The sequence below is a fragment of the Streptomyces sp. NPDC004539 genome (genome assembly GCF_040610055.1).
GTDB lineage: Bacteria > Actinomycetota > Actinomycetes > Streptomycetales > Streptomycetaceae > Streptomyces.
The window spans coordinates 57,538-115,208 of sequence record NZ_JBEXLS010000031.1; the positions used below are offsets into that span (position 1 = coordinate 57,538).

General features: G+C 72.8%; 34 protein-coding genes (2 of these 34 only partly in view). 12 read left to right on the plus strand and 22 right to left on the minus strand.

Features of this window, described 5'->3' with window-relative positions; translation table 11 throughout:
• The 4 genes in view from ABZX85_RS42300 to ABZX85_RS42315 are tightly spaced (at most 52 nt apart) and all read left to right on the plus strand, a layout consistent with a single transcriptional unit that may run on beyond the window.
• Positions 1–15,134 carry the 3' portion of an amino acid adenylation domain-containing protein gene (locus ABZX85_RS42300; RefSeq protein ID WP_355881830.1) on the plus strand. It extends 1,156 nt beyond the left edge of the window, so 15,134 of the gene's 16,290 nt are visible here — the last part of the coding sequence; its start codon lies off the left edge, out of view; it ends in the stop codon at positions 15,132–15,134.
• A 52-nt stretch (positions 15,135–15,186) separates the two neighbouring features.
• Positions 15,187–15,396: an MbtH family protein gene (locus ABZX85_RS42305; RefSeq protein WP_355881833.1), complete on the plus strand. Its 210-nt coding sequence runs from the start codon at positions 15,187–15,189 to the stop codon at positions 15,394–15,396.
• Between the two features lie 37 nt (positions 15,397–15,433).
• Complete coding sequence (locus ABZX85_RS42310; protein ID WP_355881836.1) at positions 15,434–16,408, plus strand: TauD/TfdA family dioxygenase; 975 nt, start codon at positions 15,434–15,436, stop codon at positions 16,406–16,408.
• A gap of 26 nt (positions 16,409–16,434) precedes the next feature.
• Complete coding sequence (locus ABZX85_RS42315) at positions 16,435–17,685, plus strand: diaminobutyrate--2-oxoglutarate transaminase (protein WP_355881839.1); 1,251 nt, start codon at positions 16,435–16,437, stop codon at positions 17,683–17,685.
• Positions 17,686–17,727: 42 nt separating this feature from the next.
• On the opposite strand, the gene ABZX85_RS42320 is transcribed toward ABZX85_RS42315, so the two are convergent.
• The 10 genes from ABZX85_RS42320 to ABZX85_RS42365 form a co-directional block, all read right to left on the minus strand.
• On the minus strand, positions 17,728–19,623 hold the full coding sequence (locus ABZX85_RS42320) for a helix-turn-helix domain-containing protein (protein WP_355881842.1): 1,896 nt from the start codon (positions 19,621–19,623) through the stop codon (positions 17,728–17,730).
• A 266-nt stretch (positions 19,624–19,889) separates the two neighbouring features.
• The gene (locus tag ABZX85_RS42325; protein WP_355881845.1) at positions 19,890–21,131 is read right to left on the minus strand and encodes an FAD-dependent oxidoreductase; all 1,242 of its coding nucleotides are present in this window, start codon (positions 21,129–21,131) and stop codon (positions 19,890–19,892) included.
• Positions 21,128–22,456 carry an FAD-dependent oxidoreductase gene (locus tag ABZX85_RS42330; RefSeq protein WP_355881848.1) on the minus strand — a complete coding sequence of 443 codons (1,329 nt, stop codon included), beginning with the start codon at positions 22,454–22,456 and terminating at the stop codon, positions 21,128–21,130. Before ABZX85_RS42330 ends, ABZX85_RS42325 begins: the two co-directional genes overlap by 4 nt.
• Positions 22,453–24,564 (minus strand): molybdopterin oxidoreductase family protein, encoded by a 2,112-nt coding sequence (locus tag ABZX85_RS42335; RefSeq protein WP_355881851.1) that lies wholly within the window; start codon positions 24,562–24,564, stop codon positions 22,453–22,455. Before ABZX85_RS42335 ends, ABZX85_RS42330 begins: the two co-directional genes overlap by 4 nt.
• Positions 24,557–25,927, minus strand: a complete 1,371-nt coding sequence (locus tag ABZX85_RS42340; RefSeq protein ID WP_355881854.1) for a nitrate/nitrite transporter — start codon at positions 25,925–25,927, stop codon at positions 24,557–24,559. Before ABZX85_RS42340 ends, ABZX85_RS42335 begins: the two co-directional genes overlap by 8 nt.
• Entirely contained in the window at positions 25,924–27,384 is a 1,461-nt protein-coding gene (locus ABZX85_RS42345) for a lyase family protein (RefSeq protein WP_355881857.1), read from the minus strand. The genes ABZX85_RS42340 and ABZX85_RS42345 overlap by 4 nt, the downstream gene beginning before the upstream one ends.
• Positions 27,381–29,357 carry an FAD/NAD(P)-binding protein gene (locus ABZX85_RS42350; protein WP_355881860.1) on the minus strand — a complete coding sequence of 659 codons (1,977 nt, stop codon included), beginning with the start codon at positions 29,355–29,357 and terminating at the stop codon, positions 27,381–27,383. Before ABZX85_RS42350 ends, ABZX85_RS42345 begins: the two co-directional genes overlap by 4 nt.
• The gene (locus tag ABZX85_RS42355; protein WP_355881863.1) at positions 29,354–30,955 is read right to left on the minus strand and encodes an AMP-binding protein; all 1,602 of its coding nucleotides are present in this window, start codon (positions 30,953–30,955) and stop codon (positions 29,354–29,356) included. Before ABZX85_RS42355 ends, ABZX85_RS42350 begins: the two co-directional genes overlap by 4 nt.
• 34 nt (positions 30,956–30,989) lie before the next feature.
• Positions 30,990–31,532 carry an SRPBCC family protein gene (locus ABZX85_RS42360; RefSeq protein WP_355881866.1) on the minus strand — a complete coding sequence of 181 codons (543 nt, stop codon included), beginning with the start codon at positions 31,530–31,532 and terminating at the stop codon, positions 30,990–30,992.
• Positions 31,533–31,588: 56 nt separating this feature from the next.
• Positions 31,589–32,590 carry an NADPH:quinone reductase gene (locus tag ABZX85_RS42365; RefSeq protein ID WP_355881869.1) on the minus strand — a complete coding sequence of 334 codons (1,002 nt, stop codon included), beginning with the start codon at positions 32,588–32,590 and terminating at the stop codon, positions 31,589–31,591.
• A gap of 99 nt (positions 32,591–32,689) precedes the next feature.
• On the opposite strand from ABZX85_RS42365, the gene ABZX85_RS42370 reads away from it, so the two are divergent.
• Complete coding sequence (locus tag ABZX85_RS42370) at positions 32,690–33,139, plus strand: GNAT family N-acetyltransferase (protein WP_355881871.1); 450 nt, start codon at positions 32,690–32,692, stop codon at positions 33,137–33,139.
• Between the two features lie 27 nt (positions 33,140–33,166).
• Here ABZX85_RS42370 and ABZX85_RS42375 read toward each other — a convergent pair whose 3' ends face one another.
• The 6 genes from ABZX85_RS42375 to ABZX85_RS42400 form a co-directional block, all read right to left on the minus strand.
• Positions 33,167–34,327, minus strand: a complete 1,161-nt coding sequence (locus ABZX85_RS42375; protein ID WP_355881874.1) for a transposase — start codon at positions 34,325–34,327, stop codon at positions 33,167–33,169.
• Positions 34,328–34,637: 310 nt separating this feature from the next.
• On the minus strand, positions 34,638–35,162 hold the full coding sequence (locus ABZX85_RS42380) for a shikimate kinase (RefSeq protein WP_355881877.1): 525 nt from the start codon (positions 35,160–35,162) through the stop codon (positions 34,638–34,640).
• The gene (locus ABZX85_RS42385) at positions 35,159–35,437 is read right to left on the minus strand and encodes a hypothetical protein (protein WP_355881880.1); all 279 of its coding nucleotides are present in this window, start codon (positions 35,435–35,437) and stop codon (positions 35,159–35,161) included. The genes ABZX85_RS42380 and ABZX85_RS42385 overlap by 4 nt, the downstream gene beginning before the upstream one ends.
• Positions 35,438–35,563: 126 nt before the next feature.
• A complete protein-coding gene (locus tag ABZX85_RS42390) occupies positions 35,564–36,451 on the minus strand; it encodes an arylamine N-acetyltransferase (RefSeq protein WP_355881883.1) in 888 nt (295 codons plus the stop codon).
• Positions 36,452–36,475: 24 nt separating this feature from the next.
• A complete protein-coding gene (gene asnB, locus ABZX85_RS42395; protein ID WP_355881886.1) occupies positions 36,476–38,326 on the minus strand; it encodes an asparagine synthase (glutamine-hydrolyzing) in 1,851 nt (616 codons plus the stop codon).
• 51 nt (positions 38,327–38,377) lie between these two features.
• Entirely contained in the window at positions 38,378–39,916 is a 1,539-nt protein-coding gene (locus ABZX85_RS42400; RefSeq protein WP_355881888.1) for a carboxylesterase family protein, read from the minus strand.
• Positions 39,917–40,428: 512 nt separating this feature from the next.
• Between ABZX85_RS42400 and ABZX85_RS42405 the strand changes: the two genes are divergently transcribed.
• From ABZX85_RS42405 to ABZX85_RS42425, 5 genes are read left to right on the plus strand one after another with little or no spacing between them, the layout of a single operon-like run.
• Positions 40,429–41,604: a 3-deoxy-7-phosphoheptulonate synthase gene (locus ABZX85_RS42405; protein ID WP_355881891.1), complete on the plus strand. Its 1,176-nt coding sequence runs from the start codon at positions 40,429–40,431 to the stop codon at positions 41,602–41,604.
• Between the two features lie 52 nt (positions 41,605–41,656).
• On the plus strand, positions 41,657–42,427 hold the full coding sequence (locus ABZX85_RS42410; protein ID WP_355881894.1) for a 2,3-dihydro-2,3-dihydroxybenzoate dehydrogenase: 771 nt from the start codon (positions 41,657–41,659) through the stop codon (positions 42,425–42,427).
• Between the two features lie 57 nt (positions 42,428–42,484).
• On the plus strand, positions 42,485–43,111 hold the full coding sequence (locus ABZX85_RS42415) for an isochorismatase family protein (RefSeq protein ID WP_355881896.1): 627 nt from the start codon (positions 42,485–42,487) through the stop codon (positions 43,109–43,111).
• Positions 43,108–44,994 (plus strand): anthranilate synthase family protein, encoded by a 1,887-nt coding sequence (locus tag ABZX85_RS42420; protein ID WP_355881899.1) that lies wholly within the window; start codon positions 43,108–43,110, stop codon positions 44,992–44,994. The genes ABZX85_RS42415 and ABZX85_RS42420 overlap by 4 nt, the downstream gene beginning before the upstream one ends.
• Positions 44,995–44,996: 2 nt before the next feature.
• On the plus strand, positions 44,997–45,686 hold the full coding sequence (locus tag ABZX85_RS42425; protein ID WP_355881902.1) for a DsbA family protein: 690 nt from the start codon (positions 44,997–44,999) through the stop codon (positions 45,684–45,686).
• A gap of 35 nt (positions 45,687–45,721) precedes the next feature.
• Here the strand turns inward: ABZX85_RS42425 and ABZX85_RS42430 are convergent, their stop codons facing one another.
• The 3 genes from ABZX85_RS42430 to ABZX85_RS42440 form a co-directional block, all read right to left on the minus strand.
• A complete protein-coding gene (locus ABZX85_RS42430; protein WP_355881905.1) occupies positions 45,722–46,642 on the minus strand; it encodes a hypothetical protein in 921 nt (306 codons plus the stop codon).
• 135 nt (positions 46,643–46,777) lie between these two features.
• Positions 46,778–48,007: an MFS transporter gene (locus ABZX85_RS42435; protein WP_355881908.1), complete on the minus strand. Its 1,230-nt coding sequence runs from the start codon at positions 48,005–48,007 to the stop codon at positions 46,778–46,780.
• Between the two features lie 79 nt (positions 48,008–48,086).
• Positions 48,087–49,151, minus strand: a complete 1,065-nt coding sequence (locus ABZX85_RS42440; RefSeq protein WP_355881970.1) for an alkene reductase — start codon at positions 49,149–49,151, stop codon at positions 48,087–48,089.
• A gap of 181 nt (positions 49,152–49,332) precedes the next feature.
• Here ABZX85_RS42440 and ABZX85_RS42445 point away from each other — a divergent pair, with 181 nt between their 5' ends.
• Positions 49,333–51,990 (plus strand): AAA family ATPase, encoded by a 2,658-nt coding sequence (locus ABZX85_RS42445; protein WP_355881911.1) that lies wholly within the window; start codon positions 49,333–49,335, stop codon positions 51,988–51,990.
• Positions 51,991–52,048: 58 nt separating this feature from the next.
• Here the strand turns inward: ABZX85_RS42445 and ABZX85_RS42450 are convergent, their stop codons facing one another.
• From ABZX85_RS42450 to ABZX85_RS42460, 3 genes are all read right to left on the minus strand, one after another.
• Entirely contained in the window at positions 52,049–53,569 is a 1,521-nt protein-coding gene (locus tag ABZX85_RS42450; RefSeq protein ID WP_355881913.1) for an ABC transporter ATP-binding protein, read from the minus strand.
• A complete protein-coding gene (gene lanKC / locus ABZX85_RS42455) occupies positions 53,566–56,247 on the minus strand; it encodes a class III lanthionine synthetase LanKC (RefSeq protein WP_355881915.1) in 2,682 nt (893 codons plus the stop codon). Before lanKC ends, ABZX85_RS42450 begins: the two co-directional genes overlap by 4 nt.
• 169 nt (positions 56,248–56,416) lie before the next feature.
• Positions 56,417–56,527, minus strand: a complete 111-nt coding sequence (locus tag ABZX85_RS42460) for a class III lanthipeptide (RefSeq protein WP_200709269.1) — start codon at positions 56,525–56,527, stop codon at positions 56,417–56,419.
• Positions 56,528–56,830: 303 nt separating this feature from the next.
• Here ABZX85_RS42460 and ABZX85_RS42465 point away from each other — a divergent pair, with 303 nt between their 5' ends.
• A protein-coding gene (locus ABZX85_RS42465; protein ID WP_355881918.1) for an AAA family ATPase crosses the window boundary here: on the plus strand, positions 56,831–57,671 show its beginning. It continues 2,228 nt past the right edge of the window; only the first 841 of its 3,069 coding nucleotides appear in the window; it begins with the start codon at positions 56,831–56,833; the stop codon falls past the right edge of the window.

Consider the following 57,671-nt stretch of genomic DNA (forward strand, 5'->3'; position numbering starts at 1 on the left):
TCACCCCGGAGTCCGTCGCCGCCCACCGCGACCGGTACGTACGGCTGCTGACGGCCGTCACCGCCGATCCGGGGCTGCCGCTGGGCGCCGTGGACCTCCTGGACGACGGGGAGCGGGAGCGCTTCCACACCCGTGACGCTGTCAGTGTCACCCCTGAACTCCCCTCTCTGGTCGCGCTGTTCGAGGCCGTCGCCGCCGACCGCCCTGACGCCGAGGCGATCGCCTTCGAGGGGGAGCGGATCACCTACGGCGAGCTGAACGCCCGCGCCAACCGGGCCGCGCACGCCCTGCGCCGGGCCGGGGTCGGCCCGGAGAGCCGGGTGGCGGTCCGGCTGCCGCGCTCGGTGGACCTGGTGGTAGCCCTGTGGGCGGTCCTGAAGACGGGCGCGGCGTACGTCCCCGTCGAGCCGGGCCAGCCGGCCGAGCGGGCCGCGTTCCTCCTGGACGACGCGCGGGTGGCGTACGTCATCGACGAGACCGGCCTCGGCCTGGGGGAGACGGAGACGAACCCGGGGATCACGGTTCCCGGCGACGGCGCCGCGTCCGTGATCCACACGTCCGGGACGACGGGCCGCCCCAAGGGCACGGTCGTCACCCACGCGGGCATCGCGAACATGCTGGCCTGGATGCAGGACGAGTACCGGCTCACCCCCGCGGACCGGGTCGTGCACAAGACGCCCCTCGGGTTCGACGTGTCGGTGTGGGAGATCTTCTGGACCCTCACGCGTGGCGCGACGCTCGTCGTGGCCCGCCCCGACGGCCACCGCGACCCCGCCTACCTGTCCCGGCTGCTGCACGAGGAACAGGTCACGGTCATCCACTTCGTACCGTCGATGCTGGGCCCGTTCCTCGACGAGTACGAGCCCGCTCCCTCCCTGCGGATGGTCAGCTGCGGCGGCGAGGCCCTCCCCGCCGGGCTCGCGGACCGCTTCCACCAGGTGTGCGACGCCCGGCTGCACAACTCCTACGGGCCCACCGAGTTCTCGGTCACCGCCACCTCCCACGCCTGCGCGCCCGGCGTCCCCGTCACCATCGGCACCCCCACCCGGGGCACCCGCGCGTACGTCCTGGACGCCGCCCTGCACCCGGCCCCCGACGGCACGACCGGCGAACTGTACCTGGCGGGCGTCCAGTTGGCGCGCGGCTACCTGGACCGGCCGGCACTGACCGCCGAGCGGTTCGTCGCCGACCCGTACGGCCCGGCCGGGGCCCGGATGTACCGGACCGGTGACCTCGTGCGCCGGCTCCCGGACGGTGACCTGGAGTTCGTGGGCCGCGCCGACGACCAGGTGAAGATCAACGGCCGGCGGGTGGAGCCCGCCGAGGTCGAGGCGGTCCTCGCGGGCCTGCCCGGGGTCACCCAGGCCGCGGTCGTCGTCCACGACAGCCCCCGGCGGCTCATCGGCTACGTCACCGGCGCCCCGGCCGTCGACCCGCGCGCCCGGCTCGCGGAACTGCTGCCCGCGCACATGGTGCCCGCGCTGGTCCTGACGCTGCCCGCGCTCCCGGTCACCGCCAACGGCAAGGTGGACCGGCGCGCCCTGCCCGCCCCCGCCGCACCGAAGCCGGGCCGCGCCCCGCGCACAGCGGCCGAGGTCGTCCTGCACACCATCACCACCGAACTGCTCGACCGTGAACTCGGCGTGGACGACGACCTGTTCACGCTCGGCGCGGACAGCATCCACGTCATCCAGCTCGTCGGCCGGGCCCGCCGGCAGGGGCTCGTGCTGACCCCGCAGCTCGTCTTCGACCACCCGACGATCGCCCGCCTCGCCGCCGTCACCGGCACCGCCGAGGCACCCGAGCGGACCGACGACCCCGTGGGCGAGCTGCCCGAGACGCCGATGGCCCGCCGCCTCGCCGCGCGCGGTGGCCCCACCGCCGGCTTCGCCCAGTCCGTGCTGCTGCACACCCCCTCCGGCCTGTCGTACGACAGCCTCCGCACCGCGCTCCAGCAGGTGCTGGACCGGCACGACGCGCTGCGGCTGCGCGGCCGGGAGATCCGGCCCGCCGGTTCGGTGCGGGCGGCGGACTGCCTGACGCGTGCCGCGGGCGACGATGTCGAACGGCACCAGGAGGAGGCCCGGCGCGCGCTGTCCCCGGAAGAGGGGGTCGTGCTGCGGGCGGTCTGGTTCGAGGACGCCGGGCGGCTGCTACTCGTCGTCCATCACCTGGTGGTCGACGGCGTCTCCTGGCGGGTCCTGCTGCCGGACCTGGCCGAGGCGCTGACCCCCTCGCCGACGCTCTCCCCGCGCGGCACCTCGCTGCGCCGCTGGGCCCGGCACCTCGCCGAGACGGGCGCCGAGGCCGAACTCCCCCTGTGGCGGGAGATCCGCGCCACCCCGCAGCCGCTGCTCGGCAGCCGTCCCCTGGACCCCGCCCGCGACACCCACGCCACCACCCGCACGGTCACCGTCACCCTCCCGGCCGGCCTCACCGACACGCTCCTGACGACCCTGCCGGCCGCCTGGCGTGCCACCGCGGACGACGTGCTGCTCGCCGCGCTCTCGGCGGCCGTCCAGCGCCACCGGGGCGAGGGACCGGTCCTGGTGGACTTGGAGAGCCACGGCCGCGACCACCTCCCCGACGGGTTCGACCTCACGACGGCCGTCGGCTGGTTCACCCGCGTCCACCCGGTCCGCCTCGGCGCCGGAACGGCCACCGACCGCGCCCTGATCCAGCGCACCAAGGAGGAGCTGCGCGCCCTGCCGCACGGTGGACGCGGCCACGACCTCCTCTCCGGTGAACTGTCCGCGCTCCCCGCGCCGCAGATCGCGTTCAACTACCTGGGCCGCCTCGACGCCCAGGACCTCGGCGGCTGGCGGGTCGAGTCGGTCGGCCTGCTCGCCGACCCCGGCCTGGGATGCGCGCACACCCTCCAGATCGACGCCCACGTCCGGGACGGCGAGCTGACCGCCGTGTGGACCTACCCCGAGGGCGTCCTCACGGCGGCCGAGGTGGGGTCCCTAGCCACCGGCTGGACCGGCGCCCTCACCGAACTCGCCGTCCACACCGCCGGCGGCCTCACCCCCTCCGACGTACCGCTCGTCGACGTCACCCAGGAGGAACTGGACCGCTTCCGGGGCGCCGCGGACGTCCTCCCGCTCTCCCCGCTCCAGGAGGGCCTGCTGTTCCTCGCCCTGTACGAGCCGGAGGACCCGTACGTCGGCCAGCTCGTCCTCGACATCGAGGGCGGCTTCGACACCGAGCGGATGCGGGAGGCCGCGAGGGCTTTGCTGCGCCGCCACCCCAACCTGCGCGCCGCGTTCCGCAGCCGCTCCGAGGGCGCCCCCGTGCAGGTCGTGCCGGGGCAGGTCCGCGTCCCCTTCGAGGTCCGCGACGACACCGAGTTGGACGCCTTCCTCGCCCGGGACCGGGCGCGCGGCTTCAGCGTCGTCCGGCCGCCGCTGCTGCGGTTCACGGCGCTCGGCGACCGGCTCGTCCTGACCCACCACCACCTCCTGCTGGACGGCTGGTCCCTGCCGACGCTGGTACGCGAGCTGTTCACCCTGTACGGCGGCCAGGAGCCGGCCCCCGCACCCGCCTACCGGGACTACCTCGCCTGGCTCGCCGGACAGAATCGGCGGGCCACCCTGCGGGCCTGGCGCGAGGAACTGGCGGGCCTGGCCGCACCGAACCTCCTGGCCCCGGCCGGACGGGTGGAGGGCGGACACGGCGTCGTCGAGACGGAGCTGTCCGGGACGACGACCGAGGCGCTCGTCTCGGCGGCCCGCGCGCACGGCCTGACCCTCAACTCTGTCGTCCAGGGCCTGTGGGCGCTGCTGCTGGCCGGCCTGACCGGACGCGACGACGTGGTGTTCGGCGCGGCCCGCTCGGGGCGCCCGGCGGAGCTGCCGGGCGCGGAGGCGATGACCGGCCTGTTCGTCAACACGCTCCCGGTGCGGGTGCGGATCGACCGGGACGAGTCCCTCGCCGCACTCCTCGCCCGGCTCCAGCGCGGCCAGCGCTCCCTGGACGTCCACCAGCACGCCTCGCTGGCGGAGCTGACCCGGGCGACCGGCTTCGACGCCCTGTTCGACACGGTCGTCGCGTTCGAGAACTACCCCATGGACGACGGTCTCGCGGCGGGCGGACTGCGGCTGGCCCACGCGGACCTCGCCGAGCGCAGCCACTACCCGCTGTCCCTGTCGGTGTTCCCCGGGGAACGGCTGCGGCTGCGGCTGGCCCACTCCTGCGGGACCGGCGCCGCCGAACGCGTGCTGGCCCTGCTCACCGGCCTGCTCGCATCGGCCCGGCTCGACATGTCCACCGGGGACCTCGCGGCCGTCGGCGACGCGGACCGGCTGCTCGTCACCGGGACGGCCGCCCGCGCGGACCTCCCGGCGGACGGTCCGGTGGCGGGGGTCTCCCGCGCGCCGCGCTCGCCGGAGGAGGAGGTGCTGTGCGAGGTCGTGGCCGACGTCCTCGGCGTCGAACAGGTCGGTGTGGACGACGAGTTCTTCTCGCTGGGCGGCACGTCGATCCTGATGATCCGCCTCGCGCACCGGGTGCGGGACGCGTTCGGGGTGGACCTGTCGCTGCGGGACCTGTTCGCGGCGCCGACGGTCGCCGGGGTCGCGGAGCGGCTCGCGGGGCTCGCGCCGCAGGTCAAGCGGATCACCGCCGAGGAGCGTCCGGAGCGGGTCCCGCTGTCGTTCGCGCAGGAGCGGATGTGGTTCCTGCAACGCCTCCAGGGCGGTTCGGGCACCTACAACATCCCGCTCGCGATCCGGCTTTCCGGCCCGCTCGACGCGGACGCGCTCGGCGGGGCGCTCGCGGACCTGGTGCGCCGGCACGAGGCGCTGCGCACCGTGTACCCGGAGGACGAACAGGGCCCGTACCAGGTGGTGCTGCCCGTCGGCGCGCCGTTCGCGATGGAGACCGTCACCGGCGATCCCGCGCCGGACCTGGCCGCGTCGGCGGCCCGCCCGTTCGACCTGACACGGGACGTGCCGCTGCGCACGACCCTGTACACCTTCGGCCCGCAGCGGCATCTCCTGCTGCTGGTGGTCCACCACATCGCTGCGGACGGCGCCTCGCTGCGCGCGATCGCGGACGACGTCACCGCCGGCTACCGGGCCCGGATCGCCGGCGGGCTCCCGGAGTTCGCCGAACTGCCGGTGCAGTACCCGGACTTCGCGCTGTGGCAGCGCGACACCCTGGCCGCCGACCTGCCCCGGCAGATCGAGCACTGGCGCCAGACCCTGGACGGCCTGCCCCCGGAGGTCTCCTTCCCCGGCGACCGGCCCCGCCCGGCCGTCGCCACGCACCGGGGCGACCACGTCGAGTTCCCGGTGGAGCCGGAGCTGTACCGGCGGATGCTGGACCTGGCGGGCCGTACCCGCACCACCCCGTTCATGATCCTCCAGGCGGCGGTGTCGCTGCTGCTGACCCGGCTTGGCGCGGGCGAGGACATCCCGCTCGGCGGGGTCATCGCGGACCGCCCGGACTCGGCCCTCGACGACGTGATCGGCGTGTTCATCAACACCCTGGTCTACCGCTTCGACACCTCCGAGGACCCGCGCTTCGAGGAGCTGCTGGTCCGCGTCCGCGAGACGGGCCTGGCCGCCTACGCCCACCAGGGTGTGCCGTTCGAGCGGCTGGTGGAGGAGCTGAACCCGGAGCGCTCCCGCTCCCGGCACGCCTTCTTCCAGGTGATGCTGGCCTGGCTGGACCTCACCGAGGCCCGCTTCGACCTGCCGGGCGTCACCGCCGACCCGGGCCCGGTCACCAGCGGGACCGCCAAGTTCGACGTGCACTTCGACTGCCACGTCCACGAGGGCGGCGGGCTGCTGTGCCGGCTGGAGTACGCGACCGACCTGTACGACCGGCGGACGGCGGAGAGCTTCGCGGCCCGGTTCGTACGGGTCCTGGAGGCGGTGACCGCCGATCCGCGGACGCGGCTGTCCGAGGTGGACGTGCTGGGCGCCGAAGACCGTGCGCTCGTCCTGGACGGCTGGAACGAGACCACGCTGACCTGGGCCGACACACGTTCCCTCGTCGAACTGTTCGAGGCGCGCGACCCTGACGCGGAGGCCGTGTCCTTCGAGGGCGAGCGGGTCACGTACGGCGAGCTGAACGCCCGCGTGAACCGGCTCGCGCACGCCCTGATCGAGCGGGGCGTGGGCCCGGAGTCACGGGTCGCGGTGATGCTGCCGCGCTCGGTCGACCTGATCGCGGCGCTGTGGGCGGTGCTGAAGACGGGGGCCGCGTACGTCCCCATCGACACCGGGTATCCGGCGGACCGGATCGCGTACATCCTCGACGACTCCGGGGCGGCGCTGCTCGTCTCCGACCGGGACGTACCCGGCTTCCACCGGATCGCCGCCGACGCCGGCACCGACGCGACGAACCCGGGTGTGCCGGTGCACGGTGAGAACGCTGCCTACGTCATCTACACCTCCGGCTCGACGGGCCGCCCCAAGGGGACCGTCAACACGTACGCCGGGATGGCGAACCGCCTGTGGTGGATGCAGGCCGACCACCAACTGACCGCTGTCGACCGGGTGTTGCAGTCGACGCCGGTGAGCTTCGACGTCTCGGTGTGGGAGATCTTCTGGACCCTCGGACACGGCGGCACGCTCGTCGTGGCCCGCCCCGACGGACACCGCGACCCGCTCTACCTGGAGCGCCTGATGCGCGAGGAGCACGTCAGCGTCGTGCACCTCAGCTCCTCGATGCTCGGCGCCTACCTCGCCGAGACCTGGCTCCCGGAGTCGGTGCGGCTGGTGGTCTCCGGCGACGAGGCGCTGCCCGCCGAGCTGGTCCGGCGCTTCCATGAGGGTTCCGATGCCGTTCTCCTCAACGGGTACGGTCCGACCGAGGCCGCCGTCGACGTCACCGCCTGGATCGCCCCGGCGGACACGACCACGGTGCTGATCGGCGGCCCGGTCGCCAACACCCGCGCCTACGTCCTCGACGCGACGCTGGCCCCGGTCGCTCCCGGCGTGCCCGGGGAGCTGTACGTCGAGGGCGTCCAGCTCGCGCGCGGCTACCTCGACCGGGCCGCGCTGACCGCCGAGCGGTTCGTGGCGAGCCCCTACGGCCCGCCCGGCGCGCGCATGTACCGCACGGGTGACGTGGCGCGCTGGACGGCGGACGGCGAGCTGGAGTACCTGGGCCGCGCCGACAACCAGGTCAAACTGCGTGGGTTCCGGGTCGAACTCGGCGAGATCGAGGGCGCGTTGGCGGATCATCCGGCCGTCGCGCAGGCGGCGGCGGCCGTGCACGGGCAGTGGCTCGTGGGGTACGTCGTCCCAGGCGTCCCCGGTTCGCCGGTCGACGCCGAGGAGGTGCGCGAGAGCCTCGCCGCCCGGCTTCCCGAGTACATGGTCCCGGCGCAGATCCTCACCCTGGAGGAGCTGCCGCTGACCCCCAACGGCAAACTCGACCGCAAGGCCCTGCCGGCCCCCGACCTCACGCACGCCGCCGGACGCGGGCCGCGCACCGCGCAGGAGGAGATCCTGTGCGGACTGTTCGCCGAGGTCCTCGGCGTGCCCGAGGTGTCGATCGACGACGACTTCTTCGCGCTCGGCGGCCACTCCCTGCTGGTCGCGCGGCTCGCGAGCCGCATCCGCGCCGCCCTCGACACCGATCTCGAACTGGCGGTGCTGTTCGAGGCGACGACCGTGGCGAAGGTGGCCGCCCGGCTCACCGGGAGCGGACCGCGCCGTACGGGCCTCACCGCGCAGCCTCGTGAGGGACGGCTGCCGCTGTCGTACGCGCAGGAGCGGCTGTGGTTCCTGCACCGGTTCGAGGGGCCGTCGGCGACGTACAACCTGCCCGTCGCGCTGCGGCTGAGCGGCGGTCTCGACGTGGCCGCGCTGACGGCGGCCCTGGACGACCTGACGCGCCGCCACGAGGCGCTGCGGACGGTGTTCGCCGAGGACGCGCGGGGCGCGTACCCGGTGGTGCTGCCGTCGGTGTCGCCGCTGGACGTGGTACGGGTCGACGAGGCGGGGCTCGGGGCGGCGGTCGCCGAGGTGGTCGGTACGCCGTTCGACCTCGTGTCCCAACCTCCTTTGCGGGCCCGGCTGTTCGAGATCGGCGCCGGGGAACACGTCCTGCTGCTCGTCCTGCACCACATCGCCGGTGACGGCGCCTCCATGGCGCCGCTCGCCCGAGACCTGGCCGGCGCGTACACGGCCCGGAGCCGGGGAGAGGCGCCGGACTGGACCGAACTCCCGTTGCAGTACGCGGACTTCGCGGTGTGGCAGCGCAAGGTGCTGGGCGCGGCGGACGACCCCGACAGCGCCCTGTCGCGGCAGCTCGACCACTGGCGCGAGGCGCTCGCGGGACTGCCGGAACAGCTGGAACTCCCCTTCGACCGGCCCCGGCCCGCCGTGCCCACCCACCGGGGCGACACCGTGCCGGTCACCGTCGGCGCCGAGGTCCACGCGGCCCTGGTCCGGCTCGCGCGGGAGCGGCACACGACGGTGTTCATGGTCGTCCAGGCCGTACTGGCGACGCTGCTGCACCGGCTCGGCGCGGGCGACGACATCGTGATCGGCTCCCCGGTCGCGAACCGGACGGACGACGCGCTCACCCCGCTCGTCGGCTACTTCGCGAACAACCTGGTGCTGCGGACCGACCTCTCCGGGGACCCCGCCTTCACCGAGGTACTGCGCCGGGTACGGGCCGCCGACCTGGCCGCCTACGCCCATCAGGACGTGCCGTTCGAGCGGGTCGTGGAGGCGGTGAACCCGTTGCGCTCCACGGCCCGGCACCCGCTGTTCCAGACCGGCCTGAACTTCAACACCGCCGACCAGCAGGCGGCGTTGGACCTCGCCGTCGACCTGCCGGGGGTGACCGCGCGCGTGACGCCGGTGGCGTCACCGGCCGCCAAGTTCGACCTGTCGTTCTTCCTGTCGGAGCGGCCCGAGGGCGGGGTGAGCGGAGTCCTGGAGTTCGCCACCGACCTGTTCGACCGTGACTCCGCCGCCCGGATCGCGGAACGCTTCACGCGCCTCCTCACGGACGTCGCCGCCGAACCGGAGCGCCCCGTCGGCGAGTTCGACGTCGTGACCGACGACGAACGGCACCTGCTGATCGCCGAGTGGAACGACACCACGCGCGACGTGCCGTCGGCGACCGTCACCGACCTGATCGAGGCCCAGGTCGCGCGCACGCCGGACGCCCCGGCCGTCGTCTTCGGCACATACGAGCTCTCGTACGCCGAACTCGACGCCCGCGCGGACCGGTTGGCGCAGCGGCTCGCCGCACTCGGCGCGGGTCCCGAACGGTACGTCGCCGTGCTGCTGCCAATGTCCGAGGACATCCCGGTGACACTGCTCGCGGCCTGGAAGGCCGGTGCCGGGTACCTGCCGCTGGACCCGGCGCACCCGGCGGAGCGCCTCGCGTTCATGCTGGAGGACATCGCTCCGGCGGTCGTGGTGACCTCACCCGAACTCGCCGACACCGTACGGTCGTTGACGGACGCACCGGTGATCCTGGCGGACGCGGCGGGGGACCCGTGGCCCCTGAGCGCCGAACGGCGGCCCGAACAGGCCGCGTTCGTCATCTTCACCTCGGGCTCGACCGGTCGCCCGAAGGCGGTCGTCGTCGAACACCGCTCCCTGGTCGCCTACTTGGCGTGGGCCACACACGAGTACGAGAGTCTGCGCGAACGCGTCCTCGTGCACTCGCCGGTCTCCTTCGACCTCACCGCGACCGGCCTGTTCGGCCCGCTGATCTCGGGCGGCACGGTGGAACTGGTCCGCTGGAACGCGAGCGGCCCCGACCCGGACGCGCGTGTCACCCGCCCCGACTTCGTGAAGGCGACCCCGAGCCACCTCCACCTCCTGGGCGCCGTCCCCGAGGAGTACTCCCCGGCCGGCCAACTCGTCCTGGGCGGCGAGTCGTTGCTCGGCGACGTCCTGGACGCCTGGCGCGCCGGACACCCCGAGGTGACCGTCCTCAACGAGTACGGCCCGACCGAGACGACCGTCGGATGCAGCCTGTTCCGCATCGCCCCCGGCGACCCGGTGCCGCCCGGCGTGATCACGATCGGCACACCGGCCTGGAACACGCGGATGTACGTGCTGGACGCCCTGCTGCGCCCGGCGCCGATCGGGACGGCCGGCGAACTGTACGTGGCGGGCGACCTGGTGACCCGTGGCTACCACGGCCGCCCCGGTCTCACTGCCGGGCGTTTCGTCGCCGACCCGTACGGTCCGCCCGGCGCCCGGATGTACCGCACGGGCGACTTGGGGCGCTGGACGGCGGCGGGGCTGCTGGAGTTCGTCAGCCGGGTGGACGACCAGGTCAAGATCCGCGGCTTCCGGATCGAACTCGGTGAGGTGGAGGCCGTGTTGACGGCGCAGCCGGGTATCGACGCGGCTGCCGTGGTGGTCCGTGAGGACACCCCCGGCGACAAGCGGCTCGTCGCGTACGTGGTCCCGGAGCCGGGTCGTCCGGCGGACCCGGCGACGTTGCGCGCGGCTGCCGCGAAGGCGCTGCCCGACTACATGGTCCCGGCGGCCTTCGTCGTCCTGGACGTCCTGCCGCTGACCCCGAACGGGAAGATCGCCCGCAAGGCGCTGCCCGCCCCGGGGCTCGACGCCGAGGGCACGGGCCGGCCGCCCGCCGACGGCATCGAGCGGCGGGTCGCGGACCTCTTCGCCGACGTCCTCGGGCTGCCCGTGCCGGGCGCCGACGACAACTTCTTCCGGCTGGGCGGCCATTCGCTGCTCGTCGCCCGGCTGGTGAACCGGGTACGGGCGGAGTTGGGCGCGGAGCTGTCGATCCGGGAGGCGTTCGAGCACGCGACCGTCTCCGGGCTCGCCGCGCTGCTGGCGGGACGGGTCTCGGGGGCGGAGGCCGCAGAGCCCGCGTCGCCGACGGACCGGGCTCCGGAGACGGAGGCCGCACGGCCCGCGCTCGTGCGGCGGGAGTGGCCCGGCCAGGTGCCGCTGTCCGCGGCCCAGCGGCGGATGTGGTTCCTCGACCAGCTCGACGGACAGGCGCGGACCTACACCATCCCCGTTGTCCTGCGGATGGCCGGCACCCTCGACCGGGACGCGCTGCGGGACGCCTTCGGGGATGTGGTCCGGCGCCATGAGGTGCTGCGGACGGTGATCGCCGAGGGGCCCGAGGGCCCGCATCAGGTGGTCGTCGGCACGGAGCCGTTCTTCACGGTCCGGGAGTGTGCGCCCTGCGAGTTCGGCGCCGGGCTCGCCGAGGCCGCCCGGACGCCGTTCGCGCTGGATCGTCAACTGCCGGTCCGTGCGGTGCTGTTCACCGACGGGGCGCGTGAACACGCCCTGCTGCTGCTCCTGCACCACATCGCCGGGGACGGCTCCTCCATGCGGCCCCTCGCCGCCGACCTCTCCACGGCGTACACGGCCCGGCTCGCCGGGCACGCGCCCGACTGGGCCCCGCTGCCGGTCCAGTACGCCGACTACGCGCTGTGGGAGCGTGAACTCCCCGCCGACCGCGTCGAGTTCTGGACCCGGACGCTCGCCGGAGTTCCCGAGCAGATCGACCTGCCCACGGACCGGCCCCGGCCCGCTGTCGCCTCCCAGCGCGGAGGGACTGTTCCCTTCACCGTGCCGGCCCGGCTGCGCGGGCGCGCCGAGGAACTCGGGCGGGAGCAGGGCGCCAGCGCCTTCATGGTCGTCCACGCGGTCCTGGCGACCCTGCTGCACCGGCTCGGCGCGGGCGACGACATCGTCATCGGCACCCCCGTCGAGGGCCGTCCCGACATCGCGCTCGAAGACCTCGTCGGCCTGTTCGCGGGCACGCTGGTGCTGCGCGCCGACCTCTCCGGCGACCCCACGTTCACCCGGCTCCTCGACCGCGTACGGGCGGTGGACCTGGCGGCGTACGACCACACCGACGTGCCGTTCGAGCACCTCGTCGAGGTCCTCAACCCGGTGCGCTCCCGCGATCGGCATCCGCTGTTCCAGGTCATGCTGACGGTGAACCAGGAGGCGATCGCGCCCACGCTGAGCGGACTTGAGGTGAGCCTCGGTGAAGTGCCGGGCGACCGGGCGAAGTTCGACCTGTCGCTGACGCTCTCGGAGGACGCCGAGGGCGGCTGGTCGGGGTGGGTCGAGTACGCGTCGGACCTCTTCGACCGGGAGACGGCGGAGGCGCTGGCCGCGCGGTGGGAGCGGCTGCTGGAGGAGGTGACGGCCGACCCGGCACGTCCCCTGCACGCGCTGCCGCTGCTGACGGCCACGGAACGGACGGAGGTCCTGGACAGGCGGGGACCCGCTCCGCGCACGCTGCCCGAGGCGACGCTGCCGGAGATGTTCGCGTCACAGGTCGCGCGAACGCCGGATGCCGTGGCCGTCGTCGGGGGCGGTACTGAGCTGACGTACACCGAACTCGATCACCGGGTGGAACGGCTCGCCTGGCGTCTCGCGGGGCTCGGGGCGGGGCCCGAGACCGTCGTGGCCGTGGTGCTGCCGCGTCGGCCCGAGGTCCTCGTGGCACTGCTCGCCGTGCTGCGCACCGGGGCCGCCTATCTGCCGGTCGACCCGTCGAATCCGCGGGCGCGGATCGAGGCGCTGATCGCGGACGCGGGGGCGGGGGTCGTGGTCGACGAGGACATGCTGAAGGCAGAGGCAGAGGCAGAGGCGGGGGCAGCGGTTGACGCCGATGCCGGGCCGGGCCGGGTGTCGCGGCCGGGTCTCGACGCGCGCTCCGCCTCCCGCCGCACCCCCTGGCCCCCCGTCCACCCCCGCCAAGCCGCCTACCTCATCCACACCTCCGGCTCGACCGGCCGCCCCAAGGGTGTCGTCGTCGAACACGCCTCCCTCGCCGCCTACTTGAGCGAGGCCGCCGCGCTCTACCCGGCCGCCGCGAGCGAGTCCCTGGTCCACACGTCCCTCGCCTTCGACATGCCGGTGACCACCCTATTCACCCCGCTCGTCACCGGCGGCCGGGTGCGGTTCGCCGAGCTGGACGCCGAGACGCCGGCCCCCGGCCTGCTCAAGGTCACCCCGAGCCACCTCAAGCTCCTGGAGTCGCTGCCCGACCGCGTCAGCGACGTCCGCGACCTCGTCATCGGCGGCGAGTCCCTCGACGGCACCGCCCTCCAGGCGTGGCGCGAGCGGCATCCGGACGCCGTCGTGGTCAACGAGTACGGCCCCACCGAGGCGACCGTCGGCTGTGTCGTCCACCGGATCGAACCCGGCGCGCCCCTTGGCACCGGACCGGTGCCGATCGGCCGCCCGATCGGGGGCGCGCGGGTCTACGTCCTCGACAGCCGCCTCCAGCCCGTCCCCGACGGGGTATGGGGCGAGCTGTACCTCGCCGGGGCCGGTGTCGCGCGCGGTTACGCGGGACGGCCCGGCCAGAGCGCCGAGCGGCTCGTCGCCGACCCGTACGGCCCGCCCGGCACCCGGATGTACCGGGTGGGCGACCGGGCGCGCTGGAACCGCGCCGGGGTGCTGGAGTACGCCGGACGCGTCGACGACCAGGTCAAGATCCGGGGGTACCGGATCGAGCCGGGCGAGGTGGAGGCCGCGCTGACCGCCCTCGACGGGGTGGCGCGGGCCGCCGTGATCGCGCGTGCGGACCGCCTGGGGGAGGTGCGGCTGGTGGCGTACGTCGTCGCCGAAACACCCCTGGAGGCCGACGAGTTGCGGGCACGGCTGGCCGGTGTGCTGCCCGCCCACCTCGTGCCGTCCGCGTTCGTCGAGGTCGACTCGATCCCGCTCAACGCCAACGGCAAGCTCGACCGCGAGGCGCTACCCGCCCCGCCCGACGCCACCGCCGGCACCGGCCGCGCGCCGCGCACCGAACAGGAGGCCCTGCTGTGCGGCCTGTTCGCCGAGGTGCTGGAGCTGCCCGAGATCTCCGCCGACGACGACTTCTTCGCCCTGGGCGGGCACTCCCTGCTCGCCACCCGCCTCGCCCGCCGCATCGGAGAGGCGCTGACGGTCCCCGTCACCCTCTCGGCACTCCTCGAGGCACCGACCCCGGCGGGACTGGCCCGCCACCTCGCCGAGGGCGGCTCCCGGTCCGGGTGGGTGCCGGACTCCGAGGCCGAACTGAGCCCGGCGCTGCGGTTCACACCGGCGACGTCCGGGGAGCACCGGGAGATCCTCCTGACCGGCGCCACCGGGTTCGTCGGCGCCTTCCTCCTCGCCGAGCTGCTGCACCGCACCACGGCACGCGTGCACTGCCTCGTCCGCGCACGCACCGACGCCGAGGCGAAGGAGCGGCTGGCCGCGACCGTGCGGCGGTTCGGCGTGGACCTCGGGACGACGCTCGACGACCCCCGGCTCCACATCGTCCGGGGCGACCTGGCGGCCCCCGGCCTCGGTCTGGACCCCGCCCGCTGGGCGGAACTGAGCGAGCGGGCCGACACGATCCTGCACAGCGGCGCGCACGTCCACCACCTGTCGTCGTACGCCCAGCTCAAACCCGCCAACGTGGAAGGCACCCGCACCCTCCTGCGGCTGGCCGCCGAGGGCACACCGAAGGCGTTCCACCACGTCTCCACGCTCGCCGTGTTCGGGCACGGCGCCCCCCTGGTCACGGAGGACTCACCGACAGGCGGGGAACGGCACCCGTCCGACAGCGGGTACCCGGCGAGCAAGTGGGTCGCGGACCGGCTGGTGCAGCGCGCCTTCGAGCAGGGGGCCACCGGCGCGATCTACCGCCTCGGCCGGATCTGGGCGCACAGCTCGACCGGCGCCGTCGCACAGGACGACCTGCTCTCCCGGCTCCTGGTCAGCTGCGCCGCGCTCGGCTGCCACCCGAACGACCCGGCCTGGACGGAACCGCTGCTCCCCGTCGACGTCCTCGCCCGCGCCGTCGTCGCGCTGATGCTCGACGGGGCGGAAACCTCCCGCGTGCACCACCTCCACCACCCGCGCGAGGTCGACACCAGCGTCTTCATGACCGAGTACGGCCGGCGGCGCGGGACGGTCTCGGAAGCGGTCCCGGCCACCGAGTGGCTGCGCCGCCTGCTCCGCGCGAGCGAACGCGGACAGGACCTGCCGATGCTCCCCTTCCTGGCGGACATCGAGGAGTACGTACAGAAGACGCCGGAGCAGCGGAAACCGGCCGTGACGTTCGAGAACGCCAGGACCGTGCGCCGCCTGCGCGAGCTGGACGTCGCGCTGCCCGACCTCGACGAGAGGGCGATCTCCCGCTACTGGGCCTTCCTCGAACACTGACTCCCCGGGAGGCACCGTGCCTCCCGGCTCCCGAAAGGAACACCGACCCGCCATGACCAACCCCTTCGAGAACCCCGACGGCGTCTACCGGGTCCTGGCCAACGACGAGGGCCAGCACTCCCTGTGGCCCGACTTCGCGGCCGTGCCCGCCGGCTGGAGCACCGTCTTCGGCCCCGACAGCCGTACCGCCTGCCTGGAGCACATCGAACGCGAGTGGACCGACCTGCGGCCCCGCAGCCTCGTCCGGGCGATGGGCGAGTGAACGACGGCCACGCGACGAGGAGCAGAGGAACACGCACGTGAACAGCGTCGAAGTGATGGAGTCCCCGGCCCTGCTGACCGACCCCGACTCGGCCGCCCTGGGCCTGGTGACGCGGAGCCTGCTGGGCCGGGCCGGGGAGCGGGTCGACGACCCCGCGTGGGTGGCGCACGCCCGCCACGCCTGGGAGGACGCGCCGGCCGAGGTGCGGCGCCTGATACGCCGGTTCCGGCGGGACTCCGGGCCGGACGGCGCGCTCGTCCTGCGCGGGCTGCCCGTCGGCGCGCCCGGCCTGCCGGACACGCCGATGGTGAAGGGGTCCGTGCAGCGCGCCCCGTCCCTGTCGGCGGCGCTCCTGCTGCTGTTCGCGGCCGGGCTCGGGGACCCGGCCGCGTTCGCGGCGGAGAAGTCGGGGGCGCTGGTGCAGGACGTGGTGCCGGTGCCGGGGCAGGAGACGGTCCAGGGGAACGTGGGCTCGGTGGAGCTGACGTTCCACACGGAGAACGCCTTCCACCCCCATCGGCCCGACTACGTGATGCTGCTGTGCCTGCGTCCCGACCACGAGAACGTCGCGGAGCTGCGCACGAGTTGCGCCCGGCGCGTCCTGCCGCTGCTGACGCCGGGCACCCGTGAGGCCCTCGCCCGTCCCGAGTACGTGACACAGGCGCCGCCGTCCTTCGGGCCGTCCGGCGAGGGGAGCGCGCACGCGGTCCTCACGGGGGACCCGGACGACCCGGACTGGTGCTTCGACGAGGCGGCGACCCGGGGCGTGACGGACGCGGGGCGCGCGGCTCTCGCCGAGCTGGCGGAGGTCGCGCACGGGACGTACACGGGGGTGCTGCTGGCGCCCGGGGACCTGGCGATCGTCGACAACCGGGTCACCCTGCACGGCCGTTCGGCGTTCACGCCGCGTTACGACGGACAGGACCGGTGGCTCCAGCGGACGTTCGCCTTCAGCGACCTGCGCCGTTCGCGCGGCCTCAGGCCGGGGGACGGCACGGTGCTGGTCAAGTGAGCACGACCGAAAGGGGAACCGAGGACATGACCACATCCTCACTCGCGGTGTTCGAGCGGCACGAGTCGAACGTGCGCAGCTACTGCCGCAGCTTCCCGGTGGTCTTCGAACGCGCCCAGGGGTGCCACCTGTGGGACGCTTCGGGGCGCCGTTACGTCGATCTGCTGTGCGGGGCGGGGGCCCTCAACTACGGGCACAATCCGCCGGAGATGGTCAAGCGGGTGGTGGAGTACCTGACGGCCGGGGGACCGGTGCACTCGCTCGACCTCCATACGGCGGCCAAGGCCGAGTTCCTGGAGCGGTTCGCCGAAGTGATCCTGGAACCCCGGGGGATGGGTGACTTCGTCGTCCAGTTCCCGGGCCCGGCGGGCACCTTGGCGGTGGAGGCGGCGCTGAAACTGGCCCGCAAGGTCACCGGCCGCACCCGGGTGATCTCCTTCACCGGCGGCTTCCACGGCGCCTCCCTCGGCTCCCTCGCCGCCACCTCGGCCCCCCTCCTGCGCGGCGCGGCGGGCGTCGAGCTGCGGGACGTGACGATCGTGCCGTACGGCGACAGTGAGGCCGCCGGCGATCCGGCCGCAGCCCTGGAGGAGGCGGTGCTGCGGGGCGCCGAGCCCCCGGCGGCGATCCTCCTGGAGACGGTCCAGGGCGAGGGCGGCCTGCACGCCGCGCCGGCCGCCTGGCTGGCCCGGGTGCGGGAACTCGCCGACGCGGCGGGCGCGTTGGTGATCGTCGACGACATCCAGGCGGGCTGCGGGCGCACCGGCACCTTCTTCAGCTTCGAGGACACCCCCGCCCTGAACCCCGACCTGGTGTGCCTGTCGAAGTCCCTCAGCGGCATGGGCCTGCCGATGGCGGCGCTCCTGATCCGCCGCGACCACGACCGCTGGGCGCCCGGCGAGCACAACGGCACCTTCCGCGGCCACAACCTCGCCTTCGTCGCGGGCTCCGTCGCCCTGGACCACTGGAGCGACCCGGACTTCACCGCGCACGCCGCCGCCCTCGCCGAAGCGATCCGCACCGGCCTCGACTCGATCACCGCCATGCTTCCCCCGCACGTCGCCCGCACCGTCGGCAAGGGCGCGATGAGCGGTCTCGCCTTCACCGACACCGCCGACGCGGCCCGCGTCCAGGCGTCCCTCTTCCACGACGGCGTCATCGCCGAGACCTCCGGCCGCGGCCATGTCCTCAAACTCCTCCCCCCGCTGACCATGTCCCTGCCCGAGTGGAAGGAGACCCTCGACGCGATCGGCAACGCGGTGACGCCGCTGAGGTGAGCCGCACGGAACCCGGACCCGGCGCCGGCTCTGCGGCCGGGGTCAGCGCCGCAGGGCCTCGCGCATGCGGGCGATGCGCAGGGCGAGCTGTATCTCCAGGGACCTGTCGGCCTGCTGCCAGGTCGCGCCGAGCAGTTCGCTGATGCGTTCCAGCCGGCGTTCGACCGTGTTGCGGTGCACGTGCAGCTTCCGTGCCGCGTAGGTCGGGGAACCGCCCACGGCGTAGTACGCCTCCAGGGTCGGGATCAGCTCCGTCATCCGCTGGGCGTCGTAGTCGAGCACGGGGCCCAGCACCGACCGGACGAACCCCTCGGTGTCGCGCTCGCTGGACAGCAGCAGGCCCAGGAAGCCCATGTCGCGGGCCGATCCCGCACTGCCCGTGGCACCGAGGGCGGCCATCGCGTCCAGGCAGCGCCGCGCCTCCAGGTAGACCTCCCGGACGGACTCCAGCCCCCGTGCCGGACCGGCCGCCCCCACCGTCACCCCTTCGCCCGCCAGGGGCACCAGGTCGTCGTGCACCGCCTTGGCCGCCTGGCTGGCGTCCTCGCCGGGGAGGATGAGGATGGTGGCGTCCTCGAAGAAGGTGGAGAGACCGCCGAGACGCCGGGCGTACTGAGCCGCCCAGAAGCTCTGGACCTCCCGGTCGACCGTGCGGGTGGCGACGACGACGTGCGGCCGGTCCGGATCGATGCCGAGGCTGTGCGCGCGGTCGCCCAGCACGTCCACGGAATGGCCGCCGCCGCTGATGAGGTCGGTGAGCAGTTCGTTGCCCTGGGCGGCCAGGGCGGCGGCCTTGGCGTCGAACATCATCAGCAATATGCCGGCCGTCTGGGCTATCAGGGGCAGGTACCGCAGGTGGCGGTCGTCCAGGGGCTGGTCCGGACGGATCAGCAGTATCCCGAGCGGTTCCTTCTCCGCGAAGACGGGCGCCACCCAGACGTCCTTGTCCAGCATGTGGGGCTCACGGGAGGACCACGCCTCGGCGAACGCCACGACGCCGTCGTAGTCGCCGGGTATGTCGCCCGCCTGGGCCACCACTCGGCCGTCGCGCGCGTAGATGCGCAGCGCGCCGGGCAGCTTGCCGGCGATCTCGGTGGCGAAGGCCGGCAGATCCATGCCGCTGAGCAGCTGCTTGACCATCCGGTCCTGCGTGGTGGTCAGTTCGGTCAGCTCCCGCAGAGCCCGTTCGGCGCGGGTGGTGAACTGTTCCGTGAGAGTGAAGTCGGCGATCAGCTGCTGGTGTTCCCACAGCTTGCTGTACATGGCCATGGCCAGCTCGCCGAGGGAGGCGGCGAGGGAGACCTCGTCGACGGTGAAGTGCCGGGTGGTGCGATGGGCGGCGTACAGGACGGCGACGATCCCGCCTCCCCGGCTGAGCGGAATGGCCATCAGCGAGGTGACGGCTTCCTGCCGCAGAAGCCTGTCGGTGTTCTGGTCGAAGTTGAAGTCCGGGTCCGAGCGGCGGTCGGCCGTCCAGGCCGGCGCGGAGGGCAGGGCGGCGCCGTAGACCGACTCGCTCGTCCGGAAGAGCCGGAAACCGACGAGGGCGCTCGATGTGTGACCGTCGCCGCTGCGGACGACGCCGGCGTTCTTCTCGTCGACCAGCACGACGAACGCCAGGTCGACCCTGAACAGCTGTCGGGTGCGGGCCGTCAGCAGGTCCAGCAGGGTGTCTAGGTCCGGGGCGTGCATCATGTCGCGGGCGAACTCCACCAGGCCCGTCAGCCCCGACTCCCGTCCGCCGGCCTTGCGGAATCTGGCGTAGACGCGCCCGGCCAGCAGTTCGGCCGCCTTCAGCCTGCGTAACCGTTCCCCCGTGACTCCCTCGGACTCGGCGGCGGACACGAGTGCCTCGACCGCGCCCTCCGGGGACGCGTCCGCGAGTAGTTCCAGCACGGTCAGGGCATCAGCCTGCGTACCGTCGCCCACCTGCGCCATAGAGCCCCGCCCCCGTTGCCCGCGCGGCTCCGTCTCCGGGCCGCCTCTCGACTGCGCTGACCGGTGACCGCGGGATCGCCGGCCGCCGGCGGGTGGCCTGGAACCGGCCGGGGTCAACGGCCTTCCCCGGTTGCCGGGAGGGCAACGGAACCACCCATCACGGGTCTGTCTCAGCATCGACAATGATGCAGGCGCCCATACTTTAATCTTACATTACTTTACGGGTCTGAGGCCCTGTCAGGTCGAGTCCTAGGCGGTGATCCGGATCAGGGGCGGCGCCCTCGGTGCGGCTCGGCCACGGCCAGCAGCTGCTCGGGGGACGCGGGCAGCTCCCGCCCGATCAGACCGTGCAGGACGGGATAGGCCGAGGCGTCACCGGCCAGGACGCCACCGAGCAGGGTACGGGCGTCCGAGGCCAGGACCAGCCGGGCGTAGGTACGGCGGACATGGTCCGAGCGGACCAGGGACACGGCTCCCTCCGTCGTCGCCTGGAAGTCCCCGAAACTGGCCAGGTCGACCCCCAGGAGCTTGAGCCGGGTGGACAGATCGGGCTCCTCGGGGAACGACTCGGCGTCCCGGCCGAGCAGCCGCGCGGCCACCGCCTCGGCCATCCGGTAGCCGGGCCCGACCAGCCCGTAGCAGCGGCCCCGGACCGCGGCGCACTCACCGACCGCCCAGACGCGCGGATCGGCCGTACGGCAGTCGCCGTCGACGAGGACGCCACCGCGTGGGCCGACCGCGAGCCCGGCGCTCCGGGCCAGTTCGTCGCGCGGACGCACACCGGCGGAGAAGACCACCAGCTCCGCGTCGAGTTCGGTGCCGTCCTCCAGCAGGACCGACCGCACCCGCCCGCCGGGCCCGGCGACCACCGCACGGGTCGCCACCGCGCAGTGCACGGCGACGCCGAGGCCGCGGACCAGTTCACCCAGGACGCGTCCGGCGCCCTCGTCGGTCTGAAGAGGCAGGAGCCGAGGGGCCAGTTCCACGACGTGTGGCCGCATGCCCAGGGCCCGGAGCGCGCCGGCCGCCTCCAGCCCCAGCAGGCCACCGCCGACGACCACACCGGCCCGCCCGGGTACCGCCGCGGCGCGGATCGCGTCCAGGTCGTCGAGGGTCCGGTAGGTGAAACAGCCCGGCAGCCCGTGTCCGGGAACGGGCGGGACGAAGGGCCGCGAGCCCGTGGCCAGGACCAGCGCGTCGTACCGGACGCGGGCGCCGTCGGCCGCGGTCACCGTGCGGCTGCGTCGGTCGATCGCGAGGGCGGGCGTGGACAGCCGCAGGTCGACCCGTCCGTCCTTCAGTAACTCGGGCCGGGCCAGGCTCAGTTCCTCGGCGGTCCGGCCCGTGGCGTACGAGGACAGGGCGAGCCGGTCGTAGCCGGGGCGGGACTCCTCGGCGAGCACCACGGTTCGCCACACGCCCGCGGTGTCCTCGGTGCGCAGCGTCTCCAGCAGCCGGTGTCCGACCATGCCGTGTCCGACCAGGACGAGGGTGCGCGAGGCTCTCATCGCTCCTCCGGGGCGAACCGGGAGGCGCAGACCCGCCGCACCTCGGGCAGGCAGGTCCCGCAGCCGGTGGCGGCCCGGGTCGCGGCGGTCACGGCCGACAGGTCACGCGCACCCTCCCGGCAGGCCCGCAACAAGGCCCCCTTGGTGACGTTGTTGCAGACGCAGACCACCGTGGAGTCGGGGAGCTCCAGCGGACCGGTGTCCGTGTCCGCGGCCCGTCCCAGCAGCAGGCCGAGCCGCCCGGACGGGACCGGCAGGCCGCGGTCGTAGAGCTGGACGACCGCTGCCGCCGCCCGTTCCATGCCGAGCAACTGGGCCCCCACGACGTGTCCTTCACGCAGCGTGAGGCGGGCGTGCCGGGCCCTCGCGGGATCGGTGAAGGTGACCGTCTCGTCGCCCGCCGCGTCGGGAGGACCGAGGACGGCCAGGTCCAGTTCGGGCGCCTTCAGCCGTACGGACACGGGCGTCGGCCGGTACCGGGCCGTGCCACCGGCGAGCAGTTCGGCGAGGGTGTCCGCCTGCTCCCAGGCGGCCGAGAGCCCCGCGGCGGTCCGGCCGTCGTGTTCGGCGCAGTCCCCGACGGCGTGGACGTACGGGTCGCTGGTGCGCAACCCGTCGTCCACGAGCACCCCGCGACGGACGGCGAGCCCCGCCGCACGGGCCAAGCGGGTCCGGGGAACCACGCCCGTGCAGAACAGCACGCCGGCCGCCTCGACGACCTCGCCGTCGTCCAGCACCAGCTTCCCCGTCTGCCGGTCGGCGACCCGGCGTCCCAGGCGCAGGCCGACACCGTGGGCGGCCAGCCGTACCGCGAGGAGGTCCCCGGCGGTGGCGTCGAGGAGACGGTTCAGAGGACGCGGATGGGGGTGGACGAGGGTGACGGACCGCCCGGCCCTGCGCAGCGCCAGAGCGGTCTCCACCCCGAGGACGCCGCCGCCCACGACGGCCACCGGCCCCGGGACCGGGGCGCCTCCGTCGGCGAGGGTGCGCAACCCACTGTCGTCGGCGGGCCGTGCCCCCGTGGCCAGGACGAGGGCGTCGTAGGGGTACGCCGTGCCGTCGTCGGTGTACACCGTGCGGCGCCGGCGGTCGATGGCGCGGACGACCGTGCCGAGCCGCACCCGGATGTCGCCCGGCGGCCGGGGCAGGGTGAGGGAGTCCGGCCCGAGGCTGCCGTCCAGCACCGAGATGAGCAGGGCCCGGTTGTACGCCGGCACCGGTTCGGCACCCAGGACGGTCACCTGCCCCCGGTGGCCGTGGTGGCGCAGCCGCTCCACTAGACGGTGCCCCGCCGGTCCGTTGCCGATGACGACGACGCCGCTCACTCGGGGGCTGGCCAGGGGTCGATCCGCACCGCGCTGACCTTGAACTCGGGCATCCCGCTGCGGGGATCGAGGGCGGGGTTGGTGAGCAGGTTGGCCCGGCCGCCCCCGGCGAAGTGGAACGGCAGGAAGACGGTGTCGGTGCGCAGTGTCCCGTCCAGCCGGACCCGGGCCACCGTGGCTCCGCGTGCCGAACGCACCACCGCCATATCGCCCTCGGCGAGTCCGGCCCGGGCCGCGGTGTCGGGATGCACCTGTACGAAGGGCTCGGGGTCGGCCTCGTTCAGCTCCGGCACGCGCCGGGTCTGGGCTCCCGACTGGTAGTGGGCCAGCACGCGTCCGGTGGTGGCGTACAGGGGGTGGGCCGCGTCGGGAGTCTCCGCCGGGTCGCGGTGCTCGACCTCGGCGAACCGGGCCCTGCCGTCGGGGTGCGCGAACCGGTCGAGGAACAGCCGGGGCGTCCCCGGATGCGCCGTGGGGGAGTGCGGGTCCGGGGACTGCGGTGCCGGTTCGGGGCAGGGCCAGTGCAGGGCCTCGGCGGCGTCCAGCCGCGCGTAGCTGATGCCCGAGTAGTCGGCCTTTCCGCCCCGGGAGGCGGCGCGCAACTCCTCGAAGACCTCACGCGGTTCGGTCGGATAGCGGTGCGGCGGCTCACCGAGGCGCACCGCCAGACCGTGCAGCACCTCCAGATCGGTGCGGACGCCGGACGGGACGGGCAGCGCACGGCGTCGGCGCAGCACGCGGCCCTCCAGACTGGTCATGGTTCCCTCCTCCTCGGCCCACTGCGTCACCGGCAGCACCACATCGGCCAGCGCCGCCGTCTCCGACTCGACGAAGTCGGCCACGACGAGCAGGTCCAGCGCCGCGAGCCGCGCGGTGACCCGGGCCGTGTGCGGGGCGGACACGACGGGGTTCGAACCGAAGACCAGCAGCGCCCTGGGCCCCTGCTCGGTGCCGAGCGCGTCGAGCAGTTCGTAGGCGCTGCGCCCGGGGCCGGGCAGGACCGCCGGGTCCACGCCCCAGACGGCGGCCGTCTCGGCACGCGCGGCGGGGTCGGTGATGAGGCGGTACCCGGGAAGCTGGTCCGCCTTCTGGCCGTGCTCACGCCCGCCCTGGCCGTTTCCCTGCCCCGTCAGGCAGCCGTAGCCGCTGCCACGGCGACCCGGCAGGCCCAGCGCCAGCGCGAGGTTGATGAAGGCGGCCGTGGTGTCGGTGCCCTTGCTGTGCTGCTCCACACCGCGTCCCGTGAGCACGTACGCGTGTGCGGCGCCGCCCAGCATGCGGACCGCCGTGTACTGGTCGGCGACGGGCACCCCCGTGACGCGCTCGACCCGTTCCGGCCACCAGGCGACGGCCCGCTGCCACGCGGCGTCGAAGCCCTGGGTCCTCTCCTGCGCGTACGTCTTGTCCAGGTGTCCGTCGGCGACGGCGAGGTGGAACAGGCCGAGGGCGAGGGCCAGGTCCGTGCCGGGAGCCGGCTGGAGGTGGAGGGCCGCCTGTGCGGCGGTCCTGGTGCGGCGCGGGTCGATGACGACCAGTTCGGCGCGGGTGAGGTGGCGCATGAGGGGTGGCATGGTCTCGGCCGGGTTGGCGCCCGCGAGCAGGATCACTCCGGCGTCGCCGAGGTCCGTCACCGGGAAGGGCAGCCCGCGGTCGACCCCGAAGGCGGCGTTGCCCGCGGCGGCGGCCGAGGACATGCAGAACCGGCCGTTGTAGTCGATCTGGCTGGTGCCGAGCGCGAGGCGGGCGAACTTGCCCAGCAGATACGCCTTCTCGTTGGTGAGACCGCCGCCGCCGAAGACTCCCACCGCGTCCGGGCCGTGCTCCCGGCGGAGGTCCCGCAGCCGTCCCGCGACGGTGTCCAGGGCGCTGTCCCACCCCACGGGGGCGAGACGGCCGTCGGCGCCGCGCAGCAGGGGAGAACGCAGCCGGCCGGGTGTGGACAGCAGCGCGGGCGCCGTCCACCCCTTCTGGCACAGACCGCCCTGGTTGACGGGGAAGTCGGGCGCGGGCTCCACGCTCACCCCGCCGTCCGGGCCGCGGCTGAGCAGGGTGGCGCACTGGAGCGCGCAGTACGGGCAGTGGGTGGCCGTCACCCCGCGCTCAGACACGGGTGGCCTGCCGGGGCGAGGGCTCGGGCGCCGCCGGTGCCGTGGGCCGCGCCGGGCTTCTGAGGTAGACGGCCCAGGTGATCAGCATGCACAGGGCGTAGTAGCCGAGGAACGCCCACAGGGCCGGTGCCACCGACGCGCCGGCCGCCCGGAAGGCCAGGTTGATGGCCACGCCGCCCAGGGCTCCGACGGCTCCGGCGATCGCGATGACCGCGCCGACGAGCCGGCGCGCCTGGGCGAGGGCGGCGGAGGTGTCACGGCCCGAGGCCACCGCCGCCCGCTCCGCCCGCAGGGCGAAGACGGCCGGGATCATCTTGTACGTCGAGCCGTTGCCGAGCCCGCTGAGGACGAACAGGACGGTGAACGCGGCGACGAAGCTCCCGAACGACCCGCCGCCCGCCGAGGCCGCCAGGAGCGCGACGGTTCCCGCCGACATCCCGAGGAAGGTCCAGAAGGTGACCCGGGCGCCGCCGAACCGGTCGGCGAGCCGCCCTCCCAGGGGCCGTGAGAGGGAACCGAGCAGCGGTCCCAGGAAGGTGAACGAGGCGGCTTCGAGCGGGGTGGAGCCGAACTGGTTCTGGAGCACGAGGCCGAAGGCGAAGCCGTAGCCGATGAAGGAGCCGAAGGTGCCGATGTAGAGGAGGGATATCCACCACGTGTCGGACCTGGCGACGGCCTCGCGCTGGGCCCCGGGCTCGGTGCGGACCGCGTCGACGTTGTCCATGCGCCAGGCGGCCAGCAGCGCGGCCACCGCGATCAGCGGCAGGTAGGCGGCGATGACGTACGACGGATGGGTGTCGCCCGCTCCGGCGATGACCAGCAGGCCCACGAGCTGGACCACGGCGACGCCGAGGTTGCCGCCGCCCGCGTTGACGCCGAGGGCCCAGCCCTGGTGACGCTGCGGGAAGAAGTTCGTGATGTTGGTCATGGACGAGGCGAAGTTGCCGCCGCCCGCTCCGGCGGTGGCCCCGACGAGGAGGAACACCCACAGCGGTGTGCCGGGCCGCTGGACCACGTACAGGGCGAGCCCGGCGGGTACGAACAGCGCCAGTGAGGCGAACACGGTCCAGTCACGGCCGCCGAAGCGGGTCACCGCGTAGCTGTAGGGCAGCCGCAGGACCGCCCCGACCAGCGTCGGCACCGCGACCAGGAGGAACTTCTCTCCGGCGGTGAAGGAGAAACCGATGTCGGGGGAGAGGAACAGGACGAGGACCGACCACATGGACCAGATCGAGAAGCCCAGGTGCTCGGAGAAGACGGACAGGAGGAGGTTGCGCCGGGCGATCCGCGCGTTCCCGCGCTCCCAGGCGTCCTCGTCCTCGGGGTCCCAGTCCTTGATCCAGCGGGCGGAACGGCTCTTCATCCGCGCAGCCCCCGGTCCACCAGTTCGCCCGCCGCGCCCGTGTAGTTCGCGGGATCGCACAGTCCGGCCAGGTCCTGTGCGGTCAGCCCCGCCGCGCGGAGTTCGGCCCCGGAGAGTTCCGTCAGCACCTCGGCGAGCTGCCGTCCGGTGAGTTCGGCGGTCTTCGAGGCTTCGGAAAGCAGTTGCCTGGCCTTGGCCTTGCCCAGGTGGGGCGCCAGCACCGCGACGACCCGCTCGGAGACGATGCGGCTGCCGGTGAGGGCGAGGTTGGCGCGCATCCGATCCGGGTTCACCCGCAGGCCCTCCGTGAGTTCCACGGCGGTGTGGGCGGCTCCGCCCACCAGCCGCAGGCATTCGCGCAGCAGCAGCCACTCCGCGTGCCAGGCTCCGGCGGACCGCTCGTCCTCCGACAGCATGCACTGGGTCAGAGCAGCCGCCATCACCGGGACCTGGAGGGCGGTCGTGCGCAGCAGTGTGGTGAGGACCGGATTGCGTTTGTGCGGCATGGCCGAGGAGCCGCCGCGCCCCTCCGGACCGGGTTCGGCGACCTCGGCGACCTCGGTCCGGGCGAGGGACTGCACGTCGAGGGCGATCTTGCCGAGGGCGCCGGCGGCGAAGGCGAGCGCGGCGGCGAGGTCGGCGATCGGGGTGCGCAGCGTGTGCCACGGGAGTTCGGGCCGGGCGAGGCCGGTCTCGGTGGCGAAGGCGTCCACCAGGCGGTCCAGATAGGTGCCGTGGCCGGTGCCGTCGGAGCCGTGGTCCGGGGCCGAGCCGGCCGGGGCGCCCTCGGCGCCGTCCACGCGGGCGTACTCCAGGTAGCCGGCGAGGGTCCCCGCCGCGCCGCCGAGCGCCACCGGCAGGGTGACCCTGCCGAGCCGTTCGTCCGCGTCGAGCAGCAGCCGCCGCCAGCCCGCCGCCTTGAGGCCGAAGGTCGTGGGGACCGCGTGCAGGGCGAGCGTGCGCCCGGCCATGGCGGTGTCGCGGTGGGTGGCGGCCAGCCCGGCCAGCGCCTTCGCGGCCCGGACCAGGTCGCCCCGCACCAGCCGCGACGCGCGGTCGGCCACCAGCATCGCCCCGGTGTCGAAGACGTCCTGGCTCGTGGAGCCGCGATGGACGTACTCCGCCGCCGCCGGGTCCTCGGCGGCGACCAGCTCGGTGAGGGCGCGGACGAGCCCGACGACGGGGTTGGCGGTCTCGCGTGAGGCGAGCGCCAGGGCCCGGGCGTCGACGCGCTCGGCGCGGGCGCACGCGGTGATGGTCCGGGCCGCGCTCCGGGGGAGGCGGCCGAGCCGGGCCTGCGCCCGGGCGAGCGCGGCCTCCGCGTCCAGCATGGCCTGGAGCCAGGCCAGATCGCAGACGGCCTCCTCCACGGGGGTGCCGGCCCGCACCGGGGACAGCAGTCCCACGTCCGACAGAACTCCGGCCCCGACGGGGCCGGCGGGCACGAAGGCGTTCACACGATCACGCCCGTGAGGTCGGCCTCGGACTGCTGGGGCCGGACGGCCAGGGGCACGTGCGCCACCGGGGGAAGACTCAGCACCGCGCGGGCGATGGCGTCGGAGTCGCCGAGCGTCACCGAGTCGACCCCGGGGCGGATACCGGCGGCCGTGACCCAGTGCACCGACTCGGTGGGGACGCCGTAGGCGAACCGGCGGGGGTGGGCCCGGCCTCGGGCGTCCAGCAGGTGGTTGGGGCGTTCCGTGACGGCGAGCCCGCCGCTCTCGTAGAAGGTCCCGCAGGCCCCGGCGATGCGGTAGGGCTGGGCCTGCTCGGTCTCCAGGAGGTGCCGCAGGAGCGGGTCGGCGGTGCGCCGCAGATCGGGCTCGGGCAGCCGGGCCTCGATGAGAGCCGTGGCGCGGACCGCCGGGCCGGGCACGAGGTCGGAGGAGGCCAGGAACGCCGGACCGGAAGGGTCCATCCGGACGACGGTGCCGGGACCGGTCACCTCCAGGACACCCGCCTCGATCAGCGCGATCATCTCCTCGATCCGCGACAGCGGCGGACCGATGGACAGGAACGCGTTGAGCGGGGTGTACCAGCCCTCCAGGTCGTCCCGGTGGGAGTTGCCCTCCAGACCGCCGTGGTCCACCGCAAGCCGGATCTCGTTGCGCAGGTCGCGCAGGACGTCCAGGGCGGCCTTCAGGGGACCGTTGACGTTTCCCTGCCGGGCCGCCGCCACGTCCCGTGCCAGGTGGTCCAGCAGCCAGGACCGGAAGTCGTCGCGGTCGGCGAAACTCCGTCCCCGGTGGGGGAGGGCGATCTGTTCCCAGTCCCAGCGGTCGGCGGGCTCGATGCCGTACTCGTCCAGCAGCGGGGAGGCGTCGTCGTTCACGGGCAGCGCGAGATGGCGTTCGACGAACCGCTCGCGCTCCGCCTCCCTGCCGCGGGCCGCCAGGAGCGTGCCGTAGTAGACGCTCTCCACCTCACGGCAGATCACCGGCCACAGGTCGGTTCCGAAGTGCACCCGCTCACCGTCGAGGGAACGGGCCCGCAGCGAGGCGATGAACTCGGGGGTCAGCAGCCGCGGGTAGTACCGGCCGGAGGCGCCCTTCTCGTTGTCGCCCCGGGCGTGGTAGGGCACGCCCCGGCGGGAGAAGGCGTACATCCGCGGTTCCTCGCCCGAGGGGCGGTACGTCAGCTTCCCCTCGTCGCCGCGCTCGAAGGTGCCGCCGCGGCCGGCGGAGAGCAGCGCCATGTGGTCGAAGAAGTTGAGACCGAGCCCGCGCAGCAGCACGGTCTGCCCGGGGCCGATGACGCCGAGATCCAGGTCCGCCGGGTTGGCCGGAGTGATGTAGGTGAGGTAGTGGATACGGGCCAGGCTGGCGGTACGCGCCTCCCGGGCGGTGAGCCGGGTGGGTACGTGGCCCTGGGCCAGCACGATCGCGTCGAGTTCGTTGAGCCGGGTGCCGTCCTCCAGCCGGACGCCCTGGGGGCCGCCGGTGACGCCCTGGGTGTCGGCGATCGCGACCGCCCGGCTCCGGTGCTCCCGGACGGTGACGTGGCCGGGCGCGCGGGCCACCACGCGCTGGAAGGAGTCGTGCAGGTAGCGGCCGTAGAACGCGCGGGTGGGGTAGGTGTCCAGGCCGGTCCGCCCGGCCTCGGCCAGCGTCTCGGCGTCGTACGCCTCGTGCTCCTCGCGCAGCGCCATGGCCCACTCGTACAGGCTCGGTCCGTGTTCCACCGGGCCGTCGATGCGCACGCTGTCGTCGGTGTAGACGGTGATCTGCGACGCGACGGTGTTCATCAGCAGGTGGCGGGACTGCTCGGAGCGCCAGACGGTGCCGGCGCCGGGGGCGGACGGGTCCACCACATGGATGGTGACCGCCTTGTGCGAGGGACGGACGCGCTCGTTGGCGCAGATCCTCTCCACGACCGACAGCCCTCGTGGCCCGGCGCCGATCACGCAGATCTCCAGCTGACCGCCGCTCATGCCCGTGTGTCCTCACCGGTGCCGTCGACGGTCGTCCGCGCGTCGCCCGCGGTCAGCAGCCGGGCCAGCTCCAGACGCTTGATCTTGGTCGTGGCGGTCTGCGGAAGGTCTTCCAGCCGCCACTGCACGGGTTCCGCGAGGGGCGGCAGATCCACGACGGCCCGCTTCCAGACGAGCGGGTCGAGCGGCGTGTCGTCCCGGGTGCACACCACGGGTACGGGGCGGCCGTCGGGGCCCGGGATGATGATGACCTCGATCAGGTCCGGCACCCGGGCGAAGAGCTTGTCCTCGATCTCCAGGGTCGAGTCGACGCCCGGGATCTCGTCGACCTCCCGGTCGAGCAGGTGCAGACAGCCCCACCTGGTGCGGTAGCCGAGGTCGCCCATCCGCCACCAGCCGTCGTTGACCTGCTTCTTCCAGCGGGCGTGCTCGTCGAGGTACGTGACGATCCGTCCGTCGCTGCGCACCTCGATGTAGCCCGGTGAGGACTTGGTGGGGGGATTGCCGTCCCGGCTGACCACGCGGACGTCCGTCATCCCGTAGAAGGGCGAGCCGACGCAACGGCCGTCGGCCTCCGCGCCGCGCTTGACCGAGTACGTGCGTCCCGCGATCGGGCCGACCTCGCTCTGGCCGTACATCTGGCAGAAGACCGGCGACTTGCGGGCCGACGCGCCCAGCATGCGGTGCACGGTCCTCGGGTGGATGGCGTCGAAGGTGGAGCTGAAGCACTTGACGTTGGCGAGGGGCCGGCGCGCGTCGTTCGCGAGCACCTCCCACCGCAGGAAGGTGTTGGGGTGCGCCTCGATCAGACCGGGAGGCACCTGCGCGAACAGGGCGGCCACGGCCTCCGGCTCGTCCTCCTTGAGGACGATCAGCGGGTGTCCCTGGAGGATGGCGATGGGCATCGCGGTGAACATCCGCGAGTGCACGAACGACACGTGCACCGCGACGGGTTCACGCCTGCTGATCGCCAGGGCGACCGTCGCCTGGGGGCGGTAGCGGGCCTGGAACGTGTGCCCGGTGTGCACGGCGAGCTTCGGCGTCCCGGTGGTCCCGGAGGTGTGGGTGATCAGCGTCGGATGGTCGGGCGCCATGGTCACCGGCGGCACCCGGCCCGTCCCCTCGAAGTCGGCGAGAGGGGTGGCGTCGGGGTGCTCGCCCGAAGCCAGCAGGACCCGCTCCGAGAGCCCGAAGACCTCGGCGGGGAGATCCTTGTCGAGCTTGGCCCGGTCCGTGATGAGGTAGGGCTGGTCCACCCGCCGCAGCAGCTCGGCCACGGTGGCGCCGTCCAGTTTCGACGAGAGCAGCACCGGCACCGCGCCGATCCGCACCACGGAGCAGGCGAGCAGCGTGATGTCGAACCCGTCGCTCTTGTGGATGACCACCCGCTTGCCCGGACGGACCCGCGCCGCCCACAGCCGGGAGGCGAAGTCGTCGATCAGATCCGCCACCTCGGTCAGCGTGGCCCGGCGCCCGAACCCCGGTGCGATGTCCAGATCATGGTCGAGTATCACGAGACTCGCGGGATTCCTGGCCGCCGCCCTTTCGAACAGCGTGCCCAGCCGAATTCCCTTGTTCCCTACGCGTTGCAGAAACATGTGCCACCTCTCACACCGCTGTCGAATGTCAGTCTCAGTGCGTTTCCACGACGTCCTTGATGCGCTTGAGCGTCGCGTCGAGGTCGGATTCCAGCTTGGCCGTCCATTCCCCGACGAATTTCTCACGTTCCGTTTCGTCGAGGTCCGCGGTGATCTTGTGGATTCCGGCGGTCGCCTTTCCCATGCGGAAGTGGTGGACGAGACGCGAGCCGCCGTCAGCGGGTTCGACGTCGAAACCCCACACGGACTCCTGGTCCTCGTTGGCGTGGGAGAGCATCATCCAGCGGAAGGTGCGCCCGGGTTCGGCCGCGGTCACGCGGGCCTCGGTGTACCAGGTCCCGCGGACCAGAGGGGCCCAGGCCACGACGTCCTCGCTGCGCAGGTTCTCCCCGCGGAACACCGAGCCGACCGCGCCGGGTGCACCCGAAATCCATTCCCCGCCCCGGCACTCGGGGCTCCATTCGGCGCTGCGCGGCAGGTCGCTGACCACCGCGTAGACTTCTTCCGGAGTGGCCGCCACCCGAATATCGGCGCGCAGCTCGAAAAGCGGGGAGAGATCGATGATTGATTTACTCATGACGAAAATTCTGCGGTTCCCCGCCGAGGCCGGTCAAGGAATGGGTTCAGGGTCCGTCAGGTCGCGTGCGGCGCTTCGACTTCCGGTGTCACCCGCAAGATGATTTTCCCGCGCACTTCTCCGGATTCGAGCATGCGGTGTGCCCGCGCGGCCTCCGCGAGCGGCAGCGGAACCGTGGCCGGCGGACGCAGTGAGCCGTCCGCGAGCAGACGGTTGACGGCGGTCGCCGCCTCGGCGAGTTCGGTGGTGGTGGCCTGGGAGATGGCGAACCCGACGACCGAGCAGTCCTTGAGGTAGAGCGGCCCGGCGGGCAGCACGGGCCGGGTCCGCATGCCGGCGAGCACGACGATCCGCCCCCGCCGCGCGAGCAGGTCCAGCGCGGTCTCCAGGTCGTTGGCGGCCGAGGCGTCGAGGAACAGGTCTACGCCCGCGGGGCACGCCTTCCGCAGCCGCCCCGGCACATCGGGGTCCCGGTAGTCGACGACCTCCGCCGCGCCCAGCGCCCGGCAGCGGTCGGCGTCACGGGGGTGCGCGGTGACGACGACCCGGGCGCCGGCCCGGGACGCCATCAGCGTGAGGGCGCTGCCGACGTTCCCTCCGCCGCCCAGCACGACCACGGTCTCGCCGGCCCGCAGCCGGCCGTGGGTGAACAGGGCCAGGTGGGCGGTGGCGGCCGGGTGGGCGACGGCGACCACGGCCTCGGGGTCGACACCCGGGGGCAGGTGGTAGAGCCGGTCCGCCGGTACCACCACCTGTTCGGCCGCGGCGCCGGAACGCCCCGCGTGTCCCATGCTGTTGCACCAGACCCGGTCGCCGACGGCGAACCCGGTCGCTCCCGGCGAGGTCTCGGCCACCGTGCCCACCAGGTCACGGCCGATGACGAACGGCCAGGGGACCGGGGTGCGCCAGGCGCCGGAGCGGACGAACGTGTCGACGTGGTTCACGGCGGCGGCCTCGACCCTCACCAGGACGTCGCTCGGTCCCGGCCGTGGCGCGGGCAGCTCGTCGTGACGGATCACATCGGGGGCACCGAATTCTTCGATATAGGCAGCGAGCATGGCCACGGATTCTGGCAACGCCCCGTCCGGTCCGTCTGCCCCCGGCGCCCGAATGTGTCAGGTCCACGGGCCGATGAACCGTACCCTGAAATCATGGACATGACCTTCACTGACATCGTGCCCATGGACGCCCGGATGGACGCGGACGTCGCCCCGCTCATCCGCGTCCTGCGTCCCGCCCTCACCGCGGAGGGATTCCGGGAGTTCGTGACCGAGGCCCACGGCCAGGGCCTGGTCGTCACCGCCGCGTACGACCCCGACGGAGCGTGTCTCGCCGTCGTCACGCACCGGGTGCTGGCGACCAGCCGGGGGCGCGTGCTGTTCGTGGACGACCTGGTCACCGCCCCGGCGGCGCGGGGCCGGGGCATCGGCGGGCGGCTGCTGGCGGAGGTGGTGCGGCGCGGCGGCGAGCAGGCGTGCGTCCGTCTCGAACTGGACTCGGGGACCGCCAACCACGGCGCCCACCGCTTCTACGAGGCCGGCGGCATGGACGTGGCGGCCCTGCACTTCGCCCGCGACCTGCCGGCCGCACCCGCGCCGCACGGCTGACCGCCGGCCTCCCCGGCCCGCCGCCGCTCAGCCGCTCAGCACGGCCACCGCGTGCGCCGCCGAGGCCATCGTGATGTGCCGGTGCCAGCCGCTGTAGGAACGTCCCGCGTAGTCGCGCAGTCCGACGCGGTCGCCGACGGAGGCGAGGGCCTGGTCCACCTGGTGCCGCAGGCAGGTCAGCTGCACCAGTTCGGAGGGCGAGGCGTGAAGCATGTTCGTCAGCCACAGTTCGCCGGGCCACGGCCTGCCCCGCTGCCCCGTACTGAGCAGCAGCAGGTTCTGCGAGCGCGGGGCCAGGTGCCCCGGCAGCCGCACCCTCGCCACCGCCACCGCGCTGGGCGCCCTGTCCGCGGTCGTCGGCCGGTCCCGCCAGACGACCGGGCGGCGCAAGTCCTTCACGTGACGCATGATGTGATGGGCCGGCAGCGTTTCCCTGTGTCCGGCGGGGGAAGCCTGGTCGGTGAGCTTGAGGGGAAAGGTACTGCCGACCTTCACCAGCAAGGGCGCACGGGTGTCACGGAAAGCGGACCGGACCGTCGCGACATCACTGTCCGAGAAATCCAGTACCGTCGGCCGCGTGGGAACACCCCACTCCTGCATGGCCCCGAAGACGTGCGCCATGCATTCCCCGAGAGATTCGGGACGCCTGTCATCAGGAATCATGGCCCGGCTGCGACGGCTCCTGTCGGTCAGCCACGCGGCAGGTAAATGCAGCCGCCAATTGACCGGGTAGCAGAAATTCTCCGATATCGCCCACACCCCGACGGCCTGTTGAGCGTTGAGCACCTGTCCCAGCTTGGGGTAGAACTTCCGGTCGACGCCGACGGAGTACTCGCCGGCCTTCGGTATGACCATGGGCTGGGCGACCCACGCCCGAGGGGGTGCCACGCGGGCCAGATGGCGGGAGAGAGCCTGGCGGATGGTGTTCCAGTCCCAGGTGGACTCGGAGATGAAGTGATGCAGGCTCTGCTCCGTGGTGGCTCCGCCGACATGCGCCGCGATGTTTCTCACGGACTTCCGCCCCTGTGCCCCGAGAAGGCCCTTCAGGTACGTCATCCCCTTATGACGCTGGTCGCTTCGAGCCAGTGAGGCGAAGAGGATCGAACCGATCTCATCCAGCATCACATCCGGCGATTTGATGGAGCCTCCGACATCGTTGAAACGTCGGATGAACTCCAGGTCTGCCACGGTCCCATTGCCCATCGCACACTCATTCCATCGGCGTCCCTACGGCGCATCCCACGATGCAGTCGGCCAGATCCGATGCATAGGTGCGCCGAGCACCGTCTTGTGAAGCCAGGAGGTGGCTCAGGAGACAGTGCGGTCGTCGGTCTTCGGGTTACTCGGGAAAATCGGCAGGCTTCCGTGAACGGAAAGGAAACGCGGATCGCATCGCCCGTACGCGCGTGATTTCGTCAAGAATGCGTGCCGGGTTGGCTGGAAAGTCCGCGAGGCGGAGCGTGTCGGTTGCCGGTGGAATATGCGTACGGACCGGTGACTACGCCCGCCGGATCGGCCCCAGCGCTTCCAGGACGGTGTCCACGACCTCTTCCGGGGTGCGCCGGCCGGTGTCCACCACGACCCGGGCCACCTCGGTGTACAGCGGGCGGCGAGCTCGCATGAGGGCGTGCCACCGGTGCCGGGGCGCGGTCGCGAGGAGCGGGCGGGAGTCGTCCGAGCGGAGCCGCTCCATGGCGGTGTCGACGTCGACGTCGAGGAACACGACGGGCAGGCCGGCCAGCAGCGCGCGGGTGCCGGTGTCGAGCACCGCGCCGCCGCCCAGCGCCAGGACGCCGTCGTGCCCGGCGACGGCGCGGGCCACCGCCTCCCGCTCCACGGCCCGGAAGTACGCCTCTCCCTCGTCGGCGAAGATCTCCGCGATCGACCGGCCCTCGGCGGCCACGACCTCGGTGTCCGTGTCACGGCAGCCCACTCCGAGCCGGCGCGCCAGGAGCGCGGCGACGGTCGATTTACCCACGCCCATCGGGCCGACCAGGACGACCTGGGGGCCGGGGCCGCTCATCGGACGCGGCGGCCGGGAACGACGGCCACATCGCACCGGGTCCCGGCCACGCCGTCACCGGGACCGGCGAGTTCGGCCGGGGTCACGGGGACGGCCGGCGGGCACTCCGGCTTCGGCGGATCGGCGTCGCCCGCCATGACCCTCACCTGTGAACCCGGGGGCGATCCGTGCCGCACCCCGTCGAGGAAGAGGAAGGTGACCCCGTGGCCCCCGAAGCGCGTCCGCGCGCGGCCGGACCGCCGGACCAGTTCGCGCGCGGCCGTCCCGGTGGTCACCGGAGCCCCAGCCGGCAGCCCCTCCAGCAACCCCTCCGGCAATCCTCCCGGCGCCGCTCCGGGCACGGGCCCGTACACCCCTCCCGCGCCCGGTCGGCGCGACCCGCCGACCACCCCTTCCTCGGCTCACGTGCGCCCGCGGGGTTCCGGCGCCCTGTCGTCCAGGAACGCCCGGATCTCCCGCTCGTCCCGCTCGTCCAGCCGCAGCGCGAAGATCCCGCGCAACGCGTCCACGGTCTCCCCGGGGGACAGCTCCACCGACTCCGTGAGACCGCCGGGACGATCGGTGGTCAGGACGGTGTCCCGCAGCCGGTACCGGGCCGCCTCGCCGCCGCGCTGTGCGACGAGGCGGCCGACGAACGGTGAGCCGGGACGGGTCGAGCTGATGTAGTGAGCGGCCCGGAAGTCCGCCTCGTACTGGGGCTCGGGACGGAAGGCGTACAGGTCGAACCAGCCCTCACCCGATGCCATCCGCAGCACCCAGTGGCCGTCGTCCCGGGCCAGCCGCCAGCGCCAGCCGGCGATCTCCGACTCGGCGTCCTCCCGCAGCGGGACGGGCTCGATCAGCCCCGCGTAGCCGTAGCCGGGGTCGGCCAGCCACACCGTGCCGGGCTCGTCCCGCGCGCGCACCAGCAGGGAGGTGTGGGAGCGGAAGCGGCGTTCGGCGCTGCCCTCCCTGATCCGGGAGAGCATCCGGGTGACCGCGAACCCGAAGCGGTCCAGCGCGGCGGCGAACAGGAGATTGGTCTCGTAGCAGTAGCCGCCGCGGCCGGAACGCACCATCTTGTCCTGCACGTCGGCGATGCGCAGGGACACCGGCCGCCCGAGCGCGATGTCCACGTTCTCGAAGGCGAAGGTGGACATGTGGGCGCGGTGCAGCAGCCGCAGCGCCTTGGCCGAGGGTTCGACGGGCCCCTCGTACCCGCATCTGCGGCAGTACGCTTCGAGGTCCAGGTGGTCGCTCTCCCACTCCGGTGACCGGTCGACCCGGTCCGGCAGCCCGGTGAGATCCATGACGTCCTCCTTGGGGAAGAGGGGCTAGATCTCGACGCGTACGTCGTACGTCCGGACCCAGGTGTCGAACTCGACGAGCCGTTCCATGACCGCCCGTGTCCCCCACAGGCCGCCGAGTCCGGCGTAGCTCTCGACGGGCCTGTCGAGCAGCCGCCGGATTCCCGCCACGGGCACCAGGGCGAGGACCGGGGACGTGGGGTGCAGCAGGTCGGCGACCTTGGCGCGCAGGGCACGGACGTACTCGATGTCCTGGGTGGAGGGGTAGGGGCTCTTCTTGCGTTCGAGGACGGACTGCGGTAGGACGTCGGCCGCGGCGGCGCGCAGCAGGCTCTTCTCCCGGCCGTCGAAGTTCTTCATCTCCCAGGGCACGTTGAAGACGTAGTCGACGAGCCGGTGGTCGGTGAACGGGACGCGCACCTCCAGGCTCGCCGCCATGCTGATGCGGTCCTTGCGGTCCAGCAGGAAGTTCTCCCAGCGGCTGATGTTGAGGTAGCTCAGCTCGCGCATCCGGCTCTCCCGCGCGGATTCGCCCGGCAGCCTCGGCACCTCGGCCAGCGCCTCCGCGTACCGCTCCTTGACGTACTCCTCCAGATCGAGCCGGTCCCACAGGCCGATGTCCTTCATCGTCTGGAGGCCGCCCAGCCGGCGCCAGGCGTCGTGCCAGGGGAACGTGTCCCCGTTGACGGCCTCCTCATCGAAGAACCAGTTGTAGCCGCCGAACAGTTCGTCCGCCGTCTCCCCGGACAGGGCGACGGTGACGCGCTCCTTGAGCGCCGTGCACAGGTGCAGCAGCGAGTGCTCCATGTCGCCCGTGGAGATGGGCAGGTCCTGGCAGCGCAGCACGCGGGAGCGGATGTCCTCGTCGAGGACGTCGGCGCTCTCCAGTTCCACGACGACGTGCTCGGCCCCGCAGTGCTCGGCCACCTCGACCGCGTACGGGGTGTCGGGGTCCATCCAGATCCCGTTGCCCTCGAACTCCCGGTTCTTGAAGTCCACGGAGAACGCGGCGAGCGGTTCCGATTTGCCCTGCTCGCGCAGTGCCTTGGCGGCGAAGGCGGTGATGGCGCTGGAGTCGAGGCCGCCCGACAGCAGGGTGCCCACGCGCACGTCGGCGATCAGCTGCCGGCGCACGATGTCCTCCAGCAGCTCGCGGACCCGCGAGACGGTGGTGGCGAGGTCGTCGTCGTGAGGGTGGGCCTCCAACTGCCAGTAGGTGCGCACGGTACGGCCGGACCGCCCGAACCGGACGACGGTGCCGGGGACGACCTCGTGCATGCCCTTGAAGATCGCGTGCCCCGGGGTGTTGATGATGGCGAAGATCTCCGCCAGGCCCTCGCGGTCGACCACCGCCTCCACGTCCGGGTGTTCCAGGACGGCCTTGGCCTCGGAGCCGAACAGCACCCCGCCGACGAGCGGGTAGTAGAAGAGCGGTTTCACGCCCATCCGGTCGCGGACGAGCAGCAGTTCCTCGCTCCTCGGGTCCCAGACGGCCATCGCGTACATGCCGTTGAGCCGCTCCGCGAACTCCTCGCCCCACTCCAGGTAGGCGTGCAGCACCACCTCGGTGTCGCTCGTGGTGCGGAACTCGTGTCCCAGGGAGGCCAGTTCCTCCTTGAGTTCGAGGAAGTTGTAGACCTCTCCGGTGTACGCGATGACCGGCAGGCCGTCGTGGGGGCCGGTGACGTGCATCGGCTGCCGTCCGCCCTCCAGGTCGATGATCGACAGACGAACGTGGCCGAGCACCGCGTGGGGGGAGGCCCACGTACCCTCGTCGTCTGGGCCCCGGCACGCCATGGTGGCCGTCATGTCGGTCACCGTGCTCCGCTGGCCCGTCAGATCGCGGTCGTGGTCGACCCATCCGGCAAGTCCGCACATGGCTGTCCCGTTTCCTTTCCTCGGTTTCCTTCATGTCGGGGCACGGGCAGGTCACCGCCGGGGCGGGTGACCGATCCGGTCCCAGTACCGCAGCTGACGCTGCTTGCCGGGCTCTCCCGGCACCGCCACGTCCTCGCCGCCGACGACCATGACGTTCGGCTGGTCGGGGGTGAACGTCTTCCAGGCAGGCGCGTGCGCGCTGTTCGGTTCCTCGCCCCGGGCGAACGAGGCGATCAGGTCGATGAGCGTGTCCGAGACCCGCCTCTCCAGCGGGCCGTCGCCGTAGGCCGGCGCGTTGCGGCTCAGGGCGTGGGAGCCGAACAGGAACTTCGACGTGGCCTCGTGGGGGGTGCCCGAGTGCGGCGGACGCAGCGGATGCGCGAACTCCGCGACGTACAGGGGGGAGTGGCCGTGCCGCGCGTGGCGCCGCGCCTGGTGCAGGATCTGGTGGCGGAACAGGCCGTCGCCCCAGATCTCGGTCCACAGCGCGACCGGGTCCCCGGGCAGCCCTTCCGCCGCCGTGGCCTCCCGGTAGTGGGCGAGACAGTCCTCGACCATTTCGGCCGTGACATCGGTACGGCACTTGCGCAGCACCGACGCCACGGCGGCGCGCAGTCCCGTCTCGTCCTCGGGGAGGGGACCGTCCCACGGGTAGCCGGGGCCGGTGGTGAAGAACGTCCCCTCGGTACGGCAGTAGAGGACCAGCAGGGGGATGCGCGGGGTCGGCAGATCGTGGTCGAAGCCGCGCATCCACTGGCCGTCCGGGACCGGGCCGCGGTACTCGTGCCAGCCCTGGAACGGACGGGCCGCCGGGTCGCCGGAGAACAGCGCCTCCCAGGCGTCCTTGAGGTCGGTGCCGGGGACGCCGCGCAGCTCTCCCACCGTACGGCCGAACTGCTTGGCGAGCGTCCGGTAGACGCTCCGCGACTGGGCCGGGGTGGTCGAACTGGCCGGGTTCCAGACGTGCTTGGTGCTGATCGGCACCGCCCGCCGCACGACCGAACGCAACTCGGGGAGCAGACTCAGCTGCCAGGTGCTGGAGCCCCCGGCCGAGGTGCCCGCCAGCGTGATGTTCTCCGGGTCGCCGCCGAAGGCCCGGGCGTTGGCCTGTACCCAGCGCAGCAGCGCGGCCTGGTCCTGGAGGCCCCAGTTGCCGAACGACCCGGTGCGGGTGTCGGTCAGGTCCTCGTGCAGACCCCAGCCGAGCAGCCCCAGCCTGTAGTTGAACGTCACCACGACCATGTCGCCGCGCACGGCCGGGCGGGCGCCGTCGTAGTCCTCCTCGCTGCCGGCGCCGATCATCCAGCCGCCGCCGTGGATGTAGACGAGCACCGGCCTGCGGCCCTGGACGTCCGGCGTCCAGACGTTCGCGTACAGACAGTCCTCGGAGCTGTCGGGCAGGTAGTCGGTCTGCAAGGCGGGGGCGCCGAACCGGGTGGCGTCCCTGATACCCGACCACGGCTGCGGCGGGACGGGCGACGCGAAGCGCAGCCGGCCGACGGGCGGCGCCGCGTAGGGAACCCCGCGGAAGACCGTCACGCCGTCGAGCCGTTCCCCGGCGACGCGGCCCGCCGTGGTGCGGACGATCACGGTGCCGTTCCGTCCGGCACCGCGCGATGGTGGTCCGGCTCCGGGGGCGGGGCGGGGCAGTTGGTCACGGCTGACTCCATGGGGTGGGGAGCGGCCGGCAGCCGCTGGGAGCGGGGACCCATCGTGCGCCGCGGCACCCACCCGTGCCCAACGCCGCCCACCGAGTCCATCAGGTCCGCACCACCGGACCTGATGGAGTGACCCGCACCTGACGAACTGCCCGTTCTCGCGTTGGCAGCCACCGCGGCGGCATCCACAATCGGCAGCCAGCGACGGATCTCCCGACGGGCCGGGACGTCGCGCGGACCGGCCGTCCCAGCTCCCACGGACGAAGCGTGAGCGGAGAGGGGACGGCACGGCGCTCCCGCCCCGCGTGCCGCAGGACGGCGGTGCCGCGGGTCGTCGTATCCCCCTCAGAACCACTGTTCCAGCCGCGTGGGCCAGGCGGTCGCCCGCTCCCCTCCTGGACCAGTGCGCGGTCGACGAAGACTACGGAAGTCGTGGAGGACTGTATGGACACTGCCGTACGCGAGGTCCGCGGTAAACCCGCTCTCCAGCAACCCCGGTGGCCGGACGACGGCCGCGTCACCAAGATCAGCGAGGAGCTCACCCGCCGCACCCCGCTGGTCGATCCGGCCGAGATCCGCACGCTGCGGGGGCTGCTCGCCTCGGTGGCGCGCGGATCGGCGCGGGTGGTGCAGGCCGGTGACTGCGCCGAGGACCCGCTGGAGTCGACCGTCGGCTACGTGGCGCGCAAGGCGGGCGTGCTCGACCTGCTCGCCGGAGCGATGAAGATGGTCTCGCACAGGCCGGTCGTCCGCATCGGCCGGATCGCGGGGCAGTTCGCCAAACCCCGTTCGCAGCCGTTCGAGACGGTCGCGGGGCGTGAACTGCCCGTCTTCCGGGGGCACATGGTCAACAGCGCCGAGCCCTCACCCGAGGGCCGCGTGCCCGACCCGGACCGCCTGCTCCAGTGCTACGACGCCGCCGCGGAGATCCTCGCCCACCTGCGCGCACTGCGCGGCGCCGGGACGGACGGGGCGGTCGTCGAGCAGCCCGTGTGGAGCAGCCACGAAGCCCTGCTGCTGGACTACGAACTCGCCATGCTCCGCGAGGACGACCACGGACTGTGGCTCACCTCGACCCACCTGCCGTGGATCGGGGAACGCACCCGCGCCCTGGACGGCGCGCACGTGGAACTGTTCACGAGGATCGCCAACCCCGTGGCCTGCAAGGTGGGCCCGTCCATGACCGCCGACGGGATCACCGCCCTGTGCGAGCGGCTCGACCCGGACCGGGTGCCGGGCCGGCTCACCCTGATCGCGCGGATGGGAGCCGACGCGGTGGAGGATCTGCTGCCGCCGCTCGTCGACGCGGTCCGCACGGCCGGCCACCCGGTCATCTGGCTGACCGACCCCATGCACGCCAACACCGTGACCACGCCCGACGGCCTCAAGACACGCTACGTGGAGGCGATCGAGCGCGAGGTACGCGGCTTCCTCAGGGCCGCGCGCGCGGCCGGCGGGGTCACCGGCGGCGTCCACCTCGAAACCACCCCGGAGTACGTCACGGAGTGCGTGCGCAACGAGACCCACGCCTCCCACGTGGGGGAGAAGTACCTGAGCCACTGCGACCCCCGGCTGACCGCTTCCCAGGCCATCTCCGTCATCGCCTCCTGGCATGACTGACCAGGCCACCGCACGTGCACGCACCGAGATCACCGAAGGAGTGTCGAGGCATATGCGTTCATCGATCGCGCTGGTCACCGGAGCGGCGGGCGGAATAGGGGCCGAGGTGGCCCGGCTGCTGGCCGAGCGGGGGACCCCGGTGGCCGCCGTCGACCGGGACGAGGACCGGCTGGCGGCGACCGTGGCCGCGCTCGCCGCCGCCGGGCTCCCGGTGCGCGCCTTCGCGGCGGACGTCGCCGACAGCAAGTCCGTCGACGACGTGGTGGCCGCCGTGGAGGACGGGTTCGGCCCCGTGGACCAGCTCGTCAACGCCGCCGGGGTACTGCGGCTCGGCACCGTCATGGAGTTCGGGGACGAGGACTGGGCCGCCACCTTCGCCGTCAACGTCACCGGGGTGCTGCACATGTGCCGCGCCGTGGTGAACCGGATGATCCCCCGCGGACACGGGGCGATCGTGACCGTCAGCTCCAACGCCGCGGGCACCCCCCGTGCCGAGATGGCGGCCTACGCGGCGTCGAAGGCGGCGGCCACCCAGTTCACCAAGTCCCTCGGGCTGGAGGTCGCCGCGCACGGCATCCGCTGCAACCTGGTGGCACCCGGCTCCACGGACACCCCCATGCTGCGCTCCATGTGGGCGGACGAGGACGCCGAACGCCGCACCCTCGACGGCTCGCCCGACATCTACCGCGTGGGCATCCCCCTGCGGAAGATCGGCCGGCCGCTGGACGTGGCGCAAGCCGTGGCGTTCCTGCTCTCCGAGGACGCCTCCCACATCACCCTGCACGACCTCACCGTCGACGGAGGCGCCTCCCTGGGCGTCTGACGAGACGTCGGCGTCTCCCCGTGAACGGCCCACCCGTCACCCACATAAGGACGACCCGTGCCCGGCATCCCGCGCATCGACCCCTATCCGCTGCCCGAACGCGGAGACCTTCCCCCCAACACCGCCCCCTGGTCCCTCGACCCCCAGCGCGCCGTGCTGCTGGTCCACGACATGCAGCAGTACTTCCTGCGGCCCCTGCCCCCGGACCTGCGCGAACAGGTGGAGGCTCACACGGAACTCCTGCTCCGGTACGCCGAGGCCGCCCGAATCCCCGTCGCCTACAGCGCGCAGCCCGGCGGGATGACCGAGGAGGAACGGGGCCTGCTCCGCGACTTCTGGGGGCCGGGCATGCGCGTGGCCCCGGCCGACCGGGAGCCCCCCGCGCGGCTCGCCCCGCGCGCGGGGGACTGGCGGATCACCAAGTGGCGCTACAGCGCGTTCTTCCGCACCGACCTGCGTGAACGGATGCGCGTGCACGGCCGGGACCAGCTCGTGCTGTGCGGCGTCTACGCCCACATCGGGCTGCTGGCGACGGCGATCGACGCGTTCAGCCAGGACATCGAGACCTTCCTGGTGGCCGACGCGGTCGCGGACTTCTCCGAACGCGACCACCGGACGGCCGTGGACTACGCCGCGGCGCGCTGCGCCGTCGTCCTCACCACGAAAGAGGTGGTGGAGCGGTGACAACCGACCCGCTGAGCCTCGTCCTGGGCGACGACCCGCCGCCCTTCGCGCTGCTGTACCGCCCCGAGACCACGGGGCCGGACGCACTCGACGTGCTGGTCGGCGACATCCACGCCCACGCCCGGCTCGACGAACTGCCGCTCGCGGACACACCTTCCGGCGGCCCGCCGGGGGAGCACCACGACATGGTGGTCCTGGTGCCGTACCGGCAGATCACCGAGCGGGGCTTCACCGCGCCCGAGGACGGCACCCCCCTGCTCGCCATGAAGGTCACCGGCCGGCACCGCTATACCCTCCGGGAAGTGCTCGACCGGCTGCCGGACACCCCGCTCGCCCTCGGCGACGGCGCGTTCGACATCGACGACGACGCCTACGCCGAACTGGTCCGGACCGTCGTCTCCGAGGAGATCGGCACGGGAGAGGGGGCGAACTTCGTCCTCAAACGCTCCTACCGGGCCACGATCACGGACTACCGGCCGCACAGCGCGCTCACGCTCTTCCGCCGGCTGCTGGAACGGGAGTCCGGCGCGTACTGGACGTTCCTGATCCACCTGGGCGAGCGCACCCTCGTGGGGGCCAGCCCCGAGCGGCACATCAGCGTCCACGACGGGCGGGCCGTGATGAACCCCATCAGCGGGACGTACCGCTACCCGCCGGGTGGACCCACTGTGACCGGGCTGATGGAGTTCCTGGAGGACCCCAAGGAGATCGACGAGCTGTACATGGTGGTCGACGAGGAACTGAAGATGATGTCCCGCATCTGCCCGGACGGCGGACAGGTCACGGGCCCGTTCCTCAAGGAGATGGCCCGGCTCGCGCACACCGAGTACTTCATCGAGGGCCGTACGGACTGCGACCCCCGGACCGTCATCCGGGAGACGATGTTCGCCCCGACCGTCACCGGCAGCCCCCTGGAGAACGCCTGCCGCGTCATCGCCCGGCACGAGCCGGCCGGCCGCGGCTACTACAGCGGGCTCGTCGCCCTGCTGGGCCGGGACGCCGGGGGCGGTCACGCCCTGGACTCGTCGATCCTCATCCGCACCGCCGACATCGACGCCCGCGGGAACCTGGAGATCTCGGTGGGGGCGACCCTGGTACGGCACTCCGACCCGCTGTCCGAGGCGGCCGAGACCCGGGCCAAGGCCGCCGGTCTCATCGCGGCCTTCGACCCCCCGGAGCCGGTGGCCCTCGGGGCGCTGCCGCAGATCAGGGAGGCGCTGGCCGAACGCAACGCCCTCATGGCCGACTTCTGGCTCGCTCCCACCCATGAACGGGTCTGCCACGACCCGTTCCTGCGGGGGCGCACCGTGCTCGTGGTGGACGCGGAGGACACCTTCACCTCCATGATCGCCCAGCAGCTCACCTCGCTGGGGCTGGTCGTCACCGTGCGCCGCTTCGACGAGGTCCTCGATCCCGCCGCGTACGACATGACGGTCATGGGACCCGGCCCCGGTGACCCCGAGGACTCCGCGGACCCGAAGATCGCCCGCCTGGAACGGGTGGTCCGGCGACTGCTCGACGAGCGGCTGCCCTTCCTCGCCGTGTGCCTGAGCCACCAGGTGCTGAGCCGTGAGCTCGGTCTGCCCCTGAGGCGGCGGGAGACACCCAACCAGGGCGTCCAGCGGCACATCGGCCTCTTCGGGCGGCGGGAGACCGTGGGCTTCTACAACACCTTCGCGGCCGTCTGCGCGGAGGACAAGATCAATGTCCCCGGCGGCGGCATCGTGGAGGTGAGCAGGTCGTCCACGACCGATGAGGTGCACGCGCTGCGAGGGCCCCACTTCGCCTCCACGCAGTTCCACGCCGAGTCCGTGCTCACCCAGGACGGGACCAGGATCATCCGCACCCTGCTCGCCGAGGTGCTTCGCGGAACGGAGGTCTGAGCATGACCGACGCCGATACTCCGGTGCTGACCTTCTGGTCGGACATCGGCTGCCCCTGGGCGACGCTGGCCCTGCACACCCTGCACGAGGCGACGCGGCGGCTGTCGGCCCCGGTGCTCATCGACCACCGGGCCTTCCCCCTCGAACTGATCAACCGGGAACCCACGCCGAAGACCATCGTCGACGTCGAGGTGAGCGCCATCGCGGCACGCTGCCCCGAGGTCGGCTGGCGGCGCTGGTCGGCCCCGGAGTGGACGTACCCGTCCACGATGCTGCCCGCGATGGAGGCGGTGCAGGCCGCCAAGTCCCCGCAGGCCGGGGGCCTGGCCGCCGCGCAGCAGCTCGACGCCGCCCTGCGGCACGCGTTCTACCGCGAGAGCCTGCCGATATCGGTCCACTCCGTGATCCTCGACGTCGCCGGCACCTGCGACCGGGTCGACGCGGGGGCCCTGGCCGCCGAACTCGCCCGGGGCGCGGGGCGCGAGGAGGTGTACGCGCAGTTGCGCGTGGCCCTGAGCCCGCAGATCCAGGGCAGCCCCCATCTGTTCGCCCCCGACGGGTTCGCGGTGCACAACCCCGGCGCGCGCACTCGCTGGACGGACGCCCCGGAGCGGGGCGGGTTCCCGCTGTTCGAGGAGTACAGCCCGGACTGGGCGGAGGAACTGGTGCGCCGGCTCCACGGCCGGCGCTGACGGGACGGGCGGTGCGCGGGCCCCTGGGACCGAGGTCAGTGGAAGACGCCTCGCGGGTCCCAGGCGGTCATCGCGGCCCTCGTCCGCACCGCCCTGCGGCACCTCGGGGAGCGCGCTCCCCGCACGGTGTCCCGGAACGGATCGGCCTCCCTCGCGCTCCCTCGCACGAGCTGTCCGCCGCGGCAGTGGAGCACGTCGAAGGCGATCAGGTCGTCCCACTGCGGACCGCGGACGTCACGCGGGCCGGGGGCCGTGCTCCGGCACATCTCGCAGACGTACCCGGCGGATGCCGGCGGGTGCTCGGCGCGGCGGTGGGGAACGGCGGCGGAGGCGAGCCGCGGGGTGGGCGCCTGCGGCAGCAGCTCCGCCGGGTCCTCGCCGACCGCCCCCGGAGAGCGGAACCAGTACCTCGTCACCAGGCCGAAGTGCTCCGCCCCGACCGCTCTGTGGGCCAGCCACAGATCGCGGTGGCGGTCGCCGGGGTCACGGGTGGCCACCACCGGGCGCGTACGCCCGTAGGCGTCCACGAGGACGGCCTCGATCGCGTACAGGTACTCGGTGGCCAGGCGCCTCGCCGCCTCCGGCCGGCGGCCGTCCGGCAGACAGCCGCGGCAGCAGGTGTCCGGCCCGGCGAGGGACGGGACGACCACCCCCCAGCGCTCGTGGAGCGTGTGGCGCACGGCGGACGGCCGTGCGCCCGCCTCGACCGCGAAGGCGCGGCGCTCCTCGTCGAAGTACACGGCGTTCATGGGCGACAGGTCCACCACCCGCTGCGGCTGGGCCGCGCCCCGGCGGTCCCCGGAGAGATCCGCGCCGCCGACGGCCACGCGGTGCCCCGACTCCACCGCCTCGGCGACCGCGCGCAGCGCCTGCGATGTCGAGGAGACGAGGACGCGCCGGGAGAGTGGGGCGGCCTCGAAGATGCCGGGCTTGTTGTCACACAGGCGATCGAACATGGCAATCCGTTCGGGAAGAGGGCGACGGGAAGCAGTCGTGCCGTGACGAGAACGAGAGGATCGCAGGGCGACGCGCCGGGCTGGGGACGGCCGGCGGTCCGGGGTTACGGGGGCCGCCGTCCGGCCCCCGCAACGCTATCCGGCGAGCAGCGTGGCTATGGACGGGCCGAACGCCGCCCCGAGCAGGTAGCACAGGTTGAACAGCCCGATAGCCGCGGGCAGTTCCACCCCTCGGACCCCGTCCGTCGCCTGCCCGGCCAGGACCCCCTGCCCGGACGCCGCCGCGATGGACGCCGCCGCCTGAGCGGCCAGCAGCACCGTCCACGAACCGCTCAGCGCCAGCAGGGGAGCGATCGCCCCCAGCGCCACGAGCACGGCCACGACCGGCCGCCGTCCCAGCGGGCCCGAGGCGGCGACGACGAACCAGGACAGCCCGCCGCCGAGCAGCAGCGGCCAGACCATCGACACCCCGATCCGGTCGCTCGTCCAGTCGGTGTGCTCCGACAGCGACTCGGGAACGGCGTACATCAGACCGAAGTTGACGACCGCCAGCGCGAAGGCCAGCACGCACGCCACGAGGAAGGCGGGCCGGCCGACGAGGGGGGCCGGCACGAACCCGTACGGCCGGTTGCGGATGTGGCGGAAGAGCGCGACGACGGCCACGACCGCGCACACGCCGGCCACCAGCGGTTCCTTCGGGACGAACACCAGGGCGGTGACCAGCGCGGTCACCATGACCGCGCCGAGACCGTCGAAGGTGCCGCTGTCGGGCGCCCGGCCGCCCGGCACGCGCCGCAGGACCGCGAGCACCCCCAGCACGCTGATCACCGGCAGCGCGAGGGCCGCCCGCCAGGACACGGCCCCGTTCACCAGCGAGCCCGCCAGCGGCGCGCTCGCCCCGACCACGGCGAGCGAGGCGCTGACGATGCCCATGCGCAGCGGGGAGCCGGCCAGGCTCATCGCGATGGAGGTGAGCCCCGCGGTGCCCAGCGCCTGCAAGGCGCATCCGACAATGGCCGCCGCCGGCACCGGCACGCCCAGGACCAGGGCTGCGCCGAGCACGATCTGTAAGCCGCAGGCGAGCAGCGCGAGGCGCGTGCCCTTGTGGCGCATCAGCCCGGCCATCAGCGGGGTACCGACCGCGATGCCCCAGCCGAACGCGACGACGCACCAGGTCACCGTGGACTCGGTGGTGCCGAGGCCGCGTGCGATGTCGTCCAGGACCAGGGCCGGTCCGGCGATGCCGAACGACAGCGGGCCGGCCATCAGTGCCAGGTAGGGGGCGGGAATGCGCGAGGAGGCGTGCTCCTCGCCGGGCGCGACGGGGGGCCGTGTACCCGGGGCCCCGGTGGTGGGTTCTTGCATCAGTCCTCCCGGACGTGAGGGTCCGGCCGCCGACGGGCGGGGGGTTCGGCCGCCGCCGCGTCCGGGCCGGGCGGGTCGTTCAGCTCTGTAGCGTGGGGTAGTCGGTGTAGCCCCGGTGGTCCCCGCCGTAGAACGTGCCCGGGACGATCTCGTTGTACGGGCCGCCGGCCTGGATGCGCTCCGGCAGATCGGGGTTGGCCAGCCACAGCGACCCCAGGCTGATCGCGTCCGCGAGGCCCTCCCGGAGCGCCGCGAGCGCCGCCTCGGGCGTCACGGAAGACTCCCGGCCCGTCTCGTGCGGGTTGAGGATCAGCTTCCCGGGCCACTCCGCGCGCACCATCCGCGTCACCTCGCGGTGGCCGAACTCCATGACGTGCACGTACGCCAGGTCGAGCGGGGCGAGCCCCCGGATCAGCGTGCGGTACAGCGCGATCGGGTCGCTCTCGGCGACACCCTCGCTGGTGCTTCCGGGAGAGATGCGGATGCCGACGCGCTCCGGTCCGATCGCGTCGCTGACCGCGCGGGCCACCTCCTCCGCGAACCGGACCCGGTTCTCCAGGGAGCCGCCGTAGGCGTCCGTGCGCCGGTTGGTGTTGTCGGCGAGGAACTGGTGGATGAGGTAGCCGTTGGCCCCGTGTAGTTCGACGCCGTCGAAGCCGGCCTGCACGGCGTAGCGGGCGGCGCTCACGAAGTCCTCGACGGTCTGCGCCACGTCCTCCAGCGTCATCTCACGCGGAGTGGGGTGGTCCACCATGCCGTCGGGCGTGAACATCTGGCTGCCGGTGGCGATCGCCGAAGGCGCCACGGGAAGCGCCCCGTCGGGGTAGAGGCTGGGATGGCCGACCCGACCCGAGTGCATCAGCTGGACGAAGATCCGCCCGCCCCGCGCGTGCACGGCGTCCGTCACCACGCGCCATGCCTGGGCCTGTTCGGGCGAGTGCAGGCCCGGGGTGTCGATGTACCCCTGACCGATCACGCTCGGCTGGGTGCCCTCGGTGATGATCAGGCCGGCGCCGGCGCGCTGCGCGTAGTACTCCGCGGTCAGCTGCCCCACCGAACGGTCCACCGAACGGCTGCGGGTCATGGGCGCCATCACCAGACGGTTCGAGAGAGTCGACTTGCCCAGCAACAGCGACTCGAACATTTCCTGCACAGCGATCCTCCAACGTGATCCACACGGTTGTGCCGTCTGATCACGACGGTAGGAGGGGGAGCCCCTGTCCCGAATCCGTAGGCATACTGGTCGGCCTACCGGGATCTTGGGCAAGTAACATGACGATTACGGTAAGTGGTGCGCGGCATTGAGGTCGCTGGAAGGGGCTGCGGTGCTGTACGGCAGGAGCGTCGAGCAGGGGCGACTGGACGACCTGGTCAGTGAGGCGATCGCGGGCCGCAGCGGTTCCCTGCTGCTGCGCGGCGAGGCCGGGATAGGCAAGACGGTGCTCCTCGACGGGCTCGCGGACCGGGCCTCCGCGCTCGGGGTGCACCTGGTCCGTATACGGGGCATCGAGCCCGAGGCCGACCTGGCCTTCGCGGGTCTCGTTCAGTTGGTGTGGCCCTTCCAGCAGCGGCTCGACGCACTGCCCGAGGCGCAGGCGTACGCCCTGCGCTCGGTCCTCGGCAGCAGCGAGGAACGCGGAACGGACCGCTTCCTGACCGGACTCGCCGTCCTCACCCTCCTCGCCGACCTCGCCGACGACGGTCCGCTGCTGTGCCTGGTCGACGACGCCCAGTGGCTGGACCAGGCCAGCGCCGAGGCGCTGCTGTTCGCCGCCAGGCGGCTGGGGGCCGAGCGCATCGCCATGGTGCTGGCCAGCCGGGAGACCGGTCCCGCCTTCGGCGGACTCCCCGAGCTGTCCCTGCCACGGCTCGGCCCCGAGGAGTCCGCCCGGCTGCTGCGGGACCGGGGCCACTCGGCCGCCGTGCGTTCCCGGGTCATCCCGGAGTCCCTCGGCAATCCGCTGGCGCTCATCGAGTTCGCCGCGGTGCAGCGCGACGGCTACCACCGCCACGCACCGCTGCCCGTCGCCGACCGGGTGTTGTCCTGCTTCCGGGCGCAGATCGCCCAACTCCCCGAGCGCACCCGGCTGATGATGCTGATCGCGGCGACGGAGGCCCGGGGCGACCTGCGGCACCTGATGCACGCGGCGGAGCTGCTCGGCGCCCGGTTCGGGGACCTGGGCGAGGCCGAGGCGGCCGGCCTGATCCAGCTCATCGACGGCGGGGTCTCCTTCCGGCACCCGCTCGTCGCCTCCGCCACCTACCAGGGTGCCCCGCTGGCCCGGCGGATCGCCGTCCACCGCGCCCTGGCCGAGTCCGCCGAGGAGCCCGACTGCCGGGCCCGGCACCTCATCGCCCTCACACCGGAGCCGGACTCGGACGTCGCCCGGGAACTCGCCGAAGCCGGCGAGCGGGCCCGCGCCTGCACCGCCTACGGAGCCGCCGCCCGGCTCTACGAGCACGCCGCCCGCGTCTCACCGGCCGCCGAGCAGCGGGCCTCCCGGCTGGCGGTCGCCTCCACCCTCGCCCTGGCCGCGGGCAACTCGCCCCTGGCCGCCCGCCTCGCCACCCAGGCGGAACAGCTCACCGTCGGCCCCGCGGACCGCGCGCTGCTCGCCCGGGTCAGGGCAGCCGTCCTGGCCGACCAGGACGACCCCCGGGGCGCGGGCCGGCATCTGCTGAACGAGGCGGAGCGCACGACACCCCAGGACGCCCACACCCTGCTGCTCGACGCGGCCCACCACGGCTGGCTCGCGTCCGACCCCGCGCTGGTGAGCGCCGCCGCGGCCCGGCTGGCGGGCATGAACCACCCCGAGCCGCTGGTGCAGGGGCTGGCCCGGCTGTGCGACGGCGACTACGCGGGCGCCCTGCCCGTGCTCGCGGAGTTCCTGGACAAGCACGTCGCCCTGCTCTCCGAGCCCGCCGAGGACGACCACCACCGCACCGTACGGCTGCTCGCCGTCACCACCGGCACGGTCATCGGCGACGACACGGCCACGCTGGCCCTGGCGTCCGCCGAGGTCGCCCGCTGCCGCGGCGAGGGGCTCATCGGGGAACTCCCTCACGCACTGGAGGCGCTCAGCCAGGTACAGACCGTCCTGGGCCGCCACCACGACGCCCAGTCGGCCATCGCCGAGGCCAAGGAAATCGCCGGGGACACCGGCCAGCTCCACCGGCTGGCACGGCTGCACGGCGTCGAGGCGAGGATCGCGGCCATCGAGGGCGACGAGGAGACCTGCCGCCGTCTCATCGAGGAGGCGCCACGCCGCTCGCTCGGCGAGATCGAGCGGGCGCTGGTCCTCCTCGATCTGGGACAGGGCCGGTACGCGTCCGCGCTGGACCGCGTCGCCCCGCCCCCGCCCGGCCCGGAGCAGGTGGCCTGGATGTCCGCCTCCGTGGCCGCCGATCAGATCGAGGCGGCCGTACGCAACGGCACCCCCCAGGCGGCCGACGGGACGTTGCGCCGCATGGAGACGTGGGCCTGGTCCGGCGCCTCGCTCTGGGCGCGGGCCGTCATGGCGCGTTCCCGGGCGCTGCTCAGCGACCGGCAGGAGCACTACACCGAGGCGTTACGCCTCCACCGGGAGGGCGGCCGGCCCTTCGAACAGGCCAGGACCGAACTGCTCTACGGCGAGTGGCTGAGGCGTTCCCGCCGGCGCGGCGAGGCCCGCGCTCCTCTCCGCTCCGCCCTCGCCACTTTCGAACGGCTGCGCGCCAGGCCGTGGGTACGGCGGGCGAGCGCCGAACTCGAACTCACCGGCGAGACCGTCGTCGTCGCCCACGCGACCGCCCAGAACCTCGTCGACCGCCTCACCCCGCAGGAGCTCCAGGTCGTCCGGCTCGCCGCGGACGGCAACAGCAGCCGGCAGATCGCCGCGCAGCTCTTCCTCAGCCACCGCACCGTCGAGCACCACCTCTACAAGGCGTACCCGAAACTCGGCGTCGGCTCGCGCCGCGAACTCTCCGAACTCAACCTCACCTGAACCGGAACCGGGCCGACACGCTCACCAGGCAGGAGCCACAAAAGGATCGAACGCGCCCTCAGGTGGGAGCGGCGGTCGTGGACAAGGTGACCACGCGGTCGAACCGGCTGTCGAGATCCTCGTCGCCGTGGTGCACCACGAGCAGGCCGCGCCCGCGGGTGTGCTGCTTCAGCGCCCTCAGGACCAGGTCCCTGCCGCTCGCGTCGAGGTTGGCGAACGGCTCGTCGACGAGATACACGTCCGCTTCCTCGCACAGGAGCGCCGCGACGCCGGCCCGCTGTCGTTGTCCGGACGACAGCTCGGAAGGGAGCCGATCGGCCACCTCGTCGAGCTTCATGGCCGTGCGTACCCGTACGTCGGCGACCAGTTCGCGCACGGGCAGCGGGGGCAGGTCGACCGGAGCGGTGAGGGCGGCCACCCGGGTCGGCAGCGTGACCATCCCGCGGTCGGGCGCGAGCGTTCCGGAGATGATGTGCAGGAGCGTCGTCTTGCCGCAGCCGTTGGGCCCCCGGAGCAGGACGTGCTCACGGGCGCCCAGTGCGAAGTCGTCGATCGTCACGGCCGCGCCGTCGTCGTATCCGACGAGGACCTTGTGGACGAGCACCGTGTGTCCCTCGTCGTGGTACGGCGACCTGGCGGAGGCTCGCAGGGCGGTGATCCGCCTGAGTACGGCGGTGTTCCGGCGAGCCTGCGGAATCATGTTCACGAGCTCGAAGATTCCGGTGACGGCCCGCCACAGCGAGTTCACGAAGGCGAGGAAGCTGCCGAACGTCATCCGGCCGGCGAACACGAAGTACGCCCCGATGATCATCGAGGTGGTGTCGGAGAGGTTCATGACGAGGTCGCTCAGCGTGTTCTGCTTCTGGGTGAGCCGGAAGTTGGTGAAGGTGATGCCGAGGAAGCCGCGCAGCGCCCTCCTGTTGGCGGCCCGGGTGCCGGAGAGGAGGCCCGGCAGGCCGCGCAGGGCGTGGAAGGACTCCAGGGTCCGAGACAGTGTGTTGACGTACTGTGCCTCCGCCTCGCGTTCCGGTTCCGTGTTGTCCTCGATCCGCTTGGCGATGCGGTTGCTCACGTACACCAGCGGCGGCACGATGACGAGCAGGATGAGGGACGCCTGCCAGGACAGGTAGAGCAGTACGCCGATGAAGACGGTGGACGACATGGTCTGCTTCGCGATGCGGACACTGACGTCGACGGCGGGCAGGACCCCTTCTCTGACGTCGTTGTGGACCCTGCTGACGAAAGAGGCGCGGCCGGCCTGTGCCAGCCGCCGTCCGTCCTGGTCGAGCGCGCGGTCCAGCAGCTCCATCTCCAGGTCCAGCGTGATCGTGTTCTCGAACGCCTTGCGCCACCGCGCCACCCAGTAGCCCCCGAGGCTCAGGGTGAGGCCGAGCAGGAGGTAGCAGGCGGCGAGCAGGGCGAACCCGCGGAACCGGCCGGTCAGGATCGCCTGGTCGAACAGGGCCTTGAGCAGCAGGGGGTGCACCAGGGCTTCGGTCCCGCCGAGGGCCGCCTCGACGAGGACGATCACCGAGAACCGGGTCCGGTGGCCCCGCAGGGTGAGCCACAGCTCCTTCACCGGTCGACCTCGTCCAGCAGGAAGTCGGCGGTGCCGCCGTGGTTCACGCGGTGGAGCACCCGCAGGATGCCGGCCGAGCCGGTCAGGTAGTCGGTGGAACAGCGCAGCAGTCCGTCGCCGGGCGAGCCCAACGGCACCGCCTCGCCGTGTCGTGCCACTGCGAACCGCTCGTCCGGCTCGAACAGGAACAGCCGCCGTACGAAGTCGAGTTGTCGCAGTGCGATGGTCCGGTAGGAGGTGTCCCCGGTGATCGAGACCGCGTCGAGCAGCGTGTCGGCGATTCCGGACATGCCGAACGAGAACCCGGGCAGCACGGCCTGCCGGATGTCCAGTGCGCGCAGGACGGTCCGTGCGGAGTCCAGTCGGCCGTAGCGCAGGAGCACTCGGGCGACACCCGCGGAACCCACCTCGACATACGGCTCCGCGGTGCCGTGGTGGTCGAACGTGACATTGCCGTCCTCCTGCCGCTCGGCGTGCGCCATCTCCCAGGACATCGCGCCGCGGCCGAGTTCCAGATACCACTCGTCCCCGGTGATCTGGTGCATGCGCAGCAGGAACATCGCCACGCCCGCCTGGCCGAAGCCCAGGCCGGTGAAGGGTTTCCCGGTCGTGAACTCGTTGCGCCAGTGGACCTGCTCGCCGTCGCGCCGGGCGGCCTCGCGCAGGGCCCGTGCGCAGTCCCGCGCCGCGGCGAGGTGGTGTTCGTCGCGGTCGCGGAGGTAGAAGCGCAGGTTCGTCATGCCCACTCCGGCCAGGCCGTAGTAGAAGGTGGGGTCGCCGGACTCGTGGGCGTGCCGGTTGGCCTGCGACAGCAACTTCCTCGCCTGTGTGGGGAATCCGAGTGTGTCGGTGGCCCAGGCGATGCCGGCGAGGCCGTTCATGAGGCCGGCCGGGTACTGGTCCGGGTCGATGCCGGCCAGGTCGTCGCGCAGCCGCCGCAGCCATTCGGGCCGGAGCGGGACGCCCGAGGCGTTCAGTGCCCACAGGACGCCGCTCGCGCCGAAGCCGAGGCTCAGGGGGTTGGTGACGTGGGCGAACGGGTCGACGGGGAAGAGCGTGGGCCGGTCGGTGTCGGCGACGGCGTCGATGAAGGCCGCGAGGCCCGCCTCGGTCCGGGGCAGGCCGAGGCGCTCCTCAGTGACCGGCCGTACCGGCACGGCACGGACCTGGTCGACGAGGTCGTCCTCGTGCTCCAGTTCGCGCAGGACGTCCGTGATCGTGACCTTCGCCTGCGCCAGGTCCGTGAGCAGCTCGTGAATCCGCGACGGCCAGCCGAGGCTGTCGGTGAAGAGCCGGTAGCGGTCCAGGATGTCCTCGCGCAGGTACGACAGGGCCGCGACCGGGAAGACGAAGTAGGCCATCGTCATGGCCAGGCCGAACTGGTCGTCCTCGACCGCGGAGGTGGCGAAGCGGCGCCGGAACTTGCTGAACCCGGGCGTGTACAGCTCGACCGGTGCCTCCAGGTGCGCGTCCTTGGGGTCGGCCTCGGTCAGCCGGCACGTCTCCAGGTCGACGATGGTGACCTGGAGGGTGTCCGGGTCGATGAGCACGTTCGCGGCGGTGAAGTCGCCGAGGATCACGTTCCGGTCGTGGGCGGCCTGGAGCGCACGCGCGAGTCCCCGGAAGACGGCGAGGAAGATCCGCAGGAATTCCCGCGACTGCGTGACACCACCGGGTCCGAGGCGGGCGAGCGGGTTGCGTTCGAGCAGCAGGGAGCGGATGTCGGTGCCGTCGACGAACTCCTCCGCGATGAAGTGGTGCTCCCAGTGGCGGAACGTGGTGATCGGGACGGGGAACGAGCCGACGTCGGCCAGCCGGTTCAGGAAGGCCCACTCGCGCCCCAGGATGTCCACGGCGTCGTGGTCCTGACGCGGGTCGACGTTGGTGTGCGGGCGGGCTTCCTTGAGGACCACCACACGGTCGTCGTTCGCCGTGTCCTCGGCGGTGTACACCCCACCGCTGTTGGAGAACTGAAGCGCCCCGGTCACCCGGAAGCGGCCCGCGAGCAGGCCGTCGTCCTCGGGGTCGGCCGCAGGCTCCCAGTCGGTGAACGGCCATGCCACCCAAGGCGGTTGGGCGTATCCGGGGCGTCGGTCGTCGGCGACCGGCCCGTCCGGCCCCATGATGTGCGGCACCGGCCGGCCCAGGACGTCGACGGAGTGGGTGTCCAGGAACTGCCCGTACCGGAAGTAGAGCGCCTTGCAGTCGCGGTACCGGAGGTCCGACAGCACGTACGGCCCCTCGGCGCCCTCCAGTACTTCGGCGAGGTCGGCCAGACACGACCGGAACTCGTCGTCGTCCCGCGGGTAGACGGTGACGAGTTTCCCTCCGCTGCCCCGTGACATGGCCTTCGAACTCAGCATCTCGAAGACGGTGAGATCGAGAGCGATCTTGAAGTCGATGTCGTGCCCGGTCAGATACCCGATCACCGAGGCGGCGACCTCGTGCACGTTGCGCTGGTTCGCCGACACATGGATCTTCCAGCCCTGGGCGGGCAGGCTCGGGTTGTGCCGGTAGCTCCACCAGATGCCCTTGCGGACGAACCGCGACCGTACTCCCTCGTCGAGGGAGGCGAGGAAGTGGTCGGGCTTCGGCTTGTAGGAGACGTCGAGCGGGTCGAAGAACAGGGTGTCGTTCCAGCAGAACGGGAATCGGTAGACCCATCGTTCGTTGATCATGTCTGCCTCTGTCAGTGTGTCCGAGGAGCCTGGTGGGGCGGTCGGTGAGGGCGCGCCGGGGCGGCGTGAACCGTGCGGAGCGCGCAGTGTGCGCGCCGTCGCACGGTTCACGCCGTCAGATCACCGACTGCGGGCACCCCTCAGGCGGGTGTCCCGCGACGATTCCCGCTCAGGCGGGGTTGCGGCAGCAGGTGCTGCTCAGGCTGCTGGTGATGCTCAGCACCAGGGCGCTGCTGTTCTCCGTGCGCGGTTCGATCGTCTGGAGCTTCAGAACGCTCATGCGGGTCACTTCCTTGATGGTCGGGAGCGCTGTACGGCGCTCCGGGGACGGAACAGATGCCGACCAGTCAACGGCGCGCCCCGGACGCGTACATCAGGGAGAACACCCCGTATTCCGGGCACGCAGCCCCCAGAAACTCGCGTCCCCGGCCCACGTGAATGGTGGTGGCCTCGGAGGCTCCGGCTCCGGTCCACTGAGCGGAACCCGACGCGACAGGCGGACGACGGCGCATCACGCTGGCCGCGGACGACTCGGCATCGGGGGATGCTCATGCGCACACGGGGATGTCAGCAGGTCCGGTACGTGACGGGGCCGCCGGCCACCGGCTTCCCGGACACCCGGGACACGTCGCCGGACGGGGGCGGCGCACAGGCCGTCCACCGGATACGTCCGGCGGGGAACCCGGGCGGCTCCCACGGCGGGTTCGTCGGCCGGCGGGCCGAGATGCGGCAGATCATGACGGCGCTGGCCGCCGCGCGCTCGGGACGCGGCGGCGCGGTCTTCGTCACCGGCGAACCCGGCATCGGCAAGACGCGGCTCGCCGCGGAGGTTCTCCGCGCGGCTGCCGCGACGGGCATGATCACCGCACGGGGCCGGGCCGGTACGCTCGGGCCGGCCGTACCGTACCGGCCGCTGGTCGAGGCGTTGTTCTCCCTGTCCCGGGCCGGCCTGCTGCCGGACCCGGACGAACTCGGCCCCTACGGGCAGGTACTCGCTCGACTGCTGCCCGGCGAGCAGGCTCCCGGCACCGCCGTCGTGCCGCACCTCATGGTCGCCGAGGCCCTCCTGCGCCTGCTCGCCGTGGCCGGACGGGAGCACGGACTCCTGCTCGTGCTCGACGATCTGCACGATGCGGAGACGGAGACGCTGGCGGTCCTGGAGTACCTCCTCGACAACCTCGCGGAGCACCCCGCCGCGCTGCTTCTCCTCACCGGTCATGAGCCCTGCGCGGCGACCGAACTGGCTGCCCGGGCCCATCAGCGCGGGGCCGCGTCGACCCTCGAACTGCGCCCGCTGGAACGCCCGGACGTGCGCACGCTGGTCGTGGCCGAGCTGAGCTCCGCCCCGGGCGCGGCCGACGCCGAACTCGTCGACACCGTGGTGGCCGACAGCACCGGGATTCCGCTGGTGGTCGAGGAACTCC

Coding starts and splice junctions, on each gene's coding strand:
- ABZX85_RS42305 (WP_355881833.1), top strand. CDS start 15,187: ATGACCAACCCCTTCGAGAACCCCGACGGCGTCTACCGGGTCCTGGCC.
- ABZX85_RS42315 (WP_355881839.1), top strand. CDS start 16,435: ATGACCACATCCTCACTCGCGGTGTTCGAGCGGCACGAGTCGAACGTG.
- ABZX85_RS42320 (WP_355881842.1), bottom strand. CDS start 19,623: ATGGCGCAGGTGGGCGACGGTACGCAGGCTGATGCCCTGACCGTGCTG.
- ABZX85_RS42325 (WP_355881845.1), bottom strand. CDS start 21,131: ATGAGAGCCTCGCGCACCCTCGTCCTGGTCGGACACGGCATGGTCGGA.
- ABZX85_RS42340 (WP_355881854.1), bottom strand. CDS start 25,927: ATGAAGAGCCGTTCCGCCCGCTGGATCAAGGACTGGGACCCCGAGGAC.
- ABZX85_RS42350 (WP_355881860.1), bottom strand. CDS start 29,357: ATGAGCGGCGGTCAGCTGGAGATCTGCGTGATCGGCGCCGGGCCACGA.
- ABZX85_RS42355 (WP_355881863.1), bottom strand. CDS start 30,955: ATGTTTCTGCAACGCGTAGGGAACAAGGGAATTCGGCTGGGCACGCTG.
- ABZX85_RS42360 (WP_355881866.1), bottom strand. CDS start 31,532: ATGAGTAAATCAATCATCGATCTCTCCCCGCTTTTCGAGCTGCGCGCC.
- ABZX85_RS42365 (WP_355881869.1), bottom strand. CDS start 32,590: ATGCTCGCTGCCTATATCGAAGAATTCGGTGCCCCCGATGTGATCCGT.
- ABZX85_RS42370 (WP_355881871.1), top strand. CDS start 32,690: ATGACCTTCACTGACATCGTGCCCATGGACGCCCGGATGGACGCGGAC.
- ABZX85_RS42380 (WP_355881877.1), bottom strand. CDS start 35,162: ATGAGCGGCCCCGGCCCCCAGGTCGTCCTGGTCGGCCCGATGGGCGTG.
- ABZX85_RS42390 (WP_355881883.1), bottom strand. CDS start 36,451: ATGGATCTCACCGGGCTGCCGGACCGGGTCGACCGGTCACCGGAGTGG.
- asnB (WP_355881886.1), bottom strand. CDS start 38,326: ATGTGCGGACTTGCCGGATGGGTCGACCACGACCGCGATCTGACGGGC.
- ABZX85_RS42405 (WP_355881891.1), top strand. CDS start 40,429: ATGGACACTGCCGTACGCGAGGTCCGCGGTAAACCCGCTCTCCAGCAA.
- ABZX85_RS42410 (WP_355881894.1), top strand. CDS start 41,657: ATGCGTTCATCGATCGCGCTGGTCACCGGAGCGGCGGGCGGAATAGGG.
- ABZX85_RS42425 (WP_355881902.1), top strand. CDS start 44,997: ATGACCGACGCCGATACTCCGGTGCTGACCTTCTGGTCGGACATCGGC.
- ABZX85_RS42430 (WP_355881905.1), bottom strand. CDS start 46,642: ATGTTCGATCGCCTGTGTGACAACAAGCCCGGCATCTTCGAGGCCGCC.
- ABZX85_RS42435 (WP_355881908.1), bottom strand. CDS start 48,007: ATGCAAGAACCCACCACCGGGGCCCCGGGTACACGGCCCCCCGTCGCG.
- ABZX85_RS42440 (WP_355881970.1), bottom strand. CDS start 49,151: ATGTTCGAGTCGCTGTTGCTGGGCAAGTCGACTCTCTCGAACCGTCTG.
- lanKC (WP_355881915.1), bottom strand. CDS start 56,247: ATGATCAACGAACGATGGGTCTACCGATTCCCGTTCTGCTGGAACGAC.
- ABZX85_RS42460 (WP_200709269.1), bottom strand. CDS start 56,527: ATGAGCGTTCTGAAGCTCCAGACGATCGAACCGCGCACGGAGAACAGC.